This is a genomic window from Nocardia sp. CDC159, assembly GCF_023740735.1.
In the GTDB taxonomy this organism is placed as follows: domain Bacteria; phylum Actinomycetota; class Actinomycetes; order Mycobacteriales; family Mycobacteriaceae; genus Nocardia; species Nocardia pulmonis.
Genome location: NZ_JAMRXH010000002.1, coordinates 1 through 57,671 on the forward strand (window position 1 = coordinate 1; position 57,671 = coordinate 57,671).

Here is a 57,671-nt window from a genome sequence, read left to right on the forward strand (position 1 = left end):
GCCGGCAACGCCTTCCGATCCAGTTTTCCGTTCGGCGTGAGCGGCAGCACGTCCAGCACCACGATCGCGTCCGGCACCATATAGCCGGTCAGGAACTCACCCACCTCGGCACGCAGCGCCACCGGGTCCCGATCCGCCACCACATAACCCACCAGGCGATCACCGATGCGCTCGTCGTGCCGCACCACGGCTGCTGCCTGGCCGACACCCGTGCAGCGCAGCAGGGCCGCCTCGATCTCGCCGAGCTCGATGCGGAACCCGCGCAACTGCACCTGCTGATCGCTACGCCCGGCGTACTCGAGATTCGCCTCGCCGTTGAACCCGGCCCAGCGACCGACATCGCCGGATCGGTACATCCGTGAACCCGGCGCGCCATACGGATTGGCCACGAACCGAGTCGCCGTCAGCGCGGGCCGACCCAGATACCCCCGCGAAAGCTGCTCACCCGCAACATACATCTCACCGGCCACACCCACCGGCGCGGGATGCAACCGAGCATCCAGCACATACGTCTCCAACCCAGGCAACGCACGACCGATCACACTGGCCGTGGCCTCGGTCAGCCCCTCGTCCAGCGCCAGGAACGACACATGCACCGTGGTCTCGGTAATGCCGTACATATTCACCAGACGGGTCTCGGGATGATCGGCCTGCCAGGCCGCCACCCGGCGCAGATCCAGCGCCTCGCCACCGAACACGATGTGCCGCAACGCGAAATCCGCAGACGCACCGACCTGGTCGGCGGCCAGCAACTGATAGAACGCCGACGGCGTCTGATTCAACACCGTCACCCGCTCCCGAATCAGCAACTCCCGGAACTCCTCCGGCGACCGGGAGGTCGGATAGTCGACCATCACGACCGTGCCGCCATGGGCCAGCCCGCCCCACAGCTCCCACACCGAGAAATCGAAGGCGAACGAGTGGAACATCGTCCAGACATCGGTGTGGTCGAACTCGAAGAACGACCGGGTATTGGTCAGCAGTCGCGCCACGTTCCGATGCGTGACACCGACACCCTTGGGCAGGCCGGTGGAGCCGGAGGTGTAGATGACGTAGGCCAGATTGTGCGGCCGCAGCGGCGCGATCCGGTTGGCGTCGGCCACCGGATCGTCGGCGTATGCGCCGGTTTCGTCCAGCAGCAGCACCGGGATGTCGGTGTCCGGCAGCGATTCCCGCGCCTCGGCGGTGGTGAGAATGCACGCGGGAGCGGCATCACCCAGTACGAACTCCAGCCGCTGCCGCGGATAGGTGATATCGATCGGCAGATATCCGGCACCGGCCACCAACGCACCCAACAGCGCGACCGGCAGCTCCTCGGAACGCGGAACGGCCACCGCCACCAGCGTTTCCGGTCCCACCCCCCGGGCGATGAGCGCCCGCGCCACCCGATTGGCCCGCCGCTGCAACTCACCGAAGGTGATCGAGGTCGCCCCGGATCGGATCGCGACCGCGTCCGGCCGTTGCGCCGCCTGCGCGGCGACCAGATCCGGCAGCGTCACCGCCGAAACCGCAGCGCCCGGCGAATTCCATTCGCGCAGCAGCAGTTCCCGCTCACCCGGAGCCAGGACGTCGATGTCGCCAACGACGGCGGTCGCATCGGCGGCCACCGCGTCGAGTACCCGGCGGAACCGATCGGCGAAGTCCTGCACCGTCGCCTCGTCGAACAGATCGGTGGCATACCCGAACGCCGCCGATATCCCGAGCGGCACACCGTGCTCGTCGGTCCGCTCGGCCAAGGTCAGCTGCAGGTCGAATTTGGCCAGCGGCAGGGCCATATCGATCCCCGACACCGCCAGGCCCGGCAGCTCGAGGTGGGTCTGGGCGAGGTTCTGGAAGGTCAGCATCACCTGGAACAGCGGATGCCGCCCCGCCGAACGCACCGGATCCAGCAACTCCACCAACCGCTCGAACGGCACATCCGCATGCCCGAACGCCGCCACATCGGAACCACGCACCGCGGCCAGCAGCTCGTCGAACCGCAGCGCCGGATCGACATCGGTGCGCAGCACGAGCGTATTGACGAACATGCCGATCAGATCGTCGAGTTCGGCCGCGCCACGCCCGGCCACCGGGGTCCCGACGGCGATATCCCGCGTGCCCGACAGCCGAGCCAGCAGCACCGCCAGCGCCGCGTGGACCACCATGAACAGCGTCGAGTTGTGCTGATGCGCCAGCCGGTTCAAAGCCGTATGCACACCGGCGTCGATCTCGAAGCCCAGCGTCGCGCCCCGATGGGAGGCCACCGCGGGACGCGGACGATCGGCCGGCAGATCCAACTGCTCCGGCAGCGCCGCCAATTCACGCCGCCAGAACTCGATCTGCTGCGACAGCACCGACTCCGGATCATCCTCCGAACCCAGCGTCTCCCGCTGCCACAGCGCGTAATCGGCGTACTGCACCGGAAGCGGTTGCCACTGCGGCTCGTCTCCGCCCGCGCGGCCGAGATACGCGGTCATCAGATCACGAGTCAGCGGGGCCATCGAAAAACCGTCACCCGCAATGTGATGCACCACGCACACCAGCACATGCTCGGTCTCCGACAACCGCAACACCCGCAACCGCACCGGCGGCGCGACCGTCACATCGAAACCGGTCGTCACCGCCTCGGCCACCAGGCCGAACACCTCGTCCTCGGTGGCATCGACCACCGGAATCTCCGGCACCGCACGCTCGTCCGAGATCGCCAGCACCAACTGATAACCCTCGCCATCGAGCTCGGGATACACGGTGCGCAACACCTCGTGCCGCTCCACCAGATCCCGCACCGCCGCCCGCAGCGCCCCGATATCCATCCGGCCGCTCAACCGCACGGCGACGGGAATATTGTTCACCGCGCTATCCGGATCGAACCGGTTGAGGAACCACATCCGCTGCTGCGCGTACGACAGCGGGATACGCCCCGGCCGCGGCATCGGAGCCAGCCGCGGACCGCTCGATCCCGCAAGCTGCTCCAGGCGCTGCGCCAGCGCGGACACCGTCGACGCCTCGAACAGCAGCTGCACCGGCACCCGCAGATCCAGCGCCGACCCGATACGCGCCGCGGCCTGCGCGGCCAGCAGCGAATTGCCGCCCAGCTCGAAGAAGTCGTCGTCCGCGCCCACCCGGCCCGGATTCTCCGGAGTACTCGGCACCAGCAGGGCGGCGAACACGTCCGCGACGGTCTCCTCCACCGGCGTGGCGGGCGCACGGAATTCCCGTGCGGCAAAGGACGGTTCCGGCAACCGCGCCCGATCCAGCTTCCCGATCGGGGTCAGCGGAATCTCGTCGAGCACCACGATCGCCGCCGGAATCATGTAGACCGGCAGCGATTCCGACAGGAACTCCACCAGCCGACCCGTGTCGACCGCGGTCCCGGCACGCGGGAGCACATAGGCCACCAGCGCCGTCGCACCCGAGGGCAGCGTCCGGCCCAGCGTGGCGGCGAAGTCGATATCCGGATGCGCGGTCAGCGCGTTGTCGATCTCGCCCAGCTCGATGCGGAAACCGCGCACTTTCACCTGGAAGTCCGACCGGCCCAGATATTCGATGACCCCGTCGGCCTCGGTGCGCCGCACGAGATCCCCGGTCCGGTACAACCGCGCTCCCGGATTACCGGTATCGGCCCCGAACGGGCTGGCGACGAAGCGGTCCGCGGTGAGGCTCGGACGGTTCAAATACCCCTGGGCCAGCGCCGGACCGGACAGATACAGCTCACCGACCACGCCCGCGGGCACCGGGCGCAGCCGCGAATCCAGGACGAACGCACCGACTCCCGGAATCGGGGTACCGATGGTGATCGGCTCGCCCGGCCGCAACGGGGTACTGGCGGTGACCAGGATGGTGGCCTCGGTCGGGCCGTAGATGTTGTAGAACGCCCGGCCGTCGCGGGCCCACCGGTTGACCAGTTCGGGGCCGAACCGGTCGCCGATGACGGCGACGACCTCGAGGTCGGTCACCCCGGTCGGATCCACCGACTCCAGCGCGCCGGGCGTGATGAGCATGTGCGTGATTCGTTCGCGGCGTAGCAGATCCGCCAGTTCGAAACCGCCGAACACCCGCGGCGGCGACACCACCAGCGTCGCGCCCGAGGAGAACGCCAGCAGCAACTCCAGCACCGAGACATCGAAATTCGGCGAACAGACATGCAGCACACGCGAATCGCCGCCGACGCCGTACCGCTCCCGCTCGGCGGCCACCAGCGCCCCCAGCCCGGCATGGGTGACCACCACGCCCTTGGGACGGCCGGTCGAACCGGAGGTATAGATCACATAGGCCGGATGCCGCTCGTCCAGCGGGCGCGCCCGATCGGTGTAGGAGATCGGATGCGGCGCCCGGGCCGCGACCCGCTCGGCCACCACCGGATCGTCGAGCTCGAGCCACTCGACGCCGTCGCCCAGGGCGGCGCGATGCGCGGCGGTCGTCAAACCCAGTACCGCACCGGAATCGGTGACCATATGGGCGATGCGCTCGGCCGGATAGGCCGGATCGACCGGCACATAGGCCGCACCGGTCTTGGCGATCGCCCACACCGACAGCACCGATTCGATCGACCGGCCGATCCCGATGGCGACGACGTCTCCGGCGCCGATCCCGCGCTCGATCAGCTCCCGGGCCAGCCGCGACGAGGACTCGTCGAGCTCCCGATAGGTGAGTTCCCGCTGATCGTCCGGACTTCCCGTCGGATTGAACCGGATGGCGACCGAATCGGCCGCCGATTCCACTGCGGCGCTCAGGATCTGCCATAGTCGCGCGGTTCCCGACCGGCGACGCCCTCCCCCTCCGCGCGCGCGGCGACCACTGTTCATGCGTGTACTGCCACCCTCTCAGGCCTGTAACAATTCCCCCCGCGCCCAGACCCTCGAGCTCAACCCCCGATCGTGGCTGCGGATCTCGCGAGATGCCGCGCGGTATGTTCCGATGCTAATCGGACAGTTGATCACTACGCCAATCCGGGGCTCACAACCAGCCGCGCCGGATGGCCTGGACGCCCGCCTGAAAGCGCGTGCTCGCACCCAGCCGCTCCAGCAGGCTGGCCGTCCGGCGCACGACCGTGCGGCGCGACATGCCCAGCCTGCGGGCGATGGTGTCATCGGTCGCGCCGAGGCCCATGAGCGTGAGAATGGCCCGGTCGCGCTCGTCCAGCGGCTCACTCGGATTGACCGAGATGGGCGCGGCCAGCGACCACAGCACATCGAAGGTCCGGATGAGCAGATCCAGTGTCGGGGACGGGCCGATGCGCAAACCCATCGGATCGCCGCGGCGCTCGTCGTGGTGCAGCATGAGGCTGGCCCGCTCACCGTCGGCGATGATGACCTTGATCGGCGGATCCGGCAGCGTGCGCGCCTGGGCCCCGGCCGCGGTCACGGCCAACGCGTGCCGCAGCCGGTCCGGATCCTGATAGATGGTGTCCTGGTAGAGCAGCTGATAGCGCACACCCGCCTCGATGCGCGCGGCCTTGAGCTCGAACAGCCGCTCGGCCTTCTCCTCGTCGCAGACGTAGGGACCGCGCTCCACCACCCGGATGGTCTTACAGGCGTTGCGCTGCAGGTCCTCGAATTCGGCGACCATTTCCCGGGTTTCGTACATCGGCACGATCGTCCCGTCACCGCGCGCCGAACGCCGCACCGAGCGGAATGTCTCGCCCAGCCGGGCAGCGGCCTCGTGCATGCGCACCGTCTCGGCCTGCCGACGCCGGGATTCGGCCTCCGACAACGCCTCCGGTGCGTGCGCGTCCCACACGACGATGCCCTCGTCCTCGATCCGGACCACCGCCTGCAATTCGCACAGGGCCTCCAGGGCGCCCGCGACGGCCTCGGGCGGGCTCGCCAGATGAGCGGCCAGCTCCGCGAGGCCGGACCTCGGATGCTGCACCAGCGCCGCGTATGTGCGCGCCGCCAGCGATTCGGAATCGAACAGTTCGTGCAAGCCTGTCAAACCACCAACCCCCGCCACCGTTCACCACGCGTGGGACGCGGCGGATCCGGCGTTCGGCTCTAGTCCTGCGGACCCCACTGCTGATGCAGCAGGACGCCCCGGCTGGCCAGATACGGCGTGGGATCGATCCGGACATCGTTGGCGTCCCAGATCTCCAGGTGCAGATGCGGTCCGGTGGAATTGCCGCGGTTGCCGACGGTCGCGATCACATCGCCCGCGTTCACCCGCTTGCCGACGTGGGTCAGGATGTCGTTGACGTGCCCGTACACCCCGGTGGTGCCGTCGTCGTGCTTGACCCGCACCCACAGGCCGAAGCCCGCGGCCGGACCGGCCTCGATGACCGTGCCGCTGGACACCGAGTGAATGGGCTGGCCGAGCGAGTCGGCGAAGTCCACGCCGTAGTGGAAAGCGCCCCAGCGGGAACCGAATCCGGAGCTGACCGCACCGGCCACCGGGCGCACCGCGGCCGGGGGCGCCGCCTGCTGCTGCAGATTCTTGATGACCTGCTCGGCCTGGGCGAGCGGGCCCGCGACCTCCGGCGGCAGGTTCTGCAGGCCGAACGGCGCGGCGATCGGTGCGGGCGCGGCGGCCGGGGTGAGTTCCGGTGCCACCGGGGCGGATTCGGCCACCAGCGCCAGACCCGACTGCTTCGCCTCGGTCTGCTTGGCCTCCTTGATGGGCTCGGAGGCGACCTCGAGGGTGACCGGATCGGATTCGTTGTCGTTGCCGCCGGGCAGCAGCGGCGCGGCGTGCGCGAGCTGCGAGGCGGTGCCGATCAGCGCACCGGCCGCCACCGCGGCGCTGGCCGCGAGTTTCATCCGGTCGCCGGTGCGCGCCTGGGACCGGTGCCGGGTCGGCCGTGCGGCCGCACCATCGCCGAGCAGATCCCAGACTGATACGGAAGTGGAGGTCTCACGGTGGTGCGGCAAGGCTCGTCCTAGCGTCGATCACTGGGTGGCCGCCGGATCGAAACTCGCGTTGGGTAACGATTCGGCATCTCTTGTGACGGAAACTGTACTCCGTCGTGACCTTTCCGCAACCTTCCGCCCGAAAAGCGCTGCTCGAGACCGGGATCACAGCAGCGCCACACCCGTAACACGGGTCAAACTGATGCGGTGATCCTCGACGAGCTGCGGACCCCGATCGTGCTGGCCCCCATGGCCGGCGGACCCTCCACCCCCGAACTCGCGGCGGCGGTCTCCGAGGCAGGCGGCCTCGGATTCCTGGCGGCCGGATATCTCCGCGCCGACGCCCTCGCGGAGCGCATCGCGCGGACGCGCGAGCTGACCGCCGCGCCGTTCGGGGTGAACCTCTTCGCACCGGGCGCGCCCACCGCCCCCGACCGCTTCGCCCCCTACCTCGAGCAGGTGGGCCGCCAATTCCCGCTCGGTGAGCCGAAATTCGACGACGACGATTGGGACGCCAAGCTGGACCGCCTCGCCGCCGATCCGGTGCCGGTGGTGTCGTTCACCTTCGGCTGCCCCGCGGCTGCCGAGATCCAGCGGCTGCACGCCGCCGGATCGGAGGTGTGGGTGACGGTAACCTCGGTGCCCGAGGCGCGCATCGCGATCGAGGCCGGGGCCGATGTGCTCGTGGCGCAGGGGGCCGAGGCGGGCGGGCACCGAGCGACCTTCGTGGACCGCCCCGAGGACGACGCCACCGATCCGCTGTCGGTGCTCGCGCTGCTGCAACTGCTCACCGCCGCGGTGGATCGTCCGATCGTGGCGACCGGCGGCATCGCCACCGGGGCCGCGATCGCGGCGGCGCTGGTGGCGGGCGCGGCGGCCGCACAGCTGGGCACGGCGTTCCTGCGCTGCCCCGAGGCGGGGACCGCGGCCCTGCACCGCGATGCCCTGCCCATCGAGACCCCGACCATGCTGACCCGCGCCTTCAGCGGCCGCCGGGCGCGCGGCCTGCGCAACCAGTTCATCCTCGACCACCCCGACGCACCCGTCGCCTACCCCGAAATCCACTACGCCACCAGCCCGCTGCGCTCGGCGGCCCGGTCCTCCGGCAACGCCGACGCGGTCAACCTCTGGGCTGGCCAGACTCATACCCTGGCGACCGAGGCGCCCGCCGGTCAGCTGGTGCGCGATCTGTCCGTCGCGGCGAAGGACGCGCTGAACCGGACAACCAGAGCGCCGGGCGTTTTCAGGGCTTGATTCCGACACCCGCCCAATACCAGGCCGATTCGGCATCGGGTGCGTCGCGGTGGTCGACCTCGTCTACCAGATCGGGCCGCCAGGTGACCACCGGGACCACCCCCGGGTCGACCACTCGCGTTCCGGCGAAAAGACGTTCGGTCTCGGTACGGCTGCGCGGATAGAAGGTGATCCCGGCCTGTTCGGAGGCCATCACCACATTCTTCATCGCCTTCGGGTCGAAATCGGCGGTCGGGTGGGTGATTACGAGACAACTGCCCGACGGCAGCGCGGCCAGTAACTTGGCGAGGATGCCGTGCGGATCGTCCTCGTCACGGAAGTACATCAGCACCGCGACCATCATCAGGGCCACCGGACGGTCGAGATCCAGCGTCTGGGCGAGCGCCGGCTCGTTCCGGATCCCGTCCGGATCGTGCAGATCGGCATGGATGAACGCGGTCCGGCCCTCCGGTGTTCCGGACATCAGCGCCCGCGCGTGCGCCAGCACGATCGGATCGTTGTCCACGTAGACGACTCGTGCCGCGGGGTCGAGCTGCTGGGCAACCTCATGGGTGTTACCCGCGGTCGGGATGCCGGTACCGATATCGAGGAACTGGGTGATCCCCAACTCCCGGATCACATAGCGCACCGCGCGGCCGAGGAAGGCGCGGTTGGCTCGGGCCATCTCGCGAATGGCGGGAATGTGGGCGGCGATGGCATCGCCGAGCGCACGATCGGCCGGGTAATTGTCCCGGCCACCGAGCCAATAATCGTAAACCCGGGCCTCGTGCGCGACGGTGGTATCGATCGTGGTCGGTAATCGGGAGGCGGTTTGATCCGACATGGTGGAGCTCTTTCCTGTCACACGTAGCGTCAGGATAGTCCAGCGAACGCCGGGCACGCGGGGGTTCGGACCACGAAATATTGGTCCGACACCCAGATTTCCCGAACAGAAATTTCCCAGATCTTGTTATCCGCAAAATGACAGCAAAGCCGGGCTCACAACTCCCGCAACATCCGCTTGAGCACCTTGCCGGTGGGATTGCGGGGCAGCTCCGCGAGGAAGATCACCCGTCGCGGGACCTTGTAGCGAGCCAGATTGGCCTTCACATGCGCCTTGACCGCGTCGTCGTCCAGCTCCGGATCCTCGCGGACCACGAAGGCCTCCACCCGGGCGCCGAATTCGTCGTCCGGCACGCCGAGCACCGCCGCCTCCCGAATACCCGGATGCGAATTCAGCAGTTCCTCGATCTCGGCCGGAAAGACGTTCTCGCCGCCCGAAACGATCATGTCGTCGTCACGGCCGTCGATGAAAAGCCGTCCGGCCGAATCGAAATGGCCGATATCGCCGGACGACATGAGTTTGCCGATCCGCTCCTTGTCGCCGCCGCCGGTGTAGCCCTCGAATTGAATGGCATTGGCCACGAAGATACGCCCGGTGACACCCGGCGGTACCTCGCGACCGTGCTCGTCCAAAATCTTGACCACCGCGCCGAGCACCGGCCGTCCCACGCAACCCGGTTCGGCGGCAAGGTCGTCGGGGGTCGCGATGGTGGCGTAGGCGACCTCGGTGGAGCCGTAGAGGTTGTAGACGACGGGGCCGAACAGTTCGGTCACCCGTCGGCACAGATCCGCGCCCAGCTGCGAACCGGCCACGAACACGATGCGCAGCGCGGACACATCGCGTCCGGCGAGCGCCTTCGGACCCAGTTCGGCGATGCGGGACAGCATGACCGGCACCGCGATGAGCGCGGTCGCGCGGTGGCGGACCATGCTGTCGAGCACCCGCTGCGGATCGAAGCGCCGCCGGATCACCAGCGTGGATCCGAAGCCGATGGCCAGCAGCGCCATCGCGAATCCGAGCGTATGGAACAGCGGTGCGGGGCATTCGGTCACCTCGCGGGTGCGGAAGGGCACCTTGCTCAGCACCGCGCCGATGGGCTCCAGTGAGCGCGGCTCCGCGCGCGGGGCACCCTTCGGCGTGCCGGTGGTCCCGCTGGTGAGCAGGACCACCTTCGCACCGGTCGCGGGCGATGGCGGCGGCGCGGCCGAGCCCGCGGCGATCAGTGATTCCAGGCTGCTGGGCTGCGCGGTGTCGGTCCAGGCCCGGTAGGCGCCGCGGCGGGGGCTGAGGTCGCCCAGGATGGGCTCGTACTCCTCGTCGTAGACCAGCAGGTCCACCCCCTCGCGGGCGGCCACGTCGTGCAGCTGCGGGCCCGCGAAGTCGGTGTTGAGCAGAATGATTCGGGTACCGCACTTGGCGGCGGCGAAGACCGCGTCCAGCAGCCCGCGATGGTTGCGGGCCAGAATGGCCACGCCCTCACCGGCTTTCAGCCCGCGCTTGCGCCATTCGTTGGCCAGCCGGTTGGACCGGTCGTCGAGTTCGCGATAGGTCAGCGCGCCCAACTCGTCGATGAGCGCGATCCGATCGCCGTAGCGGGCGGCCGAAAGCCGCAGCGTCGCGGGCAATGCGCCGTAGCGCAGCAGCGCGCTACCCGCCGACAACAGTGTCCGGGGCGATTCGATGCCCACCAGACCGCTGCCCACGCACAGGCGCAGCGATTCCAGTTCGATCCAGGCGCGGATACCCAGGGTGCGGAGGATTGACGTGGTCATGGCGAACTCCGTTGCTCCTCATCAGGTGTGCGCGGACCCGCGACCGGGGGCGGCCGCGGGTCCGCGTGGCTAGCTGCCGTGCGTGCGCAGCTGATACAGGCCGGTCGTCTCGGCCACCACCACACCGTCGGCGTCGGTGACGGTGGCGTGCAACGTGAAATCGGCCTTGCCCTTGACATCGGCCTCGGCGGTGATGCGGGCGATCTCCTCCTCCGACAGCGACGCGCTGGCGCGCACATCGGTCTTGGCGGGCCTGCGGAACGCGATCTGCAGATCCTTGACCAGCGGGTAGTACTTCGCGACGTCGAAGGTGGCCAGCGGGATCGCCCCGCCGAGCACCTCGGCGACGGTGAACAGCACCCCGGCGTACATGACGCCGAAGTGGTTGCCGTTGCCCTCGATCGGCACGGTCGTCTCCGCGTAACCGGACCGCACCTCGAGCGCCCGCACCCCCATCTTGTGCGCGATCGGAATGGTGAACTCGAGCGCGCTGTTCACCATGTCCGCGTACGCCGGGGCGTCGCTGTTCGTCTCGGTCATACCCATATCCCTTCCCTGCACCACTTCGTGCCCGGCACACATGCCGGTGGGGTCAGGGTACGACATATTGGCATCGCGTCAATACTGCGCGTGCGGCAGCGTGACCACCTTCAGCTCGCCGCTGGCATGGCTCGCGCGCAGCCGCTTCTTGTCGAATTTGCCCACGCTGGTCTTGGGGATCTCCTCGATGAAGGTCCAGTGCTCGGGCAGCTGCCACTTGGCGAATTTGTCGGCGAGGAAATCGCGCAGCTCGGCCGGTTCGGCGGCGGCGCCCGCCTTGCGCACGATCGCCACCAGCGGCCGCTCGTCCCACTTCTCGTCCGGGATGCCGATCACCGACGCCTCGGCCACGGCCGGGTGGCCCATGATCGCGTTCTCCAGATCGACCGAGGAGATCCACTCGCCGCCGGACTTGATCACATCCTTGGAGCGGTCGACCAGGGTGAGGAAGCCGTTGGGGCTGATCTTGCCGACATCGCCGGTGCGCAGCCAGCCGTCGTGGAACTTGTCCGCGTCCACCACCGCGCCCTCGGGCGAGTAGTAGGAGCCGGTGATCCACGGGCCGCGCACCTCGAGTTCGCCGAGCGATTCGCCGTCGTTGGGCACGACCTTGCCGTCGTCGCCGACCAGCCGCGCCTGCACGGCCGCGGGAAACCGGCCCTGACTGAACCGGTAGGCCCACTCCTCCTCGCCGGTGGCGGCTTTCGGCGCATGCGCCACGCTGCCCAGCGGCGAGGTCTCGGTCATACCCCACGCGTGCAGCAGCGTCACGCCGTGTTTGTCCTGGAAGGCGCGCATCATCGCGGGTGGGACGGCCGAACCGCCGACCACCACCGTGCGCAGATGCGAGATGTCCTGCGGCTGGGCGTCCAGCCCGGCCAGCACGCCGCCCCAGATGGTCGGCACCGCGGCGGCGAAGGTGGGCCGCACCGTCGCCATCATCTGCAGCAGCGGGCCGGGCTGCAGAAAGCGGTCGGGCATCAGCAGATTCGCGCCCGACATCATCGCGGCGTAGGGCAGACCCCAGGCGTTGGCATGGAACAACGGCACGATGGCCAGCACGGTGTCGCGCTCGGTGAAGCCCATACTGTTCGGCGCGATCACCTGCATGGCGTGCAGCCAGTTCGAACGATGGGAGTAGACAACGCCTTTCGGATCGCCGGTGGTGCCGGAGGTGTAACACATGCCCGCGGCGGAGCGTTCGTCGATCACCGGGAAGTCGTAGCTGTCCGGTTGCGCGGCAAGCAGTTCCGCATAGGAGTGCACCTGCACGCCGTCGGGGGCGGACAGGGCGGCGGGGTCGCCGTTGACGACGAGCACGTGGCGCACGGTCTTCAGATTCGGCAGGTACTGGGCGAACAGCGGCACCAGCGAGCCGTCGACGAGGACCACCCGGTCCTCGGCGTGGTTGGCGACGTAGACCAGTTGCTCGGGAAACAGCCGGATGTTGAGCGCGTGCAGCACCGCGCCCATCGCGGGCACCGCCGCGTAGGCGACCATATGTTCGTTGTTGTTCCACATGAAGGTGCCGACCCGGTCACCCTCGCCGATCCCCAGCCCCCGCAGCGCATGTGCCAGCCGGGCCGCATCCGCGCCCAGCTCGCGATAGGTCATCGTGCGGACCCCGTCGCCCGTCCACGTGGCGACCGTACTGTCGCCCTGGAATGTCGCCGCGTATCGCAGCAGTGTCGCCAGCGACAACTGCTCGTCCTGCATCGTGCTCCACATTGGTACCGCTACTCCTTCACCGGTGAACGGGGTCACACATGCCGCGAGAATAGCCGAATCCGTTACCCCCGGTTCCGGTAAAGCGGAGGATGCGGCCGCGCGCGACGAGCCCCACACACGTCGCGCGCGGCCACCCTGCCGACCGTCGTTACCCGACGACGAACGAGCGGTCGACAGACCGCTCGGCGCGCTACCCGCCCGCGGCGATACCCCCTGCGGCACCGCCGAAGCCCCAAATACGCACCGAGACAGACTATTTGGAGGAAATGGTTAGTGGGAAATACTAGGGGCGAGCCGGACGGTTGTCCAGTCAACCTCGAACAGCCATGTTCGCGGCGCGTTTTCGCGCGCCGCCCCCCTAGAGTGCGAGAGGAGAACTCCCGCAGGAAGGACGACCATGCCCGTCGATCGCATGCTGCCCACACCCGAGGCCCGCGACCTGATCGAGCTGACCCGCGAGATCGCCGACAAGGTGCTCGAGCCCCATGTGGTCGAGTACGAGCGGCGCGAGCGGTATCCGGCGGAGGCGTTCCGGGCGCTGGGCGCGGCCGGACTGCTGAGCCTGCCGTATCCGGAGGAGTTCGGCGGCGGCGGGCAGCCCTACGAGGTGTATCTGCAGGTGCTCGAGGAGTTGGCCGCGCGCTGGGCGGCGGTCGCGGTCGCGGTCAGCGTGCACAGCCTGTCGTGTCATCCGCTGTTCGCCTTCGGCTCCGACGAGCAGCGACGGCGCTGGCTGCCGGAGATGTTGGGCGGCAGCATGATCGGCGCCTACAGTCTGTCCGAACCGCACGCCGGTTCCGATGCGGCCGCGCTGCGCTGCCGGGCCGTCGCGACCGCGGACGGGTACCGGATCACCGGATCAAAGGCGTGGATCACCAACGGCGGCAAGGCCGATTACTACACCCTGTTCGCGCGCACGGGCGAGGGCTCGCGCGGGGTGTCGTGCTTCCTGGTGCCCGCCGATACCGCGGGGCTGTCGTTCGGCAAGCCCGAGGCGAAGATGGGACTGCGGGCCGTGCCGACCACCACGGCGGCCTACGACGACGCCCCGATTTCCGCCGAGCGACTGATCGGCGAACCGGGGCAGGGGCTTTCAATCGCGTTCAGCGCACTGGACTCCGGACGGCTCGGCATCGCCGCCGTCGCGACCGGCCTGGCCCAGCGCGCCCTCGACGACGCGGTGGCCTACGCCCGCGAGCGAGAGGCGTTCGGCAAGCACATCATCGACCATCAGGGCCTGGGCTTCGTACTGGCCGATATGGCCGCGGCCGTCGACTCCGCCCGCGCCACCTACCTCGACGCCGCCCGTCGCCGCGACGCCGGACTGCCGTATTCGCGGCAGGCCAGCGTGGCCAAGCTGGTGGCCACCGATGCGGCGATGAAGGTGACCACGGACGCGGTACAGGTCTTCGGCGGGTACGGCTACACCCAGGACTTCCCGGTGGAGCGGTACATGCGCGAGGCCAAGGTGATGCAGATCTTCGAGGGGACCAATCAGATCCAGCGGCTGGTCATCGCGCGCGGCCTGGCCGGGTGAATCTGGCCGAAAATCTCGATTCCTGTCCGCTGATCTCTTCGATCCCGCAGGTGGCCGCCCTACCCTTATTACATGAGTCACACACCGTCCATCCTCATCATCGGCGCCGGATTCGCCGGGCTCGGGCTGGCGCTGGAGTTGCGGCGCGCCGGGATCGACAGCTTCACGATCCTCGAGAAGGCCGAGGATCTGGGCGGGGTGTGGCGGGAGAACACCTATCCGGGCGCGGCCTGCGACGTGCCCTCGCCGCTGTACTCGTGGTCGTTCGAGCCGAAATCCGATTGGCCACGGCGGTTTTCCGAGCAGCGCGACATCCACGAGTACATGCGCAAGGTGGCCGAGAAGCACCGGCTACCCGCCAAGATCCGCTTCGGCACCGAGGTCACCGACGCGGAATTCGATGCGCGCCAAGGCGTCTGGCAGGTACGCACGGCCGACGGCGCGACGCTGACCGCCGACATCCTCGTCTCCGCCGTCGGGCAGCTCTCCCGCCCGGCGCTGCCGAACCTCCCCGGCCTGGAGACCTTCACCGGACCATCGTTCCACTCGGCCGAATGGGATCACGGCGTCGATCTCACCGGCAAGCGGGTGGCCTGTATCGGCACGGGAGCCAGCGCCATCCAATACATTCCGCGGATCCAGCCGCAGGCCGGACATCTGACGCTGTTCCAGCGGTCCGCGGCCTGGGTGCTGCCCAAGCCCGATACCGAATACAGCCCGCTGCACCACGCCCTGTTCAAATACGTCCCGCCGACCCGGCTGGCCGAGCGCTTCCTGATCTGGGCGACCTTCGAGGTGCTGGCGCTCGCGCTGACCGACGTGCCGGTCATCAAGTATCCGGTGATCGCCCTGGCCGACCGCCATCGCGCCAAACAGGTCCCCGACGAGCGGCTGCGCCGCAAGCTCACCCCCGACTACGCCGCGGGCTGCAAGCGCGGCCTGTTCTCCAACGACTACTTCCCCACCCTCACCCAGCCGAACGTGACCGTGGAGACCACCGCCATCGAGGCGATCACCCCCGCGGGCATCCGCACCGCCGACGGCGTGACCCACGAGGCCGACGTCATCATCTTCGGCACCGGCTTCAAGGGCACCGAATTCCTGGCCCCCATGAACATCTACGGCCTGGGCGGCCGGAAACTCTCCGACGAGTGGTCCCCCGAGGGCGCCCGCGCCTACCTGGGCATGTCGGTCCCCGGCTTCCCCAACCTGTTCCTGATGTACGGCCCCAACACCAACGTCGGCTCCGGCTCCATCATCTACATGCTCGAATCCCAGGCCCGCTACATCCGTCAGGCCGCCCAGTACCTCACCACCCGCCCCGGCCACGCCATCGCCGCCCGCCCCACCGTCGAACAGTCCTGGGACGACTGGCTACAGCGCCGCCTGAAGGACACGCCCTGGAACTTCTGCTCCAGCTGGTACCGCAACGCCTCCGGCCGCATCACCAACAACTGGCCCGCCCCCACCGCCCTGTTCCGCTGGAAAACCCGCCGCTTCAACCCCACCGACTACGACGAATCCACCCCCACCCCCGCCTGATGCGACCTTTCCACCCCCGACCAGGTAAACTCCGCCCCAGCCCCGCCTCCGTAGCTCAGGGGATAGAGCAACCCTCTCCTAAAGGGTAGGTCGCAGGTTCGATTCCTGCCGGGGGCACAGAACGGCAGTGGCGTTCGCCGAGTTCGCTGCCGATGGCTTTGCGGCCGAGCAGGATTGGTCTCGCCGGGATCACCGAGTCGGTCGACGAGCGCGCCCGGCCTCAGCGCGGTGCCCGGGCCACCCCGGTTCGGAAGCTCGGGCTGATCTGTAATCTCCAAGGGCGCCGGACGTGATTTCCGGTTGCCTCGCCCACTGCGGAATTTTCTGCTCGTGAAATCGTCGAACGCGGCCGGGTTACAGGTTGATCGGCATGACGAGGGGGAAGGGGTTTAGGTCCGGCAGTCGGGGATGCCAAAAGGGACGCAATAGTTGTGCATTTTCACAAAGCCGGCGAAACCACGCCTACCCGCAGCTATTAGAAACATCGATCGGCGCGCGAAGGGGCCGCGTTATCTGAACCCGATCGTGACGATCGTCTCAAAGTAGCTGAATATTCGCCGCATGTCGCCGCGCGGTGGTTCGACGATAAGGCTTTTCATGACCGTGGGGTGAAGTCCGAGACGAGGGCCGTCGTTCCACGACCGCCGGGTACGGCTCGGTATATCGCAGGCGGACCAGGTAGGCCGTCGAGGCCGACCGAAGGAGATTGAATCTTGCACTACCGCTAATCCGGAGCTACTGATGCTTCATCGACGTGGGGGAAGCCCCCGACCTGGCGTGATAGGAATCCCGGGTCGATGGCCGACCCGTTGTCGACCAGCGGTACGGCGGTGATCAGCTGCCGGTTCCCGCGGAGGATCATTCGAGGAAAGTTGTGATGAGGACGTTTCGTGCGCCGTGGCCACTGGCCGCCGTTCTGGCCGCCGCCACCGCGGCGGTGCTGTCTCCCCTGCCCACCGCCGACGCCGCCGGCGACAGTTATGTGGCCCTGGGCGACTCGTACACGGCGGGGCCGAATGTAGCGCCGGTGGATCGGGCGGCTCCGTCGGGTTGCGCCAGATCGACGGCGAACTACCCCCACCTGGTGGCGTCCGCGCTCGGGCTGCGGCTGGACGATCGCAGCTGTACAGGCGCCAAGACCGAGAACGTCACCACCACAGCGCAGTTCCCCGATCAGCCTCCGCAGATCACCGCGCTGACCAGCACGACCAAAGTCGTGACACTGGGCATCGGCGGCAACGACAACAACACCTTCCGTGATGTGGTCGCGGCCTGCCTCGCCGCCGACAGCGTGAATCACACCGGCACTCCGTGCAAGGACACCTACGGGTCGACCTTCGTCGACAACATCCACGCCGACGCACCGGTCATCGGCGCGGCAATTGCCAGAATCCATCAGATCTCCCCTGCGGCAAAGGTTTTCGTCGTCGGATATCCCGACATCCTCCCGCCGAACCGTGGCTGTTACCCCCGGGTGCCCATCACCGACGGCGATGCCGCCTACATCGATGGCATCGAAAGAGAACTCAATGCCGTGTTGCGCGATCAAGCGCACCTGCACAATGCCATCTTCGTCGACACCTACACGCCCAGCGTCGGCTACGACGCCTGCCAACCCGCGGGTACTCGCTGGATCGAACCGGTGGTACCCGGCTCGGACGCGGCTACCCTGCATCCGAATGCCGCCGGAATGCGGGCCGATGCCGTCGCGGTGACCGCCGCGATACGAAACGCCGGAACCGCATAACCGAAAAGGGAATTCACCGGTTGGTTGTCGGGGTCAATGCCGGGGCGATGGTGATTCCGCCGTCGATGAGGAACTCCGATCCGGTTGTGTAGCTGGCGTCCGAAGCAACGAACAGCACCATGCGGGTCACCTCCTCGGGTGTGCCCATGCGGGGAATGGCCTGCGCTTGTATGGATGTGGTGGGGCGGTTCGCGTCCGAGCCAGCGTTGGCGGCGAATTCGCCGATCAAAGGGGTTTCGATGCCGCCGGGATGCACGGAATTGACGCGAATGCCGTAGCGGCCCAGCTCATTTGCCGCGATTTTGGTCAGGCCTCGCACCGCCCATTTGCTGGCGACGTAGGCGCTGTGCAGAAGGGGGCCGGCCTCGAGGCCCGCCGTCGAGGAAATGTTCACGATCGCCCCGCCTCCGGCGGTACGCATGGAGTCGGTCACGGCACGAATGCCGAGGTAGGTGCCGGTCAGGTTGATCTGGACGACCTTCGTCCAGTCGGCCGGATCACTGTCCTCGATCGGGGCCGCGCGGCCGATGATCCCGGCGTTGTTCACCAGCACCGATACCGGGCCGAAGGTGTCCTCGGCGGCGGTGATCACCCTCTCCCAGTCTTGTTCGCTGGTCACATCGTGCCGAATGAACAGCGCGCGCTTGCCGAGCCGGTCGGCCAAGGCCCGACCCTCGGCCTCGAGAACATCGGTGATGACGACCGCGGCGTCCTCGTCGAGAAAGCCGCGCGCATGAGCGGCGCCCATACCGCGGGCTCCCCCGGTGATGACAACCGCCTGACCGCTGAAACGTGTCATGGCCGAGCCTCCCTCTCGCGGCGAGTTGAGGTAGCACGATGCCACAGCGAACGCCCTGACCTGGTGCACGGCGCGCAGTTCGCACAGGTTCGGCGCGAAGCGTTTCGCTTCGCGCCGAACGATTGTGGCGTGCCCGGTCAGGCGTCGACGCGGGCGCGCCATCGGGCAACCCGACCGCGGGGCTGCGGGTGACGCAAGCCTGGCCACCAGGCGGCATTTCCGATGAGCGCGGTCAGGGCGGGTACGAGCAGGACCGACATGACGAATGCCGACAGTGCCACACCCAGCGTCACCGCGAAACCGAGCTGCGTCAGGTAGGCGACCCCGGCGAGCAGTAGTGCGGAGAAGGTGCCGCCCAGAATCAGGCCCGCCGCAGCGACCGACGGGCCACCATGGCTCACGGCCAGTGCCGCCGCCTCCCGGGGCGACTTGTCCCGCTGAGCCTCCTCGCGGAGCCGGGCGACGATGAGAATGTTGTAGTCGGTGCCGATCGCCACCACGAATAGATACAGCGTGGTCAGCAAGGTGAAACCGACACCCGATCTGTCCTGCACCTCGGTGACGAGAAATGCGGTGGCGCCCATTGTCGCGAAGAAGCTGAGCAACACCGCCACCATCAGATACAGCGGAGCCACCAGGCTGCGCAGCAGCGCCGCCAGAATCAGGATGATCAGCACGACCGTCAGCGGGAAGATCACCCCGATGTCGCGATCATTGGCCGAACGGATGTCGGCATACATCGCGGTCGGCCCGGCGACCAGGATCTCGGTGCCCGGCCGGGCGAGGGCATGGGCCCGATCGCGCAGCGGGGCAATGACATCGAGGGCACTGTTGGAATACGGATTGTCCTTCAGCAACACGCTGATCTGAGCGGTCTTGCCGTCCGCGGACGGCTGGCCCGCGGCGCCGGTCGCCGTCGGCATGATTCCGCCGACCCCGGGCACCTGCTGAAGTTCGGCCGAGATCCGGTCGATCTCGCCCGCTGCGATCGGCGCCCCGTCTGTCGAGTTCAGATAGACCAGGGTGGGGCTGAGCGCACCGGCGGGGAACCCCTTCTGCAGGTTCTGGAATCCGTGTGCCGATTCGGTGTCGCCGGGCAGCTGGGAGAACTGGTCGAAATCGACCTTATAACTGGTCATTCCGAGCGCGAGCACCACCAGCAGACCGGCGGCAGAGCCGGCCACCAGGCCCGGCCTGCGCGCGCTGAATCCGCCGATCCTGGCGAAAACGGTGCCTTTCGGCTGTTTCTGCCAGGACTTCGACGGCCAGAACACGCGCGGACCGATCAGCGCGACGATCCCGGGCACCAGGGTCAGCGCGGCGATTGCCATGATTCCGACCGCCATCGCGAGCCCGGGGCCCAGGCCGTGCAGCAATCCGAAGATCGCCGCGAGCAGCGTCAGGAACGTGACGACGATCGCCGCGGCCGCCGAGGTGATCACCTCGGCAACGCGCCGGACCGCCAGCTCGAGCGCCCGCTTCGGCTCCATCCCGTCACGCAGCAGTTCCCGGTACCGGAACAGCAGGAACAGGATGTAGTCGGTGCCGACACCGAACAGCACCACGGTCAGCATGACCTGCAGGGACTGATCCACCCGCAGATTCGCCGCCTTGGCCATCAGTGCGATCGCGCCCGGCGCCACGGCCGACACCAGACCCACGGAAACGATCGGCAGCAGCGCCGCGATCGGGCTGCGATAGATCAGCAACAGCAGCACGATCACCAGCAGGACGGTGACGAAGCCCACGATCATGAATGCCTTGTCGTAGGCCTCCTGATTGTCGACCACCAATGCCGGGTCGCCGGTGAGCTCTGTCGTCAGGCCGCTGTCGGCAACGACCTTCGCGCTCTCGGCGCGCAGCGACTTCACGGCGTCGAGCACCGCCTTGTCGGTGACGACACCACGGAACTGCACCCCGAGCAGCTGCACCTTCCTGTTCTCCGACAGCGCCTGGGGGCCGGTCTGCACACCGACGACGCGGTCGATCCTCGCCGCGTTGAGGGCGTCGGCCAGGGCCTGCGCCCTGCCCTGGTCGTCCGCGGACAACGCACCGCCGTCGGTCCGCCGCACCACGATGGTGCCGGTGGCATCCTGCGAGCCGACGAACTTGTCCTGGGCGAGCCGCTGAGCCTGCACCGATTCATATTTCTCGGGTAGAAAATCGGTCTGCTGAAGATTGACAACATCGCTGAACGGCGGCGCAAAAGCGATAATCGCGAAAGCGGCTATCACCCAGGCAGCGATGACTTTCCATGGATGGTATACCACAATTCTTGCCAAACCGGTGAACATGGATCCTCCATAAGACGGTGGCATTCCGAGAAAGGCACCGTTGCGGATATAAGGCGAGGGGTTACGAGCAGTTATCGAAATCGGACCGGCAGGCTGCGCATAAAACTCTTACCCGGCGGAATCTGCAGATATTCCACCTTGTCCCGCGCCACTGCGAGCGCGGGCGGTTCCTGTCGCAGGAACAGCCGTTCGAGCACCACCTCGGCCTCGAGCCGAGCCAATGCCGCCCCCATGCAGTAATGGGGACCGTGGGCAAACGACAGATGGGTCTCGACTCGCTCCGGGACCCGGGTCACGTCGTATTGCTCGGGATGGTCGAATTTTTTCGGATCGTGATTGGCCGCAAAAAGCGCGGGCATCAGGGCGTCGCCCTGCCGGACCTGTACGCCATGAAAATCCATATCCTCCATGGCGTACACCGACGGCCCGATCGGGACGGTGCCGGCCACCCGCAGCGTCTCGTGGATAACGTGGGGCATGAGTGCCGGATCGGCACGGAACTTGTCGAGCTGATCCGGGTGATCGAGCAGCATCATCGTGGCATTGGCGATGAAGTGCGACGCGGGATTCTGGCCCGTGTTGAGCAGGAAAAGAATCATGGTGCTGACTTCGATGTCGCGCAGCCGTTCGCCGTTGTCGGCGGGACGCACGAGCGTGGACACCAGATCGTCGGCCGGATTGGTGCGCCGCCGCTCGGTCAAATCCTTGATGTATTCGACGATGTGCAGTCCGCTGGCCATGATCCGGCCCGGATCGCCGGACAGAAAGTCGTTGATCCAGGAGCTCATCCGCGGTCGATCGGCCTCGTCGACACCGACGATCTCGCCGATCGTGCTGCCCGCCAACGGGACCGCGAAATCCGCGAGCAGATCCGCGGATCCCGCGGCGACGAGCGGCGGCAGCAGCCGGTCGGCCAACCCTTCGACATACGACCGCAGGGCGTTGATGCGCCGCGCGGAAAAGGCCGGTGCAACAAAACTTTTCAGCCTCGTATGATCCTTTCCGTCCTTCATGACCATGCTGTTGTACATATAGTCGAGCGACTCCGGCGGCAGGCCGTATTCCCTGGCCATCTCGTCCACGATCGCTCCGGCACTGGTCTTGCCGGGCAGGTTGCCCTGATCTCGAACGAAACGCGGGTCGCTCAGTAGTGACTGCACGGCCTCGTGACGGGTGACAAGCCAGACCGGAGTCGGCACGCCGGGGAAGAAGACCCGCACGAGCGGGGCCTGGTCGCGCAGGCTCGCATAGGTGCGGACGGGGTCGTCCATTAGTTCAGGAGTAAGCAGATCGATCGGCGAGTCGGACATTACTGTCGAATCCCTTCACCAGCGGATTGTTAATTCGAGAAAGATCGTCCCACGCCGCGATACGGTTCTCGGAGAATCTTTCTCAAAACATTCAGCCCTTCTCCGGATCACGGTTGAAACGCATCCGGGCCCAGATATATCCGACCAGCGCGAGACCGACGCACCACCCGATCGCGATAATTCCGTTGTTTCCGATCGGAGTACCGACCAGAAGTCCGCGGATGGTCCGCACGATCGGCGTGAACGGTTGATACTCACCGAACCAGCGCACCCCGGCGAGCATTGATTCCGGCGGCACGAACGCACCGCTCACAAACGGCAGGAACTGAATCAAAAGAGTGGAACTGCTTGCGCCCGCGGGGCTTTTCGCCGTCAGACCCAGCCCCACCGCTATCCAGGTCAGGGCAATGGTGAGCAGAAGAATCACCCCGGCCGCCGCCAGCCATTCACCGACGTTCGCCGACGGCCGGAATCCGATCAGCACCGCGACGCCGAGCACGAGCGCAACGCTGATCAGCGTTCGAACGATGCTGCCCAGGGCATGACCGCTCAACACCGACATGCGCCAGATGGCCATCGTGCGGAATCGGCCGATGATCCCTTCGGTCATATCCGTGTTCACGTCGACCGCGGTCTGCGCCGATCCGAATCCCACGGTCATCATGATGATCGCCGGCGCGACGTAGTTGACGTAGTCGCCGGTGTCGCCGATGCCGGCGCGCAGAGTCTTGCCGAAGACGCCGACGAACATCAGCAGCATGATGATGGGCATGCCGAGCGACGAGATCATCATGATCGGATACCGCGTCACATGCCGGAGATTGCGACGCAGCATGGTCACCGAATCGGTGTAGGCGAGGGTGGTCATCGGACCGTCTCCTTCTCCAGGGAGGGGTGACCGGTGAGCGCGAAGAAGACGTCGTCGAGGTCCGGCAGGTGCACCGTCAACGATTCGACCTCGATCGCGGATCGGTCGAGCGTGTCCAGCAGGGTGCGCAGCGAGGCGACGTCGCCGTCGCTGGGGATCTGTAGCGTGAACGCGTCGTCGTCGCGCATGCCCGAACCGAGGGTTCGGGCCGCCGCCTCGAGGGCGGGAATACTGGCGAACCGCAGCATGACATGCCCGCCGGGAACGATGCGCTTGAGTTCGTCCGCGGTGCCCTGGGCCACCAGCCTGCCCTGGTCGAGCACGGCGATCCGATCGGCGAGCTGATCGGCCTCCTCCAGGTACTGCGTGGTCAAGAACAGCGTCACCCCGTCGGCGACCAGCCGGCGGATGATCTCCCACATCATGTGCCGGCTGCGCGGGTCGAGACCGGTCGTCGGTTCGTCGAGAAAGATGATGCTGGGCGTGCCCACCAGCGTCATGGCCAGGTCCAGGCGTCGGCGCATGCCACCGGAATAGGTGGCCGCCACCTTCTTTCCGGCCTCGACCAGGTCGAACTGTTCGAGGAGTTCGGCGGCCCGCCGCCGCCGAACGTTCCGGGGCAGATGGCACAGATCGGCCATCAGCAGCAGGTTCTCTTCACCGGTGAGGTAGTTGTCGACTGCGGAGAACTGCCCGGTGACACCGATCGCCGCGCGGACCGCGTCCGGTTCGGTCGCGATGTCGTGGCCGCCGATCCGGATGTCACCGGCATCCGCTCGGAGGTAGGTCGAAAGAATATGGACCGTGGTGGTTTTACCGCAGCCGTTCGGACCCAACAGAGCGAATATCGACCCGGTGGGGACGTCGAATTCTATGTCGTTCAGAACTGTCTTGTCGCCGAATGATTTACGAAGTCCCCGGACGGTGATCGCCGACTGGGATTTTGTCATGAGTCGCTCCTCAGCGAGATATCTGGTCCTTGCGGCGGCCGGTCATGAACGCCGGATCATGATGTCACCGGCATGAGTTCTGGCTCGCACCTCGGCCGATTTTCCGGTCGGTTCCGGTGCGCCGGACGATGTCAAGAAATTGCGCACTCTCCCCGTCTCGGTATTCAGGTCCAGCCAGGCCGCCGTGCCGTCGGGAATGCCGACGTCGAGATCGCCGTTGCGGGTCTCCACATCGACCGAACCCGTCGCGATCGCACCGATTCGAACATTGCCGTTGTTGACTTTGGCGACGACGTCGGCCTCGATTCGGCCGACGAAGATGTCACCGTTGGCCGCGTTCAACCGCAGGTCGCCGGTGACCAGGTCCACCTCGGTCGCGCCATTGGTGTTCTTGATGGTCGCGGGACCGTAGATCTCCCGGATGCTGACGTCGCCGGAGCCGGTGCTGAGATCGGCCCGGCTCAGCACCTGATCCACGATGATCTTGCCGCGGCCGGTGGTCAGCCTGGCGGATTCGATCTGATCGAGCAGCAGATGGCCGTCCGTCGTCTTCAGCCGGCATTCCCCGAGTCGCCCAGTACAGCGAAACTCGACCTGGGTGCCACTGCCGTCGACCCGGGAGCCTTCGGGCAACTCGACCACCACGTTCACGGCTTCGCTCTTGTTGCTGAACAGGGCGCGACGGCGCGGCGCCCGGATCGACAGCCGGCCCATCGCGAATTCGACGGTGGTTCGTTGCGCGGCGCTGATATCCGTCTCGTCCGCGGGATCCGCCGGATACACCTCCACGACGGTGTCGGCGCGATCGCTCGCGGTGATCTGTGCGCTACCGACGACGAGGTCGATCGTGACGGTGATCGGCTCGGGTGTGTCGAACGTCTGCATGATGCCCCTCTTCGGTGTGATGCCCGGAGACTGCTAACGCACCCAGCCCGTGTAGCGGTCACGGCGCGGACCGGCGGTGCGGGCGGCGGTACTCGTTTGGCCGTCGGTCAATGCGGCCGCCGCGGCGCGGACGAGCCAGGCGTTGATGGACAGCCCGGCCCGCATGGCCGCATCCTCGATCTGCGCCTTGAGGCTTTCCGGCAACCGCAGATTGATCCGGGTGGCCGCGCCCTCGTCGCCGTTGGGCAGGGGCGGCGGCACGAGGGCCCGGCCCTGTTCGCCATCGCGGTCGCCCGCCTCGGCGACGTCCGGATCGCCCATCGGCGGCGTGACGACGAAATGAGGATCCGTGCCGCGCAGCCGCACCTCGACCGAACCCGGCGCGAGATCCCGGGTGATCTCGTCCGCGGCGTGGGACAGGGCGGCGAGCAGCATCAGCCTGGTGGCCGACTCCAGCGAGGGAACGAGTCGTTCGGCGAAGGCCCGCACCTCGTCGCTGCGCCCATCCGCGGCGAGCGCGAGTTCCCGACGAAGGGTGTCGACGTACTGAGCCAGATCCATGGCATCAGTATGGCACCAATGTGGTGCCATAACAACCTGTTTGGCTCAGATTGGCATCACCATGGCATCAGTGTCATCGAGCCAGCTCGTCCCCCAGGGCGACGGTCGGCCACGCCGAAACACGAGCATCCACAATCGCGTTCGCGATCTCCCCGCTGCGCACAGCCACATTGGACAGCAGCGACGAGGACAGGCCATGGGTGTGCTCGGTGCCGCCCTGCAGATAGATGCCGCAGGCGAGATCACCGTCGGTCGTCAGCCGATAGCCCCGCTCGACGCGCAGTCGCCCCTGTTCGTCGCGAAGGCAGTGCCGCTCGACCTCGCCGAGCAGGACGGTCGGCTCCATCGGGTCGTAGCCGGTCGCGCACACGAGCACATCGACATCGAGGTCATGGGTCTGTCCGGTCGCGGTCGAGCGAATCGTGACCCGGGTGTCGTTCGCCGCGGATTTGACGCCGAGCACCCGAGCCAGCTTGATGAAATCGAGCCGCTGGGTCCCGCCCACCTCGTCGTCGTAGAGACGACGATGCAGATCCCTGATCACCTCGGCGTCCACCACCGAATAGTTCGTGTTCCGGTGATAACGCCAGATCGCCTCCCGCGCCGTGCCCGACCCGTTGTAGAAGCCGTCGACACCCTCGGGATCGAATACCGAATTCGCGAACGGGGTGTCGTCGGCGATGGAGTAGCCGTAGGAGGGAATGATCGCCGCGATGGTCGCGTCCGGAATCGTGTCGTAGAGAAAGCGCACGATCTCGGCCGCGCTCTGCCCGGCGCCGACCACGGCCCAGCGCTTGAGCTCGGTGGCCGCGGCCGCATCGAACCGATGCAGGAATTCCGAGCTGTGCCAGACGTGCTCGTCGCGTTCCAGGCCATCCGGCATCCGCGGGACCAGCCCGGTCGAGACGACCACATTGCGCGCCCGGACCGTTCGCACGCACGCGTCCGCGGTCCCGCGGACATCGACCAGCAGATGGTCCACCCCCTCGCCGGAGCGGGCGTGCGGGCGGCGGAGCGCGACCACCTCCGACCCGTACGCGACACGACCGGACAGGCCCGACTCCACCCATTCCAGATAGTCGTGGAACTCTCGGCGGGTCGGGAAGAAGTCCTGATTGTTGACGAACCTCGCCAGCCGTCCGGTCGCGTGCAGATAGGCGATGAAGCTGAACCGTGAGGTGGGATTGCGGAACGTCACCAGATCCTTGAGGAAGGAAATCTGCATCTTCGCATTGGGCAGCATCATGCCGCGATGCCATCCGAACGACCGCTGGCGCTCGAAGAAGACGGAGGTGAGCGGAGATCCGAACCGCTCGGATTCGCATTCTCCGAGCGCGAGCGCAAGCGCCAGATTGGACGGGCCGAATCCGATGCCGACCACATCGTATATTTCATGTTGTGCAGATTCCATGGAAGTGCCTGCTCTCAGCATTGCGTTAGAATTTCGGTAATAGTTCGGCATATCTGCCGCGCCGGGCCGGCCGAGTAAATTTCCTGGTGGGTGGTCTCGATATCGAACCGGCGAATCTCCCCCACGATGTGATCTCGCCACTGATCCACATCGGCCGTCGGGTCGAGCGCCGCATTGAAGAAGACCGCCGCACCGCGATAGACGGGCGAGTCGAACTCACTCATGAGCTGCTGGTGTCGCAGCAGGATGGTGGTGACGGTGTCCACCACGCCCTGGCGTCCCTCGAGGTTCTCCAGGTGCCCGATCCGCTGTTCCAGAAATGCCCGGACATAGTCGGCATCCGGTGGCTCGGTGTGCGCGAAGAACGAACTGGGAACGCTGTCCAGCAATGCCAGCAGAGCGACGCTGTGGCCTCGGTTGCTCAGCTCGGCCGCCATGGCGTGGGCAAGGGTGCCGCCGAGCGACCAGCCCAGCAGGTGGAAGGGCCCGTCGGGCTGGATCGACAGCATCTGCTCGACGTAGTCGGTCACCATGGCCTCGATCGAGTCGGGCAGCGGGGTGATCCCGTCCAGCCCTCGCGCCTGAATGCCGTAGATCGGCCGATCCGCCGGAAGGTGCGCGGTGAATCCCAGATAGGGCCAGCACACCCCGCCCGCGGGGTGGACCCACCACAGCGGCTGCCGTTCCCCGGTTGTCTTGAGCCGCAACACCACCGACAGCGGGTCCTCGAAGCCGAATCCCTCGGCCTCCGGTTCGAGGTAGGGAGCCAGCGCCGCGGCCGTGGGGTTTTCGAAGACGGCCCGGATCGGCATGTCCACCTCCGTTACCGCCCGGATGCGGCTCGTCAGCCGGATCGCCGACAGCGAATGTCCGCCCAGGGCGAAGAAGTCGTCGTCCACACCGACCCGCTCCAACCCCAAGACCTCGGCGAACAGCTCCACCAGAGTCCTCTCCTCGGGCGTGCGCGGGGCCCGGTACGCGGTCGTCGCCTTGAACTCCGGCGCCGGCAACGCGGCCCGATCCAATTTGCCGTTCGGAGTCAGCGGGACCTCACCGATCGCCACCACCACCGCCGGAACCATGTACTCCGGCAACAGCTCCCGCAGATGGCTCGGCAATCCCGCCAGCACCGACGCCACCTCGCGGCCCTCGGCGGGATTGTTGGCCCAGACCCCGTGGCCCGCGGCGGGACGGTAGATGTCGGTGCGGGTCCGGCAACCGGAGGCGGCGGGCACGACCAGTGCGTCGAACAGCTCGGGAGCGGTTGCCGACCAGGTGGTGACGGCCTCGCGGCCACGATCGGCGGCCCAGGCGTCGAGGACCGCGGGGTCGAGCGGTGCGCCGGTGGTGATCGCGGTACCCGCGACGCCCGCCCATGCCGCGATATCGCTGGTAAGCCGGGCATTGAGCATTCCGGTGAGCCGTATCGGACCGTTCGCGCCGTGTTCGTGCAGCACCCGGTCGAGATGGTCGAGATCATCGAAGTCACGACCCCACACCAACTCCGGAGCGGCCGCCAGCGATTCCGGCTCGGCCCCGGTCTTGTGCAGGACCACCTCGTACCGGTGCCGAGTCAACTCGTTGTGCGCCGCGCCGGCTTTCAGCCGAACCTCCACTCCGGCCAGATCGGCGTTGTCGCGGGCCCACTCGTGGAACCATTCCGGATCGACCAGCAACTCCTTCTCGGTCAATACCGACTGCTCCACCGCCGCACGCAGTACCGATGCGGAGACACCCGGGCGCTGCGTCCGATGCACGGCCGCGTACAGCGCCCGCAGCGACGCCTTGCGGCGCACATCGCCCACGATGATCCGGCCGCCCGGCGCCAGCAGGTCCATCGCGTATGCGAGCACCCGATCCAAATATCCGGCGTCGGGGAAGTACTGCACCACCGAGTTCAACACGACCGTATCGAAATAACCCGCGGGCAGCCCGGTTACGTCATCGGCGGCCTGACACGCCAACCGCACCCGGCCCCCGTACCCGCTCGCATCGACCTGAGCGCGCAACCGCGCGATCACCGCGGCGGAGAAATCGGTGCCCCAGTACTCGTCCACCTCGGGCGCGATCCGCGACAGCAACAGACCCGATCCAACGCCGATCTCCAGCACCCGCGCCGGTCCGAACCGCATCACCTGATCCACCGCCGCGGCACACCAGGCCCGCATCTGCTCGGCGGGAATCGGCTCACCGGTATACGAGGACTTCCACAATTCGAAATCCTCGCCCAGGGCAATGCCTTCCGACGCCGCGTAGACCTGGTCGTAGACCTGCTGCCACTCCTCGACCTGGGCCCCGGCCCCGGCACCCGAACCGATCGACCTGGGCACGACATACGCCACCAGTCGCTGATCGCCGGGCCGGTCCTCGCGCGCCGTCACCACCGCGCGCTCGACCTGCGGATGCTCGCTCAGACACCTCTCGATCTCACCGGGCTCGATCCGGAACCCGCGAATCTTCACCTGATGGTCGCTGCGCCCCAGGCATTCCAACTCGCCGTTGGCGTTCCACCGCGCCAGATCCCCGGTTCGGTACATGCGTCGGCCCGGTTCGGGTGCGAAGGGGTCGGCCACGAACCGTGCGGCGGTCGATCCGGTCCGGCCGCCGTAGCCGCGAGCCACGCCGGCGCCGGCGATGTACAGCTCGCCGACCACGCCTGGGGGCGCGGGCCGCAGCGCCGAATCCAGCACGTACACCCGGGTATTCGCGATCGGACGACCGATGGTCGGCGGTGTACCGGCGTGCACCGCCGCCACGGTGGACCAGATGGTGGTCTCGGTCGGCCCATACAGGTTGGTCACCTCGGCGGCGGCCCCCGCGAGCGTGTCGGCCAGGGCGGCGGGCAACGGCTCGCCGCCCACCAGCACCCGCAGCCCTCGCAGCCCCTCCGGCTTGTGCAGGGCCACCATCTGCCACAACGACGGCGTCGCCTGAACCACCGTCACCCGATGCGCGGCAACCAATTCCAGCAACTCACCGGGCGCGACGACGCTCTCCCTGGACGCCACCACCACGGCGGCCCCGCTGAGCAACGGCACGAACAGCTCCAGCGCCGCGATGTCGAACGCGATCGTCGTCACCGCCAACAATCGGTCCGCCGACGTGAGTTTGAGCGAATTCCGCATCGACAGTAGGAAATTCGTCAACGCCGCCCGCGGAACCACCACACCCTTCGGATGCCCCGTCGACCCCGAGGTGTACAACACGTACGCCGCGCACCCCGAGGGAACATCCCCGTTCACGGGATCGGTCGCGGGATAATCCGTCGGATCCGCGGGGAGGACCTCCGGCGTCAGCACCACCCGCGGACGGCACTCGTCGAGCATGTACTGGATGCGCGCCTGGGGATGATCGGGATCCAGCGGCAGATAGGCCGCCCCGGTCTTCAGCACTGCCAACAGCACCGCCACCAACTCGGCCGAGCGCGGCAGCGCCACGGCGACCACGTCCTCCGGGCCCACCGCGAAACGCTCGACCAGCCAGTGGGCCAACCGATTCGCCCGCGCGTTCAACCCCGCATAGGTCAGGGTGGCACCGTCCGCGATGACCGCCACCGCCTCCGGATCCACGGCCACCCGAGCCGCGAACAGCTCCGGTATCGACGCGCCCGCGGCGGCATCGACCGCCCGATCCTGGGCTCCGGTGTCGTTGCGGGCCTCCAGCAACCGCTCCCGCTCGCCGGCAATCAGCACATCCAGCGCCGCGATGGGTTGCCCCGGATCGGCCACCACCCGTTCCAGCACGGCGACGAACCGCCGCGCGATGCCCTCGACCGTTTCGCGATCGAAAACGTCGGTCGCGTATTCCAGCGACATCCGCACGTGCGGGTCGGCGGCGGCGAACACGCTGAGGGGATAGTGGGTGCCGCTGAAGGGGCGAATGCCGGTGACCGTGATCCCGGCGGCGGTGTTGGCCTCGCTGATCCCGGCGCGATCCACGGGGAAGGATTCGAACACGAGGAGGGTGTCGAACAGCGTGCTCATCCCGAGCGAGCGGTGGATCTCCGCCAACGGATGGTGATGATGCTCCAGCAGCGCCGCCTGACGCACCTGCAACCGGCGCACCATCTCGGCGAAAGACGCACCGGGACGACACACCACCCGCACCGGCAAGGTATTGATGAACAGGCCCACCATTGAATCCACCCCGCGCACCGCGGGCGGCCGACCCGACACCGTCGCGCCGAACACCACATCCGACCGACCCGTCAACGCCGACACCAGCACCGCCCACGCGCCCTGCAGGAGCGTGTTGACGGTCACGCCCAGTTCACCTGCGCGCCTGCCGAATTCGCGGGCGCGCGCCACTGACAGCGGCACCTCGACCTGGGCGATTCCCGGCTCGCCACCCATTCCCGCACTCGGTGCGACCAGCGTCGGCTCGTCGATGCCGTCGAGCTCCTCGGCCCACACCCGCGCCGATTCGGCCCGGTCCCGGCGACCGAGCCACACCAGGAAATCCCGATAGTTACGCTCCCTCGGCAACACCGAGGCATCGCCGTAGGAGCCGTAGAGCCGCACCAGATCCTGCATCACCAGCGGTAGCGACCAGCCGTCGAACAACACATGATGCGCGGTCAGGACCAGCTCCGACCGCTCCGCACCCATCCGCACCAGAGTCAACCGCAACAGCGGCGGCCGGAGCGGATCGAACGGGGTGCCGCGGTCCTGGGACAACAGCCGTTCCAGCGCCGCCTCGCGATCGTCCGCACCACGCAGATCCACCTCCCGCCAGGGCAATTCGACCCTGTCGAGCACGAGCTGCACCGGATCGCCAGCGCCATCCTCGACGAAGGCGGCCCGCAGATTCGGATATCGGTCCAGCAGCGCCTGCCCGGCGGCGCGCATCCGATCCGCGTCCACCGGGCCGGACAGCCCGAACACCAACTGCATTCGGTACGCGTCGAATGCCTCACCCACCAGCATCGAATGGAACAGCAGCCCCGACTGCAACGCGGTCAGCGGCCACACATCCACCAGGCCCGGATAGCGCCGCTCCCAGGTCTCGAGCTCGGCCTGAGCGACCGACACCAGCGGTACATCCGACGGGGTCAGCCCGCCACCACCCGCGACCGCACAGCGCGCGATCCCCTCGACCGCGGCCGACCACAGCTCCGCCAGCTCGCGGACCTCCGGGGCCGTGATCACCCCGGCGGCGAATCCGAAGACCACCGACAGCTCCGGTCCCGCATCCCCGTCCACGACCACCGCGTTCACCTCCAGCGCCGACACCATCGGCATGGTCGCGCCGAGGTCGGTGGCCAGATCGGTGATGTCCATAACCTGCGTCCAGCCGCGTCCGCGCAGTTCCTTGGGCAGGGCGGTGGCGAACCGGCCGAGATAGTTGAAGCCGATCTGCCCGGTCGGGTATTTCGCCAGTTCCGGTGCGGTATCGGCGTTGACGTAGCGCAGCAGACCGTGCCCGATGCCCTTGTCGGGAATCGCGAGCAACTGCTCCTTGATCGCCTTGACCACGCCCGCGGTGGCCGCGGTGCCGGCGATCGCGGCGTCGGGGTCGACCCCGCCGACATCCAGGCGCATCGGGTAGGTCACCGTGAACCAGCCCAGCGTGGACGACAGGTCGATACCGGGCACGAGATGCTCCTCGCGTCCGTGGCCTTCCAACCGCAGCAGTACCGAGGATTCGGTCTCGCCGCGACGGCGTCGCCAGCTCGCCACCGCCATGGCCAGGGCGGCCAGCAACACATGGTCGACTCCGCAATGGAATGCGGCAGTAGCCGTCGTGAGCACCGGGTCGGTGACCGAGGAAGGCAACTGCAGCCGGACGGTGTCCACCGTCGACATCACATCGACCGCGGGATCCAGGGCGCGGGCCCCGAGGATCGGGTCCGGACCCCGCAGCATCGACCGCCACCACGCCAGCTCCGCCACCCGCTCCGGGCGGCGGGCCTCCCGCGCCAGCGACAGGGCCCAGCGCCGCATCGATGTCGGCACCGGTGGCAGATTCGGTGTCTCCCCGCGGCGGACCCGCTCCCAGATACCGGCGAGATCCGGCGGCAGGATCCGTAGGGAGACTCCGTCGACCACCAGATGGTGCAACACCATCAACAGCCGCCCGGCGCGCTCGGCCCCCGGATCGAACCACACCCAGCGGGCCATGCGGCCGGCATCGGGATTCAGTTGCCCGGCAGCCGCATCCAACCGCGCGGCGACGAGTTCCATCCATTCCTCGCCGTCGAAGCGACCGGTGTACTCGACCCGCTCGAGCAGGTCGGACACCAGGACCGAGCCGGGCGCCTCGACAACCAGGCCCGCGCCGTCGCCGCGAACGAGCTTGGTGCGCAACGCATCGTGGCGATCGACCAGGGCGGTCAGGGTGGCCTCCAGGCCCGGCCGGTCCACTCCGATCGGGAGGTCCAGCACCATCGCCATCGAAAACCGGTCGATGGCGTCGGTGAGGTCCAGCAGGCCCGCCGCGATGGGGAGCAGGGGCATCCAGCCCGTCTCGTCGCCGTCGGGTTCGGTTGGCGCGGGCGCGGTTTCGCGAGCGTGATCGGCGATCTCGGCCAGGTTGGCGACGGTTCGGTGCTCGAAGATGTCGCGAGGGCCGATCTCCACCCCCTGTGTCCGAGCCCGCGCCACGACCTGCATCGAGCGAATGCTGTCGCCGCCGAGGGTGAAGAAATCGTCATCGATTCCCACCCGCTCCAGGCCGAGAACATCGCCGAACAATCCGACCAGCAGCTCCTCCTCCCGGGTGCGCGGGGCGCGGTAGGCCCCGGCGCCGAACTCAGGCTCCGGCAGCGCCTTTCGATCGAGCTTGCCGTTCGGCGTCAGCGGGAAGCGGTCCAGCACCACGAACGCCGACGGCACCATGAACTCGGGCAGGCGCCCCGCCACGAACCGGCGCAACTGCGCGATCTCGATGCCGACCTCGAGATCCAATCCGTCGCCGTCACCCGCCGTCGTGGGGACCAGGTATCCCACCAGCTGTCTGGCGCCGCCGCGGACGGCCGCGGTGGTCACCACCGCCTGCGCCACCCCGGGGTAACCGGTCAGCACGGTCTCGATCTCGGCGGGCTCGATCCGGAACCCGCGCACCTTGAGCTGATCATCGCCGCGGCCAACGCATTCCAGCCGCCCGTCGCGGTCCCACCGTGCCAGATCGCCCGTGCGATACATGCGCTCGCCGCGACCCGCGAACGGATCGGCGACGAAATGCGACGCCGTCGCGCCGGGTCGGCCGTGATACCCACGTCCGATACTCGTTCCCGCCACGTACAACTCGCCCACCACGCCGACCGGAACGGGGACGAGGCCGTGACCCAGCACATAGGCGCGGGCCGTGCCCAGCGGGACGCCGATCGGGACGTTGCCGTCACCGTCCCAGTCGTCGGATCCGGATATCGAAAACGTTGTCGCGTAGAAGCTTTCGGTCTGCCCGTAGGCATTGATCACGCGCGCGTCCGGAATCACCTGCCGGACCCGCCGCACCAGCGCCGCGGGCAGGGGCTCACCGGCGAACACCACCGCCTCGGCCTCGATCCCGGTGTCGCCGCGATCGATCAGCTCGGCGAACACCGAGGGCACCGTGGAGATCACGCCACCGCGCCAGCCCTCGCCGAGTACGAGCACATCGCGCACCAGCTCGACCGTGCCACCGGTACACAGCGTGGTGAACAGCTCGAACACCGAGACGTCGAAATTGATCGACGTACCGGCCAGCATCCGCCAGCCCGGCGACACCCCCACGCGCGGCACCAGCTCACGCACCCCATCGGCGACATTCCGGTGGGTGATCACCACACCCTTTGGCGTCCCCGTGGAGCCCGACGTGTACATCACATACGCCGCCTGCTCCGGCTGCGGCGCGATCGGGTCGAAGGCTCCGCCGTCGCTCGGGTCGGCCTCGGACTCGTTCAGGAGAAGCCGGGGAATATCGCGATCGGCGAACAGCTCCGAATGCTCCGCATCGGTCAGGATCACCCGGGGAGCCGCGTCGGCGAGGATGTGATCCAGCCGCCTGCTGGGATACCGGGGGTCGATCGGCACATATGCCGCTCCCGCCCGCCAGATCGCCAGCAATGCGACGACCAGATCGGTCGAGCGCGGTAACGCGACGCCCACCAGCGTTTCCGGGCCGATCTCGTACTGCCGGAACATCCTGTGGGCCAATCGATTCGCCCGCACGCTCAGCTCGGCATAGGTCATCACCCCGTCGTCGCGGATGATCGCCGCGGCATCCGGCACGGCCGCCACCCGAGCGGCGAACAGCTCCGGCACCGACACCCGATCGAGCGAGACCCGGCCGGTGGCGGTGTCGTTGAACCGCTCGAGCAGACGTTGCCGCTCGCCCGCGACCAGGATGTCCACACCGCCGACCCGCCCGCGCGGATCGGCCACGACCTGTTCCACCACCGCGACGAACCTGCGCGCGATCATCGTGACGGTATCCCGATCGAAAATATCGGTCGCATACTCGATATCGCCACGCACGCCCCGACCGTCGGGCAGCGGGGTGAGATTGAAGAACAGGTCGAACTTCGCGGTACCGGTGCCGGTGGGCTCGTAATCCACCTCGAGCCCGGCGACCTCCACATCGGGGAGGGCGTTGTTCTGCCAGGCGAACATGACCTGGAACAGCGGGTGATAGGCGGTCGAACGATCCGGATCGAGCAGCTCCACCAGACGTTCGAACGGCGCGTCCTGATTGTCGTAGGCGGCCAGGGCCTTTGCGCGGACCTGCTCCAACACCCGGTCGAACGGGGGGTTGCCGGACAGATCCACCCGCAACACCCAGGTGTTGACGAAGAATCCGACCAGATCGGTCAGCGCGTCATCCGTGCGGCCCGCGATCGGCGAGCCGATGGTCACATCCGCACCGCCACCGAGCTGGAACAACAGCACCGCCAACGCCGTCTGCACCACCATCGACGCCGTCGCGCCCCGCGCCCGCGCCAGCTGCTCGACCGCGGCCGCCAACTCCGGATCCAGCGCGAACTCCACCACGCCGCCCCGATGACTGGCCACCGCTGGTCTCGGCCGATCGGTGGGCAACCGCACCGGCTGCGGCACACCGGCCAATTCGCCACGCCAGTAGTCGAACTGACGGGACAGCAGACTGCCGGGATCGTCCTCCTCGCCCAGCAGTCGCCGCTGCCACAGCGTGTAATCGACATACTGCACCGGCAGCGGCGTCCACGACGGCGCATTCCCGATGCTGCGCGCGGTGTAGGCGCCCACCAGATCCCGCGCCAACGGCGCCATCGAGGCACCGTCACCGGCGATGTGATGGATCACCAGGGCCAGCACGTGTTCCTCGGGGCCGAGTCGGAATATCCTCGCCCACAACGGAATATCGGTCGCCAGATCGAAACGGTGGTCGACCGCCGCGGCGACGGCCGCGGGCAATCCGCCGGGCTCCACGGTGACGACCTCGATATCGAGGTTCGCCTCGTCAGTGGGCAGCACCCGCTGCGACGGCACGCCGTCGTCCTCGACGAACACCGTCCGCACGCTCTCGTGCCGGACCATCACATCGCCGAGGGCGGCCATCAGGGCCGCGACGTCCAGCGGCCCGGTCAACCGAAGCACCAGCGGAATGTTGTACAGCGCCGACGACCCCTCGAACCGGTGCAGGAACCACAACCGGCGCTGCGCGAACGACAGTGGAATGGACTCGGGTCGTTCCTGCGGCCGCAGCGCGGGTCGCACTCGCCGTCCGGTGTCCAGACGCGCCGCGAGCTCGGCCACGGTCGGCGCCTCGAAGACCGTCCGGATCGGTGCCTCCGCGCCCAGCAGCAGGCGAATTCGATTGGCCAGCCGCGTCGCGAGCAGCGAATGCCCACCCAGGGTGAAGAAATCGTCATCGATGCCCACCCGCTCCAGGCCGAGCACATCGGCGAACAACCCGGCCAGGATCTCCTCGTCCACCGTGCGCGGCGCGCGGTAGGCGCCGCTCTCGATTTCCGGCTCGGGCAGGGCCCCGCGGTCGAGTTTGCCGTTCGGGGTCAGCGGAAGGCGGTCCAGCGTCACGAAGGCGGACGGCACCATGAACTCGGGCAGACGGGCGGCCACGAACCGCCGAAGTTCCGAGAGATCCGTCCGCTCGCCGGGCCGGAGAACGAGATAGCCCACCAGTTGTCCGTCGCTGCCGCGAATCGTCGCCGTCGTCACCACTGCCTGAGCGATCCGCGGGTGCGCGGTCAGCACCGCCTCGATCTCGGCGGGTTCGATGCGGAAGCCACGGACCTTCACCTGTGCGTCGCCGCGGCCGGCGTATACGAGCCGACCGTCGCGATTCCAGCGGGCCAGGTCCCCGGTGCGATACATCCGCTCCCCGCGGCCGCCGAACGGATCGGCGACGAACCGTGACGCGGTCAACCCCGAACGGCCGTGATACCCGCGACCGATACTCGTGCCCGCGACGTACAGCTCGCCCACCACGCCGATCGGGACCGGGGTGAGACCGGGCCCGAGCACGTAGGTGCGCACATTGCCCAGGGGAGTGCCGATCGGGACGTTGCCGGTGTGGTCCGCACCGGCCCAGTCGTCCTCGGGGGCGACGGTGAAGGTTGTCGCGTAGAAGCTTTCGGTCTGACCGTAGGCGTTGAGCACCCGCGCGCCGGGCACGGCCTGCCGCACGCGATCGACCAGCCGTGCCGGAAGCGGCTCACCGGCGAACACCACCGCCTCGGCCTCGATCTTGCTGTCGCCGCGATCGATCAACTCGGCGAACACCGACGGCACCGTGGACACCACGCCGCCGCTCCAGCCGTCTCCCTCGCCGAGGACCAGAACGTCGCGTACCACCTCGACGGTGCCACCGGTGCACAGCGTGGTGAACATCTCGAACACCGACACATCGAAGTTGACCGACGTGCCAGCCAGCGTCCGCCACCCTGGTGGCACGCCCAGCCGCGAAATCAGTTCCCGCACACCGTCGGATACATTTCGATGCGTGATGACCACACCCTTCGGCGTGCCGGTGGACCCCGAGGTGTACATCACATAGGCCGCCTGATCCCGCAGCGGCCGGACCGGGACGAGATCATCGCCGTCGGCCGCGGCGTCCTGCGGTTCGTCGATTCGCAGCCGGGGAATCGCGCTGTCGCCCAGTATTTTCTCGGCGTCGGCGTCGGTCAGCACCAACTGCGGGCGGCAGTCGGCGAGGATCGATGCCAACCGTGCGCTCGGATACCGCGGATCGATCGGCAGATAGGCGGCGCCCGCCTTCCAGACCGCCAGCAGTGCGACCACCAGATCGGCCGTGCGCGAAAGCGCCACCGCCACCACCGATTCCGGACGTACCCCGTGCCGGTGTATGAGTCGTGCCAGGTCGTTCGCGCGCGTGTCCAACGCGGCGTAAGTCAGCGTCGGACCGGCTCCGTCCACGGCGACGATATCCGGACCGGCGGCAACCTGAGCCGCGAACAGCTCCGGCACGGATCCGGGACCGACCGCCGTCTCCTCGGCGGTGTCGTTGAATCGCTCCAAGACCTGCTGTCGCTCCCCCGCGACCAGCACATCCACCGCGCCGACCCGCATGCGCGGCCGGGTAACCACCTGCTCGAGCACCGACACCAACCGCTGGCCGATGAGTGTGATGGTTTCCCGATCGAAAAGATCTGTCGCATACTCGATCTCGCACCACACATCGGCACGATCCGGGCGGGGTGTGAGGTTGAAGAACAGGTCGAACTTCGCCGTCCGCGTGGTGGTGGGCTCATAACCGACCCGCAACCCGTCCACCTGGATATCCGGCACGACGTTGTTCTGCCAGGCGAACATGACCTGGAACAGCGGGTGATACGCGGTCGAGCGATCGGGATTGAGCAACTCCACCAGGCGCTCGAACGGCGCGTCCTGATTGTCGTAGGCCGCCAACGCCTTCCCGCGGACTTGCGCCAGCACCTGCTCGAACGACGGATTACCCGACAGGTCTACCCGCAACACCCACGTGTTGACGAAGAACCCGACCAGATCGGCCAACGCCTCATCGGTACGGCCCGCGATGGGGGAGCCGATCGTGAGATCCACACCGCCGCCGAGCTGGAACAGCAGTACCGCCAGCGCCGACTGCAACACCATCGGCACCGTCGCGCCCTGCTGGTGCGCGAATACGCCCATCGCCGCGCACAATTCGGGTTCGAGGGCGAACTCCAGCGCATCGCCCCGATGTGACGCCCGCGCCGGACGCGGCCGATCGATCGGCAGCCGCAGCGGTTGGGGGACGTCGGCCAATTCCCGCCGCCAATAGTCGAATTGCTTGGCCAGCACGCTTTCCGGATCGGATTCCTCGCCTAGCAGCTCCTGCTGCCACAGCGTGTAATCGAGATACTGCACCGGCAGCGGGGGCCATACCGGCTCGGCCCCGGTGCGCCGCGCCCGGTATGCGGCCACCAGGTCCCGGGCGAGCGGAGCCATCGAAGCCCCGTCACCGGCGATGTGGTGGATCACCAGGACCAATACGTGCTCGTCCTGGGCCACGCGAAATACCTTGGCCCACAGGGGGATATCGGCGGTCAGGTCGAAAGGATGCTCGACCGCCTCGGCCACGGCCGCCGACAGTCGCGCGGGATCGACCTCGACCACCGCCACGTCCGGGCGCGTCCGGCCGGTGGGCAGGATCCGCTGCATCGGCACGCCCGATTCGTCCTCGACGAACACCGTGCGCACGCTCTCGTGCCGGGCCACCACATCGCCGACCGCCGCGACCAGGGCCGGCACGTCCAGCGTGCCGGTCAACCGCAGCACCAGCGGAATGTTGTACAGCGCCGAGGGCCCCTCGAACCGGTCCAGAAACCACAACCGGCGCTGCGCAAAAGACAACGGGAACATCGGTTTCCTACCTTTCGACCATTCTGCGCAGCACGGGGCGGCTGGACTTCGACATATCGCTCCACCTGTCCGCGAGCCGACCGACCGTGGGATGTTCGAAGACGGCACGGATCGGTATCTCCACGCCGGTGACCGCCCGGATGCGGCTGGTCAATCTAATCGCCAGCAGCGAATGCCCACCGAGCGCGAAGAAGTCGTCGTCCACGCCGACTCGCTCGATTCCCAGCACCTCGGCGAACAGCCCCACCAGCGTCTCCTCCTCGCGCGTGCGGGGCGCGCGATAGGTGGTCATCGCCTTGAATTCCGGCGCCGGGAGCGCCGCCCGATCCAACTTCCCGTTCGGGGTCAGCGGCACCTCGCCGATCGCCACCACCGCGGCCGGAATCATGTACTCCGGCAACCGTTCCCGCAGGAAGTCGGGCAGCACCGCCAGTACGGATGCCACCTCACGGGCCCCCACCGGGTTGTTCACCCACACCCCACGACGCGGCGCGGGCCGGTAGATATCGGTGAAGGGAGGATCCTCGCCGACCCGGGCGGGCAGGACGATCGCCTCGAACCGTTCCGGCCCGTCCGCCGACCAAGTGGTCACGATCCGAAGGCCGCGCTCGACAGCCCACTCGTACACGGACTGGGGATCCACGGTCGCGGCGGCGCTCACGGTGCCTGCCGCGGCGGCGATTTCGTCGCTCACCCGAGCATTGATCATGCCGGTGATCCGAACGGGTCCACCCGCACCGCGGATCCGCTCGTCGAGGAGCTCGAGATCGTCGAGGTCACCACCCCACCGCAACTCCGGCGTTCCCCCCAGCGAAACCGTTTCGGCGCCCGCCTTGTGCAGCACGACCTCGTACCGGTGCCGAGTCAACTCGTTGTGCGCCGTACCGGATTTCAGCCGGACCTCGATCCCCGCCGCCTCACCGCGGTCGCGTGCCCACTCGGTGAACCACTCGGGATCGATGACCAACTCCTTCTCGGTGAGCACCGACTGCTCCACCGCCGCACGCACCATGGACGCCGTCGCACCGGGCCGTTGTGATCGGTAGATGGCCGCGTACAACGCCCGCAGCGATGCCTTGCGGCGAATGTCGCCCAGGATGATCCGACCGCCCGGTGCGAGCAGGTCCATCGCGTATGCGAGTACTCGGTCCAGGTATCCGGCATCCGGGAAGTACTGCACCACCGAGTTCAACACCACGGTGTCGAAACAGCCCGTGGGCAGGCCGGTCACGTCATCGGCGGCCTGACAGGCCAACCGCACCCGGTCCGCGTATCCGGTCGCGTCGACCTGAGCGCGCAGCCGCGCGATCACCGCGGCGGAGAAATCGGTGCCCCAGTACTCGTCGACCTCGGGCGCGATCCGCGACAGCAGCAGACCGGATCCGACGCCGATCTCGAGCACCCGCCTCGGACCGAATCGCATCACCTGCTCCACCGCCGCCGCGCGCCAGGACCACATCTCGTCCAGCGCGATCGGCTCACCGGTGTAGGAGGATTTCCACAACTCGAAATCCTCGCCCAGCGGAATACCTTCCGACGCCGCGTAGACCTGGTCGTAGACCTGCTGCCACTCGCCGACCTGGGCGCCTGCCTCGGCAACGGAGCCGGTAGGTCTGGGCACGACATACGCCACCAGGCGTTGATCGCCCGGCTGGTCCTCGCGCACGATCACCACCGCGCGCATGACCTGCGGATGTTCGGCCAGACCGGCCTCGATCTCACCCGGCTCGATCCGGAATCCGCGAATCTTCACCTGGTGATCGCTGCGCCCCAGGCATTCCAACTCACCGTCACCGTTCCACCGCGCCAGATCTCCCGTGCGGTACACGCGTTGCCCGGATACGGGTGCGAAGGGGTCGGCCACGAACCGGGCGGCGGTAAGCCCCGCCCGGCCGACATAGCCGCGGGCGACACCCGCCCCGCCGATGTACAGCTCACCGACCACCCCCGACGGGACCGGTCGCAGCGCCGAATCCAGCACATACACCCGGGTGTTCGCGATCGGACGGCCGATCGCGGGCACGACCGCGTCCCCGCGCACCGCCGCCGCGGTGGACCAGATCGTGGTCTCGGTCGGGCCGTACAGATTGGTCACCTCGGTGGCCGCCTTCGCGAGGGTCTCGGCCAACGCCGCCGTCAACGGTTCGCCGCCCACGAGCACCCGTAGCCCGCGCACGCCGTCCGGATCGTGCATCGTCACCATCTGCCACAACGATGGGGTGGCCTGAACGACGGTCACCCCGTGTCGAGCGACCAACTCCAGCAGTTCGCGCGGTACGACCACGCTCTCCTTGGCCGCCAGCACGACCGCCGCCCCGCTCAGCAACGGCACGAACAGCTCCAGCGCCGCGATGTCGAACGCGACCGTCGTCACCGCCAGCAGCCGGTCGGAGGAACTCAACCCGAGCGAATGCCGCATCGACAGCAGGAAATTCGTCAACGCCGCCCGCGGAACGATCACACCCTTCGGGCGCCCGGTCGACCCGGACGTATACAGCACATACGCCGCACACGACTGCGGCACCTTCCCGATCACCGGATCGGTGGCCGGATACCGCGCCACATCGACGGGCAGGACCTCGGGTGTCAACACCACCCGCGGACGACAATCGTCCAGCATGAATCGCACCCGCGCCTCCGGGTGATCCGGATCGAGCGGCAGATAGGCGGCACCGGTCTTCAGGATCGCCAGCAGAACCGCGACCAGGTCGGCGGTGCGCGGTAGGGCGACGGCGACCACGGTGTCGGGGCCGAGCCGATACCGCTCGGTCAGCCAGTGCGCCAGGCGGTTCGCGCGTGCGTTCAACTCGCCGTAGGACAGGCGCACCCCGTCGGCGACGACCGCGACGGCATCGGGATCCGCGGCCACCTGGGCGGCGAACAGTTCGGGGATCGAGGCGCCCGCGGCCCGCTCGACCGCGCGGTCGGCGACGCTCGTGTCGTTGAGGGTCTGCAGCAGCCGCTGCCGTTCGCCGGGAATCAGCGTATCGACGCCACCGACCCGCGCCCGAGGTTCGGCGACCGCCTGTTCGACGACCGCGCGGAATCGCCGCGCGATCATCGACACCGTATCGCGATCGAAAATATCGGTCGCGTACTCGATCTCACCGCGCGCACCGCGGCCGTCCGAACGCGGCGCCACGTTGAAGAACAGATCGAACTTCGCGGTCTGGGTGGCGGCCGGTTCGCGGGTCACCTGTAGCCCCGCGACCTCGATATCGGGAACCACGGTGTTCTGCCAGGCGAACATCACCTGGAACAGCGGATGGTATGCGGTCGAACGATCGGGATTGAGCAGCTCCACCAGGCGCTCGAACGGCGCGTCCTGATTGTCATAGGCCGCCAACGCCTTTCCGCGCACCTGCGCCAGCACCTGTTCGAACGACGGATTCCCCGACAGGTCCACTCGCAACACCCACGTATTGACGAAGAAACCCACCAGATCCGTCAGCGCCTCATCGGTACGACCGGCGATCGGCGAACCGACCGTCAGATCCTCCCCACCGCCCAGCCGCGACAACAGCACCGCCAACGCCGACTGCAGCACCATGGACACCGTCGCACCGTGCCGGCGCGCCAGGTCCTCGACCGAGGCCAGCAGCTCCGGTTCCAGCGCGAACTCCACGATGCCGCCGCGATGACCGGCCGCGGCCGGTCTGGGTCGGTCGGTCGGCAACCGCAGCGGTTGCGGCACGCCGGTCAGTTCTCGCCGCCAATAGGCGAATTGGCGGGACAACACGCTCTCGGGGTCGGATTCCTCGCCCAGCAGTCGCTGCTGCCACAGCGTGTAATCGACATACTGCACCGGCAGCGGTGGCCACGACGGTGCGGTGCCGTCGACGCGGGCGGTGTAGGCGGCCACCAGATCTCGTGCCAGCGGCACCATCGAGGCACCGTCACCCGCGATGTGATGAATCACCAGCACCAGCACGTGCTCCTCGGTGCCGAGCCGGAAGATTCTGGCCCACAACGGAATATCGGATGTGAGGTCGAATCGGTGATCGATCGCCTCCGCGATCGCCTGGGCCGCCTCGCTTGGTCGCACCGGCACGATCGGAATATCCAAACCCGTCGCGTCGGCCGCGACGATCCGCTGCCGCGACATGCCCGATTCGTCCTCGCCGAAGACTGTCCGCACACTCTCGTGCCGGACCACCACGTCATCGATCGCCCGGATCAGCGCCTGCGAATCCAGCGCACCCGTCAACCGCAGCACCAACGGGATGTTGTACAGCGCCGAGGAGCCCTCGAACCGATGCAGGAACCACAGTCGGCGCTGCGCGAACGACAGCGGGATCGATTCCGGGCGCTCGGCCCGCCGCAGCGGCGGCCGCGCCCGCTCCCCCGTACGCAGCTGGTGCGCGAGTGCGGCCACGGTCGGCGCCTCGAAGATCGTCCGGATCGGCGCCTCGACCGCCATCACCGCGCGAATCCGGTTGGCCAGCCGGGTCGCGAGCAGCGAATGCCCACCCAGGGTGAAGAAATCGTCATCGATGCCCACCCGCTCCAGGCCGAGCACATCGGCGAACAACCCGGCCAGGATCTCCTCGTCCACCGTGCGCGGCGCGCCGGAGCTTCCGGTCCGGAATTCGGGTTCGGGCAGGGCCTTTCGATCGAGTTTTCCGTTCGGCGTCAACGGGAAACGTTCCAGCACAACGAATACCGACGGCACCATGAACTCCGGCAGTCGGGCCGTCGCGAATTGGCGCAGTGCGGTGAGATCGAGGGCATCCGCGAGCCCGGGACCGGGGACGAGGTAGGCCACCAACTGCCTGTCACTCCCGCGGACGGTCGACGCCGTCACCACCGCCTGCGTCACATCCTGGTACTCGGTCAGCACCGCCTCGACCTCGGCGGGCTCGATACGGAATCCCCGCACCTTCACCTGCGTGTCACCGCGGCCGACACATTCGAGCCGACCGTCACGGTCCCAGCGCGCCATATCCCCGGTGCGATACATTCGCTCGCCCGGACCACCGAACGGATCCGCGACGAATCGCGACGCCGTCAGCCCCGTCCTGCCGTGATACCCGCGCCCGATACCGGTGCCCGCGACATACAACTCGCCGACCACACCGATCGGCGCCGGAGCCAGCCCAGGACCCAGCACGTAGGCACGCACGGTGCCCAATGGGGCCCCGATCGGGACGTTGCCCCCTCCGGCCGGATCCTCCGATGCGCGAAGGGAATGCGTGGTGGCATAGAAGCTTTCGGTCTGGCCGTAGGCGTTGATCACCGTCGCCCCGGGAAGGGCCCGCCGGGCGCGTTCGACCAGGCTCACCGGCAACGGCTCACCCGCGAAAACCACTGCCTCGGCCTCGATCGTGATCTCACGATCGATCAGCTCGGCGAATACCGATGGCACCGTGGAGATCACGCCACCGCGCCAACCGCCCCGTTCGGCGACGACCAGCACATCGCGCATCATCTCGACCGTGCCCCCGGTGCACAGCGTGGTGAACAACTCGAACACCGACACGTCGAAATTGATCGACGTCCCCGCCAGCATCCGCCACCCCGGCGCCACCTCCAGCCGGGAAATCAATTCGCGCACACCATCGGCGACATTTCGGTGGGTGATCACCACACCCTTCGGCGTCCCCGTGGAACCCGACGTGTACATCACATATGCCGCCTGGTCGGGAAGCACCCGGACCGCGGGGTTGCCGCCGTCGACATCCCAGCACACGTCGTCGATCCGCAACCGGGGCGACACGCTGTCGCCCAGCACCGCCTCCGCGCGGCCGTCGGTCACCACGAGCGCGGGGCGTGTCTCGGCGACGATGAACTCCAACCGCGCGCTGGGATATCGAGTATCGACCGGCAGATACGCCGCCCCGGCCCGCCACACCGCCAACAATGCGACCACCAGCTCCGCCGAACGGGGCAGCGCCACCGCCACCACCGACTCCGGCCGCACGCCGTGATCACGGATCAGCCTGTCCGCCAGGGCATCGACGCGGGAGGCGAGTTCCCTGTAGGTCCAGCGGGCGCCGTCGACGACCACGGCCACCGCGTCCGGGTCGGCGGCAGCCCGCAGGGCGAACAGCTCCGGCACCGTGGCGGATTCGACCACCGCCTCGCCGACGGCGGTGTCGTTGAACCGCTCCAGCACCCACTCCCGCTCGTCGCCGATCAGTGCGTCCACCGCACCGACCCGGATCCCGGGATCGGCCAGCACCTGCCGGATCACCGCGGCGAACCGTCGCGCGATCACCTCGGTCGCGTCCGGGTCGAAGACGTCGGTGGCGTACTGCAGCAGCATGCGCACCTGCGGGCCGTCAGCCGCGGTCAGCAGTGTCAGCGGATAGTGGGTGGCCGTGAACGGGCGAATACCGGTGAACGCGATTCCGGCGGCGGCATTGGCCTCGCTGATCCCGGCCCGATCCACCGGATAGGACTCGAAGGCCACCAGGGTGTCGAACAGGGTATTCATTCCCAGCGCACGGTGGATCTCCGCCAGTGGATGGTGGTGATGATCCAGCAGCGCCGCCTGGCGCTCCTGCAACCGCCGCACCACCTGCGCGAAAGGTACCGCCGGAGAACACCTCACCCGCACCGGCACGGTATTGACGAACAGGCCCACCATCGAATCCACGCCGCGCACCGCCGGCGGGCGACCCGACACCGTCGCACCGAACACCACATCCGATCGACCGGTCAACGCCGAGAGCAGCAGGCCCCACATGCCCTGCACCAGGGTGTTGACAGTGACGCCGAGCTCCGCCGCGCGGCGGCTCAGCGCCCGGGCGTCCTCCGATGTCAGCGGAACGGCCGCATGCTCGACGCCCGACACCTGCCGTCGGCCCGCCGCGGCCGGGGCGATGTGGGTGGGTGCGTCGATGCCGTCGAGTTCCTCGGCCCACGCCCGCGCCGACTCGCTCCTATCCTGACGGCCGAGCCAGCCGAGGAAGTCCCGGTAGGCGCGGGGGCGAGGCAGCACCGTCGCATCGCCGTAGGAGCCGTAGAGCCGGATGAGGTCCTGCATCACGAGCGGGAGTGACCAGCCGTCGAACAACACGTGGTGCGCGGTGAGAATCAGCTCGGACCGCTCGGGACCCATCCGCACCAGGGTCAGCCGCAGCAGCGGCGGAACCAGCGAATCGAACCGCGTGCGCCGATCAGCACGCAGCAACCGCTCGTAGGCCTCGTCGCGATCGTCATCGTCGCGGAGATCTATTTCCACCCAGGGCAATTCGATACCGTCGAGGACGAGCTGCACCGGATCGCCATTGGCGTCGCCGAGCAGCGCGACGCGAAGATTCGGATACCGATCCAGTAGCGCCTGCCCGGCGGCACGCATCCGGTCCGTATCCACCTGACCGGACAGCCCGAACACCAACTGCATCTGATAGGCGTCGAAATCGCCATCCGCGGAAAGGGAGTGGAAAAGCAGCCCCGACTGCAACGGGGTCAGCGGCCATACATCCACCAGGCCCGAGAAGCGCCGCTCCCATCCCTCGAGTTCGGCCTGCGTCACCGACACCAGCGGCACGTCCGAGGGGGTCAAACCACCCCGACCGCCGTCGGCCACGTACCCCGCCATCCCGCCGATGGCCGCCGACCACAGCTCCGCCAGCTCGTGCGCGTCCTCGGCCGAGATCACGCCGGTGGCGAAATCGAAGACCGCGGCCAGCTCCGGCCCCGAATCTCCCTCCAGCACAATGGCATTGATATCCACGGCCGCCGCGACGGGCAGGTTCGGATCGGCGGAGGTCAAGAGTGCGGGGCTGTCCGCGGCGGGCACCCAGCCCGAGGACCGCAGCTCCGCCGGGACATCGGTGGCGGCGAACCGGCCCAGATAGTTGAAAGCGATCTGCCCCGTGGAGCGGTTCGCCAGTTCCGGGGCCGTCTCGGGATTCAGATGGCGCAGCAGGCCGTAGCCGATACCGCCGTCGGGGACGCGGGCCAGCTGTTCCTTCACCGCCTTGAGCGCGGTGGCGGTGGCCTCGGTTCCGGCGATCGCGGCCTCGGGGTCCACCTCGCCGAGGTCGAGCCGAACCGGGAACACGGAGGTGAACCAGCCCACGGTGGTCGACAGATCCGCGCCGGGTGCGACCGTTTCCTCGCGCCCGTGCCCCTCCAATCGGATCAGTACCGACGACTCTGCCACCCCGCGGGCGCGGCGCCACCGAGCCACGGCCACGGACAGGGCCGCCAGCAGCACATGGTCCACGCCGCAGTGGAACACGGCCGGAACACCGGTGAGCGCGGCAGCGGTCACCGCCGCGGGCAACCGCACCCGCACGGTGCCCACCGTCGACCGAACATCGATCGCGGGATCCACCGCCCGTCGACCGAGCAGCGGATCCGGGCCGTCCAGTACCGATCGCCACCACGCCAGCTGAGCCACCTGCTCCGGCCGCACGGCCCGCTCGCTCAGGGCATGCGCCCACCGCCGCATCGAGGTGCCCGACGGCCGGGCGCCGGGTGCCTCGCCCCGCCGTACCCGATCCCAGATCTCGGCCAGGTCCGACACCAGGATTCGCCAGGACACACCGTCGACCACCAGGTGGTGCAGCACGAGCAGCAATCGCCCGGGCCGGGACGGCCCGGGATCGAACCAAACCGCTCGCAGCATCACTCCCGCGACCGGATCCAGCAGATCGGCGGACGAATCCAGCTGCGCCGCAATGCGTTCGGACCGCCCGTCGCCGTCGAAGACGTCGTCGTACTCGACCCGCTCGATCAGTTCGGCGATCTCCAACGAACCGGGAGGGCCGACGGACAGGCCGCGCTCCCCGTCGGCCAGCACACGGGCACGCAGGATGTCGTTCCGGTCCACCAGGGCGGTCAGCGTCGCCACCAGACCCATCAGGTCGATGCCGAGCGGCAACTCGAGCAGTTGCGCCTGGGCGAATCGCCCATAGTCGCAGCCGGAATCGATCATCTCGTGCGCGATCGGCGGCAACGGCATGCGGCCGACGCCGCCGCCGTCCAGTTCGGCCAGAACGGGACCGGATCGGCCCTCGTCGAACGCGGCGATCTCGACCAATCCCGCGACCGTGCGCTGGTCGAAGATGTCGCGCGGACCGATCTCCACTCCCCGCGCCCGGGCCCGCGCCACGACCTGCATCGAACGAATGCTGTCCCCGCCCAGCGCGAAGAAGTCGTCATCGATCCCCACCCGCTCCACACCGAGGACGTCGGCGAACAACTCCGCCAGGATCTCCTCTCCGGAGGTGCGCGGTGCCCGATACGCATCCGGGCGCGATTCCGGCTCCGGCAACGCTTTTCGATCCAATTTTCCGTTCGGCGTCAGGGGGAGGTGGTCCAGCACCACGAACGCCGAGGGCACCATGAATTCCGGCAACCGGCTCGCCACGAACCGGCGCAGCCGCGCGATGTCGAGACCGGCCGCGAGCGGGATCGCCACCTCGGGCGCAGCGTCCCCATCCTGGGCTGCCTCGGCCGGAACGACATATCCCACCAGCTGTTTGTCGCCACCGCGCACGGTCGATGCCGTCACCACGGCCCGCGCCACACCGGGATAGTCGGTCAGCACCGCCTCGATCTCTCCGGGTTCGATCCGGATGCCGCGCACTTTCAACTGGAAGTCGGCGCGGCCCAGATACTCCAGCTCACCCTCGACCGACCACCGCACCACATCGCCCGTGCGATACATGCGCGTGCCGCCCGGCTCGAACGGATTCGCCACGAACCGCTCCGACGTCAGATCCGGGCGGCCGAGATAGCCCCTGGCCAGTCCGATCCCCGCTAGATAGAGCTCCCCGGCCACGTTCGGCGGTACCGGACGCAGGCGCGCATCGAGGACGTACAGCTTCGTATTCCAGATCGGCCGACCGATCCGCACGCCGTCGGCGCCGGGCAGGCATTCCCAGGACGTGACGTCCACGGCCGCCTCGGTCGGGCCGTACAGGTTGTACAGCGGCACCCCCAGTACCGCGCGGCATCGCTCGATCAGATCCGCGGGCAGTGCCTCCCCGCTGCACCACACCCGGCGCAGGCCGACACAGGCCGCGGCGCGTTCGTCCGCGAGGAAGGCCGCCAGCATGGAGGGTACGAAATGGGCGGTCGTCACCTGCTCACGTCGGATCAGGTCGGCCAGATAGGACGGCTCCCGGTGCCCGCCGGGTCGGGCGATCACCACCGCCGCCCCGGCCATCAGCGGCAGGAACAGTTCCGGCACGGAGACGTCGAACCCGATCGGGGTCTTCAGCAGCACACGGTCGCCGCTGTTCATACCGAACCGGACATGCGCCCACGCCAGCCTGTTCACGATCGAACGATGGGACACCACAACACCTTTGGGGCGTCCGGTCGAACCGGAGGTGTAGATGACGTAGGCCGCGTGATCGGGTCGCGCGCGCTGAGCCGGGTCGTGCGTGGGATATCCGGTCACATCCGGGATCTCCGACAGCAGCAGCATCGGTTGCGCGTCGGCGAGCAGATGCTCCAGCCGCTGATCCGGCACATCGGTCTCGATCGGCAGATACGCGGCCCCCGACTTCACCACCGCATAGATCGCGACGTACAGGTCGAACGACCGCGGCAGCCGCACCGCCACGATCCGGTCGGGGCCAGCCCCCCGCTCGATCAGCCAGTGGGCGAGCCGGTTCGCGCGCTCGTTCAGTTCGCGATAGCTCAGCCGTCGCCCCTCGTACACGAGGGCGAGCCGGTCCGCGTCGCTGCGCACCTGCGCCTCGAATCCTCCGGTCAGCGTGCCCTCGCGGAGCGCGCACGCGGTAACGTTCCAGTCGACGAGCACCTGGCGGCGCTCCGAGTCGGTGAGCACATCGAGTTCGCCGACGGCACATCCCGGATCGGCCAGCGCGGTGGTCAGCAGATGCAGGAAGCGGTCCCGCAGCCGATCGAGTTCGCCCTGGTCGTACCGCTGCGGATCGGCATCGAAATCCACCCGCAGCCCGCCGTCGCGGTCATAGACGATGATCGACAGGTCGTCCACCGGCCCCATGGACAGGTTGTGCATGCTGCACCGGTGACCGTCCAGGGTGAAGTCCACGTCGAAGGACATGATGTTGACCAGCGGCCCGAGGATGCCGGGATCCTGGGCGGCGAGGCCGAGATCGCGGCGCAGATCCTCGTGGCGATATCGCTGATGCTTCAGCGCCCCCCGCAGGGCCGCATGCACCTGCGGCACCAGCTCCGCCAGACTCCGGTCGGGCCGCACCGTCAGCCGCAGCGGCACGATATTGGACACCATGCCCGGCGTCCGCTTGGACAGCGCGGTGGCCCGGCCGCTGACCGGCAGACCGAGCACGATGTCGTCCTGACCGCTCATCCGCTGCAGGAAGACCGCGACCAGCGCGATCTGCCACACCGGCCACGCCACCCGGGCGGCCCACGCCTGTTCACGCAGCCGCCGGACCCCATCGGGATCGATGTGGCCGGTACTGCGCACGAACGCCCGGTCCGGAATCCGGTCCGCCGCCACCGAACCGCCGAGCCGCACCGGAACCGGTCGATCCGCGAGCTGTTCCAACCAGTAGTCGCGGTCGGCGGCGAATTCGGCCGACGCCCGATAGGCCGCGTCCTCGGCTATCAGCTCGGACAACGTGCCGAACCGCGATTCGGGATAGGCGTTGCCGTGGATCAGCGCGTCGTAGATCTCGGCGACCCGGCGGCACGCGAGGGCATTGGCGTAGGCGTCGGCGACGATGTGATGCGCCCGCAGATACCAGAGGTGGCTCTGCTCGGTGAGCTGGAACAGCACCGAGGTCATCAGCAGGCCGGTCTCCAGGTCCACCGGTTGCGCCATATCGGATTCCATCCAGGCCCACGCCGTGCCGGCCGGATCGGGCTCCGCGGTGAGATCCCGGAAGCGCAGCGGGGATTCCGCCCGCGTGATCGAAATGGTTTGGCGCAGTTCGTCTTTGCCGCCGACGGAGACGGTCCGATAGGCGTCGGTCTCGAGCACCACGCGGTGCAGCGCCTCCGCCAGTGCGACCCGATCCACCGGGCCGTGGATCTCGACGCACTCGCCGAGGGTGTACCTGCGGCGGGCCGGATCCAGCTGATGTCCGTACCAGACGCCCGATTGCGCGCTCGAAAGCGGCAGGCGCACAAGAGTTTTTCCGGTCATGGTCGTTTCCCACCTTCGAAGTCCGGATCGGTGCGCATCAGATGAGCAGTCCGCCGTCGATTCCGATCACCTGGCCGGTGATGTAGGAGGCCTGATCCGACAGCAGGAAACCGACCAACTGCGCGACCTCCTCGGCCCGCCCGATTCGGCCCAGCGGGATCCGGCCCCCGGCCCGCGCCATCACCTCGTCGGCCAGGTCCTTGGTCATATCCGTATCGATGAAGCCGGGCGCGACGGAGTTGACGCGCACGCCGCGCTTGCCGACCTCCCGGGCCAGTGCCCGGGTGAAGCCGCAGATTCCCGCCTTGGCGGCGGAGTAGTTGGGCTGCCCCGGATTGCCGTAGACACCGGAGACGGACGACAGCGTCACCACCGCGCCGCGTCGGCGTTTGATCATGCCGAACACCGCGGCGCGGCAGATGTGGAAGGTGCCGTCGAGATTGGTGCGCAGCACCTGCTGCCACTCCTCGTCGCGGAGCATGACCGTCAACCCGTCGCGGGTGATTCCGGCCGAGGTGACGACCGCCTCGATCGGACCGAACTCCGCCTCGCATTCCTTCACATAGGCCGATGCGGCCGCCGAGTCGGCCACGTCGACCTGCCGGGCGTGCACCTGCGCACCCAATTCCTTGGCCGCGCGGGCCACATCCGCGGCGGCATCGGCTCGCGATCGGTAGCAGAAGCTGATGTCGTAGCCCTGTGCGGCCAGCCGCAGCGCCACCGCGCGGCCGATGCCACGCGAGCCGCCCGTGACCAGTGCCACCGGCCGAGTCGCCATCATCGTTGTCCTCCGTTGAGACTGACCGTCACCTGGCCGATCCGCAGAATCGGCGTGCCGGCGACCGTGCTGGTGCCCGAGCAGATCGCCGCGCCGCCAGCAGCTTTCACGATTTCCACGCGGTGTTCGACCGTCTCGCCCGCGCGTGCGGGCCGGACGAATCCGATCTCGCGCAATCGGCCGACGAGCACCGAACGTTCCGGTCGGCGATCGCCCCAGCAGGCCAGCGCCGCCGCGGACTGCAACCAGGACTCGAGGACCAGATATGGCGGAAAACCCTGGTCGTACCAAGGCATCTCGGGCCGAATGGTCACATAGCCGGTGAGCCGGCGGCCCGGGTACACGTCGGCGACCCGATCGACGAGCAGCATCGGCCACCGATGGGGTATCAAGCGGGCCGGGTCCATCACGCGGCCTCGTATCGCAGTCGGACCCGGCAGCTTTCGCCGCGGTCGGTGCGCACGATGGCGGTGACCAGGTTGCCGTTTCGGCCGAGTTCGACCGCGAGTCGATCCCCGGGCAGCACCGCATCGGAGAACTTCGCCATCTCCACGACCGTCGCCGCGGTGGCGGCGATTCCGCTCGCCCGCGCCGCGCGATCGACCATGTCGAGCAGACAGACTCCCGGCACGACGGGACGGTCGGGAAAGTGTCCGGCGAACACCGCGGAATCGGGGTCCACGACGGTCACCACCCCGACCGGGCTCACCTCGCCGAAGCGCCAGTCGAACGGCCTCAGCAGGTCCGGATCAGTGCGCATCCCACCCGTCCTTCGTCATCGGTAGAGGTCACCGCGGCGATCCGGCCCGGCTCACCCGCGTCCACGAGCAGTTCGACGAGTTGGAACCCGGCCGAGACCGCCCGGGTGTCGCCGAGTGCGTCCACCCCCGCGCTCGCCAACGCGACATCGCCGAAAACATCTGCGATGGCGTCCAATTCGTTGTCCCCTCGCTCACCGACGTTGGGCGAGGGCGCCACCATTCGGACGTCCCGGGCCTCGACGCCGGCTCGCAGCAACGCGCGGCGCAGACAGTCCGACAGCGCGGTTCGCAGCGCATCGGGGGCGTAGACCCCGAATTCGATGGCCAGCAGTTCGGCCAGGGGCGCGCGTCCGGCGCCGACGATGTCGGCGGACTCCAGCAGGAAGACCACACAGCCCTCCCCGGCCTCGCGTCGCGGCTCGTCGCCCGCCCGGGCCGCTTCGTAGGTCGCGCGGGCACTACTGCATTCCTCGACCGCACCGCAGATCACCGTGTGCGCGTGGCCGTTCGAGCGCAGCCGCCGCGCGTAGTTCAGGGCCAGCAGAGTGCCGACGTGGCTGCCGCAGATCGTGGAGTTGGGGCCCTTCAGCCGATGCCAGATCGCGCACTGTCCGGCATGGAAGTTCATCAGATTGACCGGGATCTTGGCCGGTTCGACGTCATAGGGCTTCGCGCGCGTCCAGGTATCGCGGGTGAAGTCGACGAGGGCCTGGACGCTGTCGCTGGTGCCGAGCACGAGACCGATCTCGGCATCGGAGTCGGCCGCGCGCACCTGCCTGCCGAGTCCATTGCGTTCGAGCAGCTGACCCACGGTGGCGACGGCCAGACCCGTGGCCCGGTCCATCGAGCGAGTCCCCTTCTTGCCCAACGCCTCTCGGATGTCGAAGTCGACGACCCGGCGCGGGCCCGCAGCCGCCGCCATGCCGCGCCGCAGCGATCGCGCGTGGTCCTCGGCGGTGCGCCCCAGCGGCGAATGTGTGTCCCACGCGGTGATCACGGTGTTCACGAGTACCTACCCAGGATGAGGACGGCGTTGTTGCCGCCGAATGCCAATGCGTTGTTCTGCACGATCCGCAGGTCGGCCTCTCGCGCGTGATTCGGCACGCAGTCGATGCCGATATCCGGATCGGGTTCGACGTGATTGATGGTCGGCGGAATGAATCCGTCCTGTAGGGCCACCGCACATGCCGCCGCGGCGAGCGCACTGGCCGCGCCCATGGAATGGCCCAGCATCGATTTGACCGAGATGGTCGGCGGCGGGGAGTCGCCGAACACCTGGCGAATCGCCGCCACCTCGGTGAGGTCGTTGGCCTTGGTCCCGGTGCCGTGCGCGGAGATGAAGTCCACCTGCGCCGGGGTGATTCCCGCGTGCGCGTGCGAGCGGGCCATGCAGCGCGCCACGCTGTCCTGCTCCGGCGCCACCGGATGATGCGCATCGCACGACAGGCCGTAGCCGAGCACCTCCGCGTAGATGCGGGCACCGCGGGCCAGCGCCGACTCCAGCGTTTCCAGAACCAGCACACCGCTTCCCTCCCCGGTGAGGATTCCGTGCCGATTGCGGTCGAACGGCTGGCAGACCTCGGGTGCGATGGTGCCCAGACGGTAGAAGCCGACGAATGTGCTGCGCACCAACGCATCCACACCGCCGCAGATCGCCAGCTCGGCCTCCCCACCGGCGACCGCGTCGAAGCCGTAGCCGATGGCGTAGTTCCCGGCCGCGCATGCGGTGGGGATCGTGACCGCCTCGGTGGTGGTGAACTCGAGTTCGCGAGCGACCTCGACCGAGAGCCTGCTCGATTGGGCGCGCCACGCACCGTACGGATCGACCTTGTCGCTTCCGGTGGCCACCTGATGCTCGACCTGCAGGTCCACCTCCTTGCTCTCCCCGTTGGTCGTGCCGACGGAGATCACCGAGCGGAGTTCCCGCGCCGCCTCCGGCGAGATCCCGGCGTCGTCGAGCGCCAGGCGCGCACCGGCGACGGCTAGCTGGGTGGCCCGGCCCATTTCTCCCGGCGGCAACCGGTGTATGTATGCGGCCGGATCGAAATCGCGCACCTCGCACGCGTTGGTGTATTCGAATCCGTTGGTGTCGAACGCGGTGATCGGGCTGACCCCGGATCGCCCGGCCCGCAGTGCGCGCGTGAACTCCTGCGCGCCGATGCCGATGCTGCTGATCACACCGAGGCCGGTGATCACCACGCGGCGCCGGGGAGCCGGATCGGACGCGGCCGTTCCCGTGGCGACCGACACCGCGACCGCCGCCTGTTCGGTCTTTCCGGATTTCTCCGCCAGCGCCTCGGCGACGATAGCGTAGGTTTTCGCCAGCGAGACCATATCGACCAGGCGCTCCTGGTCGATCGTTATCTCGAAACTCCGTTCCAGCGCCGCCAGGATTTCGATGCCCTGCAGCGAATCGGCGTCGTGATCCTCTCGGAAGTCGTCCTCCCACCCGATTTCCTCGGCGTCCACTTCCAAAATCCTGGCGGCAATGTTCCGAATCTCGTCGCGCACGCCCTCGTCTATTTTCATGCCGATCACCTTCGAAGCATTGGCGAATTCATTGCGGCTCCCCGTGAGAAACCCTCCCGCTGGGAGGCTATCCATCCCCGCCCGATCCGGCCACGATCCAGGAAAGATCGGCGACAGAACTGAAAGAAACAGGTCACAGGCTTTGGCCGGTGGCGTCGACACCACAAACCTGTTACTCGTCCGGGTAGCACGGCCCGGCGCGGACGAGGGAGGGTCTGATGAGCGATCGGGACGACTGGGGGGCGATCGTCATCGGTTCGGGGCTCGGGGGACTCACCACGGCGGCCTATCTGGCGGCGAACGGGGTGCGCCCGCTGGTCCTCGAACAGGCCGACCGCGTGGGCGGCTGCAGTCACGTGTTCCGCCGGAAGCGGGTGTGGGAGTTCGACGTCGGTGTGCACTATGTCGGCGAGGTGCACGGCGAGGGCACGATCGGGCTGGTGCTGAGCGGCCTGGGTCTGGACAAGCGGATCGAGTTCCTGCCGATGGACCGTGACGGATTCGACACGCTCGTCTTCCCCGACCTGACGTTCGCGGTGCCGGCCGGGTGGGATGCGTATCTGCGGCGTCTGACCGACACCTTCCCCGCCCAGGAGAACGGGTTGCGGCTGTGCGTGGACATGATGCGCGAACGGATGGGGGGATTCCCGCTGGCGCAGGCGTTCGATATCGCCGAGCTCGGGCCGGACGCGCGCGCGGTGCTCGCCGCCCAGAGCGCCGACTACGGCGTGCCGCCCTCCCGGGCGCCGATTGCCGCGCACGGCATGGTCATCGGCCACTACCTGTCCCAGGGGGCGTTCTATCCCAGGGGTGGCGGGCAGGTGTTCGCCGGACACCTCCTCGACGTCGTCACCAGCCACGGCGGTGCCGTGCGCATCCGGGCGCGGGTCGAGCGAATCCTCACCGCCGGTGGTCGGGCGGTGGGTGTCGCACTGAGCGACGGTACGGAGTTCCGCGCACCCATCGTGGTCTCGAATGCCGACCTGAAGCAGACCTATCGGCAGCTCCTCGACACGGAACGGGTCGCGGCCGCGACCCGCGCCCGGGTCGAGGACCTGCGCATGTCGGCGCCGATGTTCACCGTCTACCTCGGACTGGATGTGGACCTGAGCGAGCTGATACCGAACACGAACTATTGGACCCATCCGGATTTCGATATCGAGCGCGTATACCGAATCGATTCGCGGCGCGAACTTCCCGCGGAGCTGTCGCTGTTCATCAGCTCGTCCTCGCGCAAGGATCCGGGCAACCCGCGCGTCGCCCCACCCGGGCACTCCACCCTGGAAATCATGGCGGTATCACCGACGGGCCGCGATTTCTGGGGCTTGACGGAAGACGTGGCGAACGATAATCGATACCGCCGCGATCCCCAATATCGCAGCGCCAAACACAGGCTCGCGACAGCCCTCATCGAACAAGCGGAGAAGTATATTCCGGATATCCGCGGGCATATCGTTTACCAGGAAGCGGCGACACCGCTCACGCACCGGCGTTACACCCTGTCCTCGGAGGGCTGCTGCTATGGCATCGCGCTGGCGGCGGGCCAGTTCGGCCCCGACCGCCCGACACCTCGCACCGAGATATCCGGCCTGTTCCTGACCGGATCGAACACCACATCCGGGCCCGGCATCGGCGGCACCATGGGTAGTGGCCTGCACACCGCGAGCATCGTGCTGCAACGCGATCTGCGCGAGGAGATTCTCGCCGGCCGGGTATTCACCGATACCAGCAAGCTCACCGCGGGCGGGCCGGACTGGGATCCGCTCGAGGCCTGCCGTAAAAATTCCGTATAGACGGCAAATTCCCGAGCCGCCGCCCCCTTGTCCGGCGTCGGGGCCCGTTGTTAGCCTCTGGCACGCAGGAATTCGACCGGATAATGGGACAGATCGTGTTCTTC

General features: G+C 67.9%; 28 protein-coding genes and 1 tRNA gene (1 of these 29 running past the window's edge). 7 read left to right on the forward strand and 22 right to left on the reverse strand.

The features are described from left to right. From NDR87_RS03860 to NDR87_RS03870, 3 genes are all read right to left on the reverse strand, one after another. The coding region (locus NDR87_RS03860; RefSeq protein WP_372494099.1) for an amino acid adenylation domain-containing protein at positions 1-4,700 on the reverse strand (4,700 nt) is incomplete at its 3' end. Between the two features lie 235 nt (positions 4,701-4,935). Further along, entirely contained in the window at positions 4,936-5,913 is a 978-nt protein-coding gene (locus NDR87_RS03865) for a LuxR C-terminal-related transcriptional regulator (RefSeq protein ID WP_251910179.1), read from the reverse strand. 59 nt (positions 5,914-5,972) lie between these two features. Then, positions 5,973-6,842 carry a M23 family metallopeptidase gene (locus tag NDR87_RS03870; protein ID WP_251910178.1) on the reverse strand — a complete coding sequence of 290 codons (870 nt, stop codon included), beginning with the start codon at positions 6,840-6,842 and terminating at the stop codon, positions 5,973-5,975. Positions 6,843-7,028: 186 nt separating this feature from the next. Here NDR87_RS03870 and NDR87_RS03875 point away from each other — a divergent pair, with 186 nt between their 5' ends. Then, positions 7,029-8,075, forward strand: a complete 1,047-nt coding sequence (locus tag NDR87_RS03875; RefSeq protein WP_251910177.1) for a nitronate monooxygenase — start codon at positions 7,029-7,031, stop codon at positions 8,073-8,075. Here NDR87_RS03875 and NDR87_RS03880 read toward each other — a convergent pair. The 4 genes from NDR87_RS03880 to NDR87_RS03895 all read right to left on the reverse strand — a co-directional run bounded on the left by NDR87_RS03880 (position 8,065) and on the right by NDR87_RS03895 (position 12,938). Beyond that, complete coding sequence (locus NDR87_RS03880) at positions 8,065-8,898, reverse strand: SAM-dependent methyltransferase (RefSeq protein WP_251910176.1); 834 nt, start codon at positions 8,896-8,898, stop codon at positions 8,065-8,067. The genes NDR87_RS03875 and NDR87_RS03880 overlap by 11 nt on opposite strands. Before the next feature lie 155 nt (positions 8,899-9,053). After that, the gene (locus NDR87_RS03885) at positions 9,054-10,670 is read right to left on the reverse strand and encodes an acyl-CoA synthetase (protein ID WP_251910175.1); all 1,617 of its coding nucleotides are present in this window, start codon (positions 10,668-10,670) and stop codon (positions 9,054-9,056) included. 69 nt (positions 10,671-10,739) lie between these two features. Then, on the reverse strand, positions 10,740-11,210 hold the full coding sequence (locus NDR87_RS03890) for a YiiD C-terminal domain-containing protein (protein WP_251910174.1): 471 nt from the start codon (positions 11,208-11,210) through the stop codon (positions 10,740-10,742). Positions 11,211-11,288: 78 nt separating this feature from the next. Next, complete coding sequence (locus NDR87_RS03895) at positions 11,289-12,938, reverse strand: long-chain fatty acid--CoA ligase (protein ID WP_251910173.1); 1,650 nt, start codon at positions 12,936-12,938, stop codon at positions 11,289-11,291. 397 nt (positions 12,939-13,335) lie between these two features. Between NDR87_RS03895 and NDR87_RS03900 the strand changes: the two genes are divergently transcribed. The 4 genes from NDR87_RS03900 to NDR87_RS03915 all read left to right on the forward strand — a co-directional run bounded on the left by NDR87_RS03900 (position 13,336) and on the right by NDR87_RS03915 (position 17,764). After that, the gene (locus NDR87_RS03900; protein ID WP_251910172.1) at positions 13,336-14,475 is read left to right on the forward strand and encodes an acyl-CoA dehydrogenase family protein; all 1,140 of its coding nucleotides are present in this window, start codon (positions 13,336-13,338) and stop codon (positions 14,473-14,475) included. Between the two features lie 72 nt (positions 14,476-14,547). Next, positions 14,548-16,017 carry an NAD(P)/FAD-dependent oxidoreductase gene (locus NDR87_RS03905; RefSeq protein WP_251910171.1) on the forward strand — a complete coding sequence of 490 codons (1,470 nt, stop codon included), beginning with the start codon at positions 14,548-14,550 and terminating at the stop codon, positions 16,015-16,017. Between the two features lie 44 nt (positions 16,018-16,061). Beyond that, positions 16,062-16,134: transfer RNA gene (locus NDR87_RS03910), tRNA-Arg, on the forward strand. 760 nt (positions 16,135-16,894) lie between these two features. Then, positions 16,895-17,764, forward strand: coding sequence for an SGNH/GDSL hydrolase family protein (locus tag NDR87_RS03915; protein ID WP_251910170.1), 870 nt, complete (start codon positions 16,895-16,897; stop codon positions 17,762-17,764). 13 nt (positions 17,765-17,777) lie between these two features. Here NDR87_RS03915 and NDR87_RS03920 read toward each other — a convergent pair whose 3' ends face one another. The 15 genes from NDR87_RS03920 to NDR87_RS03990 form a co-directional block, all read right to left on the reverse strand. Further along, positions 17,778-18,725, reverse strand: a complete 948-nt coding sequence (locus NDR87_RS03920) for a glucose 1-dehydrogenase (RefSeq protein ID WP_308212039.1) — start codon at positions 18,723-18,725, stop codon at positions 17,778-17,780. Next, a complete protein-coding gene (locus NDR87_RS03925) occupies positions 18,701-20,881 on the reverse strand; it encodes an MMPL family transporter (protein WP_308212040.1) in 2,181 nt (726 codons plus the stop codon). The genes NDR87_RS03920 and NDR87_RS03925 overlap by 25 nt, the downstream gene beginning before the upstream one ends. Before the next feature lie 47 nt (positions 20,882-20,928). Continuing rightward, a complete protein-coding gene (locus NDR87_RS03930) occupies positions 20,929-22,167 on the reverse strand; it encodes a cytochrome P450 (protein ID WP_251910168.1) in 1,239 nt (412 codons plus the stop codon). A gap of 91 nt (positions 22,168-22,258) precedes the next feature. Further along, positions 22,259-23,035, reverse strand: a complete 777-nt coding sequence (locus NDR87_RS03935; RefSeq protein WP_251910167.1) for an ABC transporter permease — start codon at positions 23,033-23,035, stop codon at positions 22,259-22,261. Next, on the reverse strand, positions 23,032-23,985 hold the full coding sequence (locus NDR87_RS03940; RefSeq protein WP_251910166.1) for an ATP-binding cassette domain-containing protein: 954 nt from the start codon (positions 23,983-23,985) through the stop codon (positions 23,032-23,034). The genes NDR87_RS03935 and NDR87_RS03940 overlap by 4 nt, the downstream gene beginning before the upstream one ends. 42 nt (positions 23,986-24,027) lie before the next feature. Continuing rightward, complete coding sequence (locus NDR87_RS03945; protein ID WP_251910165.1) at positions 24,028-24,870, reverse strand: DUF4097 family beta strand repeat-containing protein; 843 nt, start codon at positions 24,868-24,870, stop codon at positions 24,028-24,030. Between the two features lie 33 nt (positions 24,871-24,903). Then, positions 24,904-25,431: a hypothetical protein gene (locus NDR87_RS03950; protein WP_251910164.1), complete on the reverse strand. Its 528-nt coding sequence runs from the start codon at positions 25,429-25,431 to the stop codon at positions 24,904-24,906. A gap of 73 nt (positions 25,432-25,504) precedes the next feature. Beyond that, positions 25,505-26,842: a lysine N(6)-hydroxylase/L-ornithine N(5)-oxygenase family protein gene (locus tag NDR87_RS03955; RefSeq protein WP_251910163.1), complete on the reverse strand. Its 1,338-nt coding sequence runs from the start codon at positions 26,840-26,842 to the stop codon at positions 25,505-25,507. A gap of 14 nt (positions 26,843-26,856) precedes the next feature. Next, entirely contained in the window at positions 26,857-39,642 is a 12,786-nt protein-coding gene (locus NDR87_RS03960) for a non-ribosomal peptide synthetase (RefSeq protein ID WP_251910162.1), read from the reverse strand. Positions 39,643-39,649: 7 nt separating this feature from the next. Next, a complete protein-coding gene (locus NDR87_RS03965) occupies positions 39,650-51,706 on the reverse strand; it encodes a non-ribosomal peptide synthetase (protein WP_251910161.1) in 12,057 nt (4,018 codons plus the stop codon). A gap of 37 nt (positions 51,707-51,743) precedes the next feature. Continuing rightward, positions 51,744-52,487, reverse strand: coding sequence for a 3-oxoacyl-[acyl-carrier-protein] reductase (gene fabG / locus NDR87_RS03970; protein WP_251910160.1), 744 nt, complete (start codon positions 52,485-52,487; stop codon positions 51,744-51,746). Next, positions 52,484-52,891, reverse strand: coding sequence for a 3-hydroxyacyl-ACP dehydratase FabZ family protein (locus tag NDR87_RS03975; protein WP_372494101.1), 408 nt, complete (start codon positions 52,889-52,891; stop codon positions 52,484-52,486). The genes fabG and NDR87_RS03975 overlap by 4 nt, the downstream gene beginning before the upstream one ends. Continuing rightward, positions 52,891-53,244, reverse strand: a complete 354-nt coding sequence (locus NDR87_RS03980; RefSeq protein ID WP_251910158.1) for a hypothetical protein — start codon at positions 53,242-53,244, stop codon at positions 52,891-52,893. Before NDR87_RS03980 ends, NDR87_RS03975 begins: the two co-directional genes overlap by 1 nt. Beyond that, complete coding sequence (locus NDR87_RS03985) at positions 53,220-54,251, reverse strand: beta-ketoacyl synthase N-terminal-like domain-containing protein (protein WP_251910157.1); 1,032 nt, start codon at positions 54,249-54,251, stop codon at positions 53,220-53,222. The genes NDR87_RS03980 and NDR87_RS03985 overlap by 25 nt, the downstream gene beginning before the upstream one ends. After that, positions 54,248-55,774 carry a beta-ketoacyl synthase N-terminal-like domain-containing protein gene (locus NDR87_RS03990; protein ID WP_251910156.1) on the reverse strand — a complete coding sequence of 509 codons (1,527 nt, stop codon included), beginning with the start codon at positions 55,772-55,774 and terminating at the stop codon, positions 54,248-54,250. The genes NDR87_RS03985 and NDR87_RS03990 overlap by 4 nt, the downstream gene beginning before the upstream one ends. 218 nt (positions 55,775-55,992) lie before the next feature. On the opposite strand from NDR87_RS03990, the gene NDR87_RS03995 reads away from it, so the two are divergent. Both NDR87_RS03995 and NDR87_RS04000 read left to right on the forward strand, forming a co-directional pair. Then, positions 55,993-57,567 carry an NAD(P)/FAD-dependent oxidoreductase gene (locus tag NDR87_RS03995; protein ID WP_251910155.1) on the forward strand — a complete coding sequence of 525 codons (1,575 nt, stop codon included), beginning with the start codon at positions 55,993-55,995 and terminating at the stop codon, positions 57,565-57,567. A gap of 83 nt (positions 57,568-57,650) precedes the next feature. Continuing rightward, positions 57,651-57,671: the 5' end (the start) of a winged helix-turn-helix domain-containing protein gene (locus NDR87_RS04000; RefSeq protein ID WP_251910154.1), read on the forward strand. It continues 540 nt past the right edge of the window; the window shows 21 of its 561 coding nt (coding positions 1-21); its start codon is at positions 57,651-57,653; the stop codon falls past the right edge of the window.

Coding starts and splice junctions, on each gene's coding strand:
- NDR87_RS03915 (WP_251910170.1), top strand. CDS start 16,895: ATGAGGACGTTTCGTGCGCCGTGGCCACTGGCCGCCGTTCTGGCCGCC.
- NDR87_RS03990 (WP_251910156.1), bottom strand. CDS start 55,774: ATGAAAATAGACGAGGGCGTGCGCGACGAGATTCGGAACATTGCCGCC.
- NDR87_RS03905 (WP_251910171.1), top strand. CDS start 14,548: ATGAGTCACACACCGTCCATCCTCATCATCGGCGCCGGATTCGCCGGG.
- NDR87_RS03880 (WP_251910176.1), bottom strand. CDS start 8,898: ATGTCGGATCAAACCGCCTCCCGATTACCGACCACGATCGATACCACC.
- NDR87_RS03900 (WP_251910172.1), top strand. CDS start 13,336: ATGCCCGTCGATCGCATGCTGCCCACACCCGAGGCCCGCGACCTGATC.
- NDR87_RS03930 (WP_251910168.1), bottom strand. CDS start 22,167: ATGTCCGACTCGCCGATCGATCTGCTTACTCCTGAACTAATGGACGAC.
- NDR87_RS03935 (WP_251910167.1), bottom strand. CDS start 23,035: ATGACCACCCTCGCCTACACCGATTCGGTGACCATGCTGCGTCGCAAT.
- NDR87_RS03960 (WP_251910162.1), bottom strand. CDS start 39,642: ATGTTCCCGTTGTCTTTTGCGCAGCGCCGGTTGTGGTTTCTGGACCGG.
- NDR87_RS03940 (WP_251910166.1), bottom strand. CDS start 23,985: ATGACAAAATCCCAGTCGGCGATCACCGTCCGGGGACTTCGTAAATCA.
- NDR87_RS03950 (WP_251910164.1), bottom strand. CDS start 25,431: ATGGATCTGGCTCAGTACGTCGACACCCTTCGTCGGGAACTCGCGCTC.
- NDR87_RS03925 (WP_308212040.1), bottom strand. CDS start 20,881: ATGCCACCGTCTTATGGAGGATCCATGTTCACCGGTTTGGCAAGAATT.
- NDR87_RS03955 (WP_251910163.1), bottom strand. CDS start 26,842: ATGGAATCTGCACAACATGAAATATACGATGTGGTCGGCATCGGATTC.
- NDR87_RS03885 (WP_251910175.1), bottom strand. CDS start 10,670: ATGACCACGTCAATCCTCCGCACCCTGGGTATCCGCGCCTGGATCGAA.
- NDR87_RS03965 (WP_251910161.1), bottom strand. CDS start 51,706: ATGACCGGAAAAACTCTTGTGCGCCTGCCGCTTTCGAGCGCGCAATCG.
- NDR87_RS03890 (WP_251910174.1), bottom strand. CDS start 11,210: ATGACCGAGACGAACAGCGACGCCCCGGCGTACGCGGACATGGTGAAC.
- NDR87_RS03895 (WP_251910173.1), bottom strand. CDS start 12,938: ATGTGGAGCACGATGCAGGACGAGCAGTTGTCGCTGGCGACACTGCTG.
- NDR87_RS03975 (WP_372494101.1), bottom strand. CDS start 52,891: ATGGACCCGGCCCGCTTGATACCCCATCGGTGGCCGATGCTGCTCGTC.
- NDR87_RS03995 (WP_251910155.1), top strand. CDS start 55,993: ATGAGCGATCGGGACGACTGGGGGGCGATCGTCATCGGTTCGGGGCTC.
- NDR87_RS03920 (WP_308212039.1), bottom strand. CDS start 18,725: ATGGCGCGCCCGCGTCGACGCCTGACCGGGCACGCCACAATCGTTCGG.
- NDR87_RS03945 (WP_251910165.1), bottom strand. CDS start 24,870: ATGCAGACGTTCGACACACCCGAGCCGATCACCGTCACGATCGACCTC.
- fabG (WP_251910160.1), bottom strand. CDS start 52,487: ATGATGGCGACTCGGCCGGTGGCACTGGTCACGGGCGGCTCGCGTGGC.
- NDR87_RS03980 (WP_251910158.1), bottom strand. CDS start 53,244: ATGCGCACTGATCCGGACCTGCTGAGGCCGTTCGACTGGCGCTTCGGC.